Raw genomic sequence first — 56,348 nt, 5'->3', positions numbered from 1 at the left:
GGAGATGGACCCCGGGGAGTTCGCAGCCCAGCTCGACATCCACCTGCTGTCCGTGCACCGGCTGCTCCACGCGATCGTGCCCGGAATGGTCGACCGCCGCCGCGGCGACGTCGTCGTCATCGGATCCGACGTGGCCTACACTGCCCGCCCCCGCTCCGGCGCCTACGTCGCCGCCAAGGCCGGGCTGGAGAACATGGCCATCCAGGCCCGCAAGGAGCTCGAGGGCACCGGGGTCCGGCTCGGCGTGGTCCGCCCCGGCCCGGTGATGACCGAGATGGGCACCGAGTTCGACCCGGAGACCGCCGAATCCGTCATCAACGACTGGGTACGCCACGGCTTCGGGCGTCATCCACGCATGTGCAAACCCGCCGACCTCGCCCGGGGCGTCGCCGCGATGGTGTCGATGCCCCGAGGCGCACAGATCACCGAGCTGGAGATCCAGCCGGAGGCCCCCATCGAGGAGGACTACTCGTGACCAGCACCGGCAACCCCGTAGAGTTCCCGGACTTCTCCACGCTCGCCGAGCCAGGACGAGTCTCCGGCGGCGAAGGCGGGCTCGGGCACATGGACGAGCTGCGCGCCGATCCGATCAGTCTGTTCTGGCGGGTGCGCGAGGAATGCGGGGATCTCGGGATCTTCAGGATCGCCGACCGCGACATCTGCCTGGCCTCCGGCGCCGCCGCCAACGAGGCGTTCTTCCGAGCCCCGGACGAATCCCTGGACCAGGCGGCCGCCTACCCGTTCATGACGCCGGTGTTCGGCGAGGGCGTCGTCTTCGACGCGAGCCCCGAACGGCGCTCGGAGATGCTCCACAACACCGCGCTGCGCGGCGAGCACATGCGACAGCACGCCGTGACCATCCCACGCGAGGTCGAACGGATGGTGGCCGAGTGGGGCGACGAGGGCGAGATCGACCTGCTCGAGTGGTTCTCCGAGCTGACCATCTACACCTCGTCCGCGTGCCTGATCGGACCGAAGTTCCGCGAGCAGCTCGACGCCCGGTTCGCCCACCTCTACCACGACCTCGAGCAGGGCACGGACCCCCACGCGTACATCGACCCGTACGCCGACATCCCCTCGTTCCGCAGGCGCGACGCCGCCCGCGAGGGCCTGGTGGAGCTGGTCTCGGCGATCATGGACGAGCGGATCGCCGACCCGCCGGCGGACAAGGACGACCGGGATCTGCTGGACGTGTTGGTCTCGGTCAAGAACGAGGACGGGACGCTCCGGTTCTCCCCGGACGAGGTCACCGGCATCTTCATCTCGATGATGTTCGCCGGTCACCACACCACCTCCGGCACCAGTGCATGGATGCTCATCGAGCTTCTCCGGAACCCGGGCTACCTGACCGAGGTCGTGGCCGAGCTCGACGAGATCTACTCCGATGGCGCCGAGTACTCGTTCGGTGCGCTCCGCCAGATGCCCAAGGTGGAGAACGCTCTCAAGGAGACGCTCCGCCTGCACCCTCCGCTCATCATCCTCATGCGGGTCGCCCAGGAGGACGTGCGGATCGGCGACTACGCGGTGCGTGCCGGACAGACGGTGGCCGCCTCGCCGGCGGTGTCCAACCGACTGCCCGAGGACTTCCCGGACGCCGACGCCTTCGACCCGGACCGCTATGCCGAGCCGCGGCAGGAGGACATCGTCAACAGGTGGACCTGGATCCCGTTCGGCGCCGGGCGGCACCGGTGCGTCGGCGCGGCGTTCGCCCAACTGCAGATCAAAGCGATCTTCTCCGTACTACTGCGTGAGTACGAGTTCGAACTCGCCCAGCCCGCCGAGAGCTACCACAACGACCACTCCAAAATGGTCGTCCAGCTGGCCCAACCGTGCGTGGTCCGCTACCGCCGGCGGCAGCGCTGAGGGAACAGGAGGACGCGATGAGAGTCGAGGTCGATTTCGACCTGTGCCAGGGGCACGCCGAGTGCCAGGCGGAGGCCCCCGACTGGTTCACGGTCGGCAAGGGCTCCGAGGCCAAGGTCCGCGCAAAGCGTGGCGAGATCCCCGACGACCAGCTGGCGGCCGTCAAGGACGCCGTCAGGTACTGCCCGACACAGGCACTCCGCCTGGTCGAGAACTGACACCCCGAACCGAACACAGTCACCCCGGGAATCAGACGATCCCGGACGACACCCCACCAGGAGACGAGTGACGTGACCCGATACGACCGTGCAGAGATCGCCGCTTTTGTCCAGAAATGGGTGGACGCGAACGCCGAGTGCGAGCGGAACAAGGACTGGCGACCGCTGGAGTCGTTCTACGCCGAGGACGCCACCTACGGCTGGAACTACGGCACCAAGGACGACTTCATGGCCGTCGGCCGTGACGAGATCCGGGACATCGCGCTCGGCCAGGAGATGGCAGGACTCGACGGCTGGGAGTACCCGTACATCCGGACGATCATCGACCCCGAGACCGGTGACGTGCTCTGTTTGTGGAAGCAGATCGCGCGCGACACCGTCGACCCGAAGACCGGCCAGCCGTACGAGGTGCACGGCCTGGGCGGATCGTGGTTCCTCTACAACGGGAACCAGCAGTGGGCCTGGCACCGCGACTTCTTCGACTTCGGCAACGTCGTGGACCTGTTCATGCGCATGTACGAGGCCGATGCGCTCACCGATTCCATGAAGGCCCGCTTCGAGGGCGCCGGCGGGAAGCCCGCCGGCTGGTACCGCATCGAGGACAGCCCGGCCCCGCTCTGGCCGGTGTCGAGCCCGGACGAGGTCTGAGCCCCATGGCCCCGCTGTCGCGCCCGGATCCGCTCGAGACCCTGGACCACGCCTCCCTCGCCCGGTTGCTGCCCGATCTCCTGCTGATCGGGCAGCTCATCGACAGGGCGGGGATGCCCGCGCTGCTCGGCGAGTTCGGCGTGGACGGCATGCGGGACGTGGCCATCGAGGAGTGGCAGGCCGCCAGCCCGCACTACACGCGCCGGATGAAGGAGGCGCTGTCGATCACCGGTGACGGCGTCGCCGAGATCTTCAAGGGCTTCCAGCTCGACGTGGGGGCGCCGCCCGAGTTCATGGACTTCCGGTACGGGATCACCGACCACGACAACGGCGAGTTCTGGCTCGACCACTGTGGGGCGCTGATGGATGTCGAGCCGATGGGCGACAGGCTCGTGACGACGATGTGTCACGACATCGAGGACCCCACCTTCCCGGCCACCGCGCTGGCCACCAACCCCCGCGCGGTCGTCGAGCCGATCCACCGACCCCCGCGAAGCCCCGAGGGACGGACACCGCACTGTCACTGGGTGGTACGGATCGACCCGGACGCCCCACCGGCGCCGATGCCCGGACCCGCGGTCGAGTCGGCGTCCAGCCGGCTCATCGACTTCCGGTTCGACCCGCCCGCCCCGCAGGACACCGCCGGCGAGGGCGAGCGCGACGACTACGCGGGCCCGCTGTTGACGGACCTCGTGTTCGGTGAATTCACCTCGGCGGCCCTCATCCGTGTCGTCCGCGAGGTGTATCTGCAGATGCACCTGCTGGCGGTGGGGTTCCACCAGTCGGTCCGGCGCCGCTCGGATCGCGAGACCGCCGACCGGCTGCTCGCGTACCAGGCCACGGGCATCGCGGGGGTCGCCGCGGGTCGCATCCGGGACGCCCTCGGCGCGGACCCCGACGCCCGGGGGCTCGCCGCGGTCCTCGATAGCCATCCCCTGGCCGGGCCGACCGCCTACACCGGCTACTCGTCGCGGGTGTCCGACGACGGGCGCGAGCTCACCGTCTCCTGGGACACCTCCGCGGACGCATTCGGCGACGACACCTGGCTGCCGCTGATGGCCGCCGGCGACCTGCGCCCGCTCGAAGCCGCCGTACACGCGGTCGACCCGCACTGGACCGTCGCGGCCGTGCCCGGCGACGGCTCACGACTCGAGGCGGTTCTGCGTCTCGGCGAGACTCCCGCGAAGGAATCGGAGGAGGTCGCCGTGACCCGCATCAGCACGGGCGCGGCCTTCGACTTCGGTCCCGCACGCACGTCCCTGCCCATCACTCCCGTCTGACCCCGCATCCCACCCGAACCGCCTGATCCCGGAGGCCCCGTCATGGCACACAATCTGGCTGACCTTTTCGAGCATGCCGTCGATGCGTACGGCGACGATCGGCTGGCCGTGGTCGAAAACGACCGGCGGCTGACGTACACCGGGCTGGACGAGGAGGCCAACAGGTGGTGCTCCGTCCTGGCCGACCTCGGGGTGAAGGCGGGTGATCACGTCGCCGTCCACCTCCGCAACGGCGTGGACTGCCTGGCACTGATCCTCGGCATCCTCAAGCTCCGTGCGGTGCCGATCAGCGTCAACTACCGTTACTCGGGCGCCGAGTTGCGCTACCTCTACGACTACTCCGATGCCTGCGTGCTGGTGTTCCACCGCGAGTTCGGGGCCGCGGTCGCCGGCGCGGCCGAGGGGCTGGACTCCGTCCGCCACACGATCGTCGTGGACGACGGATCCGGCGTGGAGCCCCTCCCGGCCGGGGCTCTGGACGCCCGCGCGCTCCTCGCCGCCGCCTCACGAGAGCGGCCCGACGTCGAGCGCAGCGCCGACGACCTCTTCCTGGTGTTCACCGGGGGCACCACGGGCAAGCCCAAGGGCGTGATGTGGCGGCAGGAGGACCTGTGGCGCAGCCTCGGCGGTGGCGCTGACTATCACACCGGTGAACCGGTTCCGGACGAGTTCCACCAGTCGCGGTCGGGACTCGCGGGCGATCCGATGCGCTATCTCATCCTGCTGCCGCTGATCCACACCTCGGGCCTCATGCCGAGCTTCACCGGGCTGTTCGCCGGCGGGACCATGCACTACATTCCGCACTTCCGTGCCGACGAGGCGCTCGAGGAGATCGAGTCCGAGAAGATCCAGGTAGCCGTCGTGGCCGGGGATGCGATGGTCCGCCCGATCGTCGAACGCCTCAGGGAGAGCGGGGCCGACACCTCGAGCATGTTCATGATCTCCTCGGGGGCCGCGTTGTTCTCCCCGTCGGTCAAGGCCGACCTGCTCGGATTGCGTCCGGACCTGATGATCATGGATGCGTTCGGCTCGTCCGAGAGCGGTTTCGGCGGCCTGGGGGTCGTCACCAAGGCCGATCTCGACGACGGCTCCCTGTTCACCGATCACGGCCCGCGCATCCCGCGGGGCACCACTCTGCAACTGGTCGACGATTTCGACGAGCCGCTTCCCGACGATTCGACCGAGATCGGCTGGATCGTCAAGTCCGGCTACCAACCCACCGGCTATTACAAAGATCCGGCCAAGTCGGCCGAGACGTTTCGCGAGGTCGCCGGCACCATGCGGGTGTTCACCGGGGACCGTGGCCGCTATGACGGCCCGGCCACGATCATCATGCTCGGACGGGGCAGCCAGGTCATCAACTCCGGCGGCGAGAAGATCTTCGCCGAGGAGGTCGAGGCGGCGCTGAAGGCGGTGGACGGGATCGTGGACGCTGTGGTGCTGGGCATTCCCGACGAGCGCTTCGGACATCGTGTCGGCGCGGTGATCGAGTGGGCCGTCGGGCACGACGGTCGGTTCGACGAGGTCGAGGCGTCACTGCGCGGAAGCCTGGCCGGCTTCAAGGTCCCGGCGGCTCTGTGGGTCGTCGAGAAGGTCGAGCGGCATCCGAGTAGCAAGACGGACTACGGCTGGGCGCGCACGCTCGTCGCCGATCGCGCGCCCGACCACGATCGACGTACCGGTCGGGGGCGCGGCACGGATCAGAATCGCCGAACCGATCAGGACCGCCGGACCGATGTCGAGGGCGCGTCCGCATGACCCCGTCCGCCGACGATTCGCGGCTGCGCCTCGACGGGCAGGTCTTCGCGATCACCGGCTCGTCCCGCGGCATCGGCGCCGCAGTGGCCGAAGATCTCGCGTCCCGCGGTGCGGACGTCGTCCTCAACGGCCGCGACAACGCCGCGCTGGAGCGGCAGGTCACGGAGTTGGCGGCCCGCTCGGACGGGCGGATCACGGGTGTCGCGGGATCCGCCCATCTGCCCGAGGTGGCGCGTGAACTCCTCGAGCGGGCCCGCGAGGGCGACTCGGTGGTGGCGGGACTGATCGCCTGCGCCGGGGTGGCCGAACCGCCGGGGTCCTCGATCCTCACCGTGGGGCACAGCGAATTCGCCGATCTCATGGACGCCCACCTGGGTACGGTCTTCGCGACCTGTCGCGAGTTCGCCCCACACTTCGTCGAGGAGGGGGCGGGGACGATCGTCACCACGTCCTCATTCGCATGGAAGGGCGACTACGGGGGGACGGGGTATCCGGCAGGCAAGGGAGCGGTGACGTCGTTGACCATGGCGATCGCCGCGGAGCTGGCGGAGCACGGCGTCCGGGCTAACGTGGTGTGCCCCGGTGCGCGCACCAGGCTGTCCGAGGGCGACGACTACGAGGGGAAGATCCGCGAACTGGGGCGTAGGGGGATGCTCGACGAGCTCAGCGTCGCCGGTGCACTCGACCCCGCCGGGCCCCGGTACGTGGCGCCCCTCTACACCTATCTGGCCTCGGGATTGTCCGCCGGGATCACCGGACGGGTGTTCGCCGGCTCGGGCGGCTTCCTCGGCAGGTTCCCCACGCCCGAGGCACAGATCCTGGCCTATCGGGACTTCCACGACAGCCCGCCCTGGACTCCCGAGGAGATCGACGACCACCTCCGCCGCTGACGAGCATCCGCGCCGGTACCCGCAGGTTCCGGCGTCCGCGCGGATGACCGCGCGGGGCCCGTCCTCCGCATCCCACGTCGGGCGCGGCCCCACGCAAGCCAGCCCGCCGTCACCCCGGTCAGCGATTCTCCGGGTGGATACCCGGGAGAACGTACCGGAGTGACGGGGGTGTCAGCGGAGGGCGTCCTCGCGGAACTCTCCCGGGAAGTCGACGGACGGGCCGTTGTCGACCTCGCCCCTGCGCAGCTCCACGCGCCGGATCTTGCCCGAGATGGTTTTGGGCAGATCCGTGAACTGCAGGCGGCGGATCCGCTTGTAGCCCGCCAGATGGGAGCGCGAGTACTCGAAGATCTCGCGGGCCGTGTTCTCGTCCGGCGCCCAGTCGCCGGCGAGGACGACGAAGGCCTTGGGCACGCTCAGCCGGACCGGATCGGGGGAGGGGACCACCGCCGCCTCCGCGACCGCCGGGTGCTCGAGCAGCACCGATTCCAGCTCGAACGGGGAGATCCGGTAGTCCGACGACTTGAACACGTCGTCGGTGCGGCCGACGTAGGTGATGTACCCGTCCGAGTCCCGCGAGCCCACGTCACCGGTGTGGTAGAAACCGTCGGCGTACGCGGCCTCGGTGCGTTCGGGGTCGCCGTGGTAACCGACCATCAAGCCCAGCGGGCGGGGATCCATACGCAGGCAGATCTCACCCTCGGCACCGTCCTCGGTGACCTCCCGGCCGGTCGCGGGATCGACGAGCGCCACGTCGAAGCCCGGGCAGGGGCGGCCCATCGAGCCGTCCTTGATCGGCTGGCCCGGGGTGTTGGCGATCTGCACGGTCGTCTCGGTCTGCCCGAAGCCGTCGCGGATCGTTACGCCCCACGCGTCGCGGACCCGGCCGATCACCTCCGGGTTCAGGGGCTCGCCGGCCCCGACGGCCAGGCGCGGCGGGTTCTGCAGCTGCGCCAGGTCGGCTTGGATGAGCATGCGCCACACGGTGGGCGGGCAGCACAGGCTGGTCACGCCACAGCGGTCCATCTCGCGCATCATCGCCGTGGCGTCGAAGCGGGAATAGTTGTAGAGGAAGACGCACGAGCCCGCGATCCACGGCGCGAACACGTTGGACCAGGCGTGCTTGGCCCAGCCGGGCGAGGAGACGTTGAGGTGGACATCTCCCGGTTGCAGACCGATCCAGTACATGGTCGACAGGTGGCCGGCCGGATACGAGGCGTGCGTGTGCTCGACCAGCTTGGGCTTACTGGTGGTGCCCGAGGTGAAGTAGAGCAGCAGCGTGTCGTCCGCGCGGGTGGTGTGGCTCGGCTGGAAGTCCGGGGAGGCGTCCATCGCGGCCGCGATGTCGGTCCAGCCTTCAGCGGCTCCGCCGACGGTGTCCGATTGCGCGGCTCCGCCGACGGAGATGCGCTGGTAGTCGCCGGAGATCGACGCGAATCGCTCGGCGAGTTCGGCGCGGGCGATCACGTGCTTGATCCCGCCGCGCGCGATGCGGTCCCGCAGGTCGCCCTCCGCGAGGAGCGTCGTGGCCGGGATGACGACCGCGCCGAGCTTGATCACGGCGAGCATCACGTCCCACAGCTCCACCTGGTTGGCGAGCATGAGCAGGATCCGGTCACCCGGCTCGACCCCGCGGTCGCGGAGCCAGTTGGCGGTGCGGTCGGACCGGATCCGCATCTCGTCGAACGAGTACTTGGCCTCGGTCGGTGCGCCGCCGCCGTCGTGCTCCTCGACGATCCACAGCGCCGGATCGTCGTTCCCTTCGGCCTGGACATCGAACCAGTTCAGCGCCCAGTTCCACTCGTCGAGCTCCGGCCAGACGAATCCCGCCCGGGCGGCGTCGTAGTTCTCGGCGTTCGCCTGGAGGAAGTCGCGGGCGGCGCGGAACTGTTCGGTGGCCTCGGTGGAGAGCGGCGGCATGGATGCTCCTGTCGATGAATCGTAAAGTGAGTCAGCTCACAGTAGGGCGGGGGGGTGTGTCCGCGGTACACCCGAAAGGGGAGGGGTGCGGGCGATCCGGGCCCCAACCCTGGATTACTAGGAGGTGCAAGTATATGGTGATGGTCATCACGGGAACGGGCGCGGCCACCAGAGGTCGCAACCCACACGTCAGGAAGGACGTCCATGTCGGATCTCAGGCAGGTCGAGCACTACATCAACGGAAAGCGCGTCGCCGCGACCGGTGGTCGCAGTCAGGAGGTGCTCAACCCCAGCACCGGTGTGGCGCAGGCAGTCGTGCCGCTGGCGACCACCGCCGAGGTCGACGACGTGATCGCCAAGGCCGCGGTCGCCCAGAAGGAGTGGGCGGCCATGAACCCGCAGAAGCGCGCCCGCGTGCTCATGCGTTTCGTGGCGCTGGTCAACGAGAACATGGACGAGCTCGCCGAACTGCTCGCGATCGAGCACGGCAAGACCACCCCGGACGCCCGTGGCGACGTCCAGCGCGGCCTCGAGGTCATCGAGTTCTCCATCGGCATCCCGCACCTGCTCAAGGGCGAGTACACCGAGAACGCCGGCACGGGCGTCGACGTCTACTCGATGCGCCAGCCGCTCGGCGTGGTCGCCGGCATCACCCCGTTCAACTTCCCCGCCATGATCCCGCTGTGGAAGGCCGGCCCGGCGCTGGCGTGCGGTAACGCGTTCGTGCTCAAGCCCTCCGAGCGCGACCCGTCCGTGCCGGTGCGCCTGGCCGAGCTGTTCACCGAAGCCGGTCTGCCGGACGGCGTGTTCCAGGTCGTGCACGGTGACAAGGAGGCCGTCGACGCCATTCTGAACAACGACACGATCAAGGCCGTCGGCTTCGTCGGCTCCACCCCGATCGCGCAGTACATCTACGAGAACGCGGCCCGCACCGGCAAGCGCGCGCAGTGCTTCGGTGGCGCCAAGAACCACGCGATCATCATGCCGGACGCGGACTTCGACCAGGTCGCGGACGCCCTGGTCGGTGCCGGTTTCGGCTCGGCCGGTGAGCGCTGCATGGCCATCTCGGTTGCCGTCCCGGTCGGCGAGGGCACCGCTGAGAAGCTGCTCGAGAAGCTGCTGCCCAAGGTCAAGGAGCTCAAGGTCGGCCACAGCCACGACCCGCAGTCGGACTACGGCCCGCTGGTCACGCCCGAGTCCAAGGCCCGGGTGCTCGACTACATCGACCAGGGGGAGAAGGCCGGGGCGAAGATCCTCGTCGACGGCCGCGGCGTCGGTGCGTACACCGGCGAGTTCAACGGTGAGGACATCTCGGGTGGTTACTACGTCGGCCCCACGCTGATGGACAACGTCACCACCGACATGAGCGTCTACACCGACGAGATCTTCGGGCCCGTCCTCACGATCGTCCACGCCGAGAGCTTCGAGGACGCCCTGCGTCTGCCGAACGAGCACGAGTACGGGAACGGCGTGGCCATCTTCACCCGCGACGGCGATGCCGCCCGCGAGTTCGTCTCCCGCGTCGAGGTCGGCATGGTCGGCGTCAACGTGCCGATCCCGGTCCCGATCGCCTACCACACGTTCGGCGGCTGGAAGAAGTCCGGATTCGGCGACCTCAACCAGCACGGCCCGGAGTCGATCAAGTTCTACTCCAAGGTCAAGACGGTCACGCAGCGCTGGCCCTCGGGAATCAAGGACGGTGCCGAGTTCGTCATCCCGACGATGGACTGACGTCGGTCACCGTAGGAGAGGAACACTGATGTTCACCCTTGATGACGACGACAAGGTCATCGTCGACGCGGCCCGTGACTTCTCCGAGAAGCGGATCGCGCCCCGGGCACAGGAGTGGGATGCGACCCACCATTTCCCCAAGGACGTCCTCCGCGAGGCGGCCGGGATGGGCATGGGCGCGATCTATGTCTCCGAGGACGTCGGGGGCAGCGGGATGCGTCGTCTGGACGGCGTGCGCATCTTCGAGCAGCTCGCCCGCGGCTGCCCGTCGGTGGCGGCGTACCTGTCGATCCACAACATGTGCGTGTGGATGATCGACGAGTTCGGCACCGACGAGCAGCGGCGGCAGTGGATCCCGAAGCTGGCCTCGATGGAGCTCTTCGCGAGCTACTGCCTCACGGAGCCGGGCGCGGGTTCGGATGCGGCGGCGCTGCGGACCAGGGCGGTCCGGGAGGGCGACGGCCCGGACGCCGAGTACGTGCTCACCGGCACAAAGCAGTTCATCTCCGGCGGTGGCCAGTCGGACGTGTACGTCGTGATGGCCCGCACCGGTGACCCGGGTGCCAAGGGCATCTCGACGTTCATCGTCCCGGCCGATTCCGAGGGGCTGAGCTTCGGCCCGGACGAGCAGAAGATGGGCTGGAACGCGCAGCCCACCGCTCAGGTGATCATGGAGGGCGTCCGCGTGCCGGCCGCCAACCTCATCGGCGGCGCGGACACCGGTGGCGAGGGCCTCGGCTTCACCATCGCCATGCGGGGACTCAACGGCGGCCGCATCAACATCGCGGCGTGTTCGCTGGGCGGCGCCCAGCAGGCGTACGCGCAGGCGGTCGCCCATCTGCGCGATCGCGAGGCGTTCGGTGGTGCGCTCATCGACGAGCCGACCATCCGGTTCACCCTGGCCGAGATGGCCACCGAGCTTGAGGCCAGTCGCCTCATGTTGTGGCGCGCCGCCGCGGCCCTGGACGCCAAGGAGCCGGACCACGTCGAACTGTGCGCGATGGCCAAGCTGTTCGTGACCGATCGGTGCTTCGAGATCGCCGACCGGGCGCTGCAGCTGTTCGGCGGCTACGGGTACCTGGCCGAGTACGGAATCGAGAAGATCGTGCGAGATCTCCGGGTGCACCGCATCCTGGAGGGGACGAATGAGATCATGCGTGTCGTCGTCGGCCGGGCCGTCGCCGCGCGCGGACTGGGAGCGTAGGACATGAACAACGGTTCGCAGACTGTGGCGTTCCTCGGCCTCGGCAACATGGGTGGGCCCATGGCGGCCAATCTTGTCGGGGCGGGCCACGAGGTCCGCGGCTTCGACCCGGTCGAGGCCGCCCAGAACGCCGCGCGGGACGCGGGTGTGACCGTGTGCGCCTCGCCGGCCGAGGCCGTCGAGGGGGCGTCGGTGGTCATCACGATGCTGCCCAACGGCGCGTTGGTCACCTCGACCTACGAGGAGGTACTGCCCAAGGCCGTGAAGGGGACGTTGTTCATCGACTCCTCGACGATCTCGGTCGACGACGCTCGTGCGGTGCATTCCACGGCCGTCGCCGCCGGCATGCTGCAGGTGGACGCCCCGGTCTCCGGCGGTGTCAAGGGTGCCACCGCGGGGACCCTGGCCTTCATGGTCGGGGGCGAGGACGAGGCCTTCGCCGCGGCGCAGCCGGTTCTCGAGCCCATGGCCGGAAAGGTCATCCACTGCGGTGCCGCCGGTGCCGGTCAGGCGGCGAAGGTCTGTAACAATATGGTTCTGGCGGTCCACCAGATCGCGATCGGTGAGGCGTTCGTCCTCGCCGAGCGGCTCGGGCTGGAGCACCAGGCGCTGTTCGACGTCGTCACCGGGGCCACCGGCAACAGCTGGGCGCTGCACACCAACTGCCCGGTTCCCGGACCGGTGCCCACCTCTCCGGCCAACAACGACTTCACACCCGGGTTCGCCACGGCCCTGATGAACAAGGACCTGGGGCTCGCTCTCGCGGCCCTGGAGAGCACGGGAACGGTCGCTCCGCTCGGCGCGGCGGCGGCAGCCCTGTACGACGAGTTCGCGCAGGACAACGGCAGCAAGGACTTCAGTGCCATCATCACCAGCATCCGCGAGTCCGCGGGGAGCTGACCACCTGTAACTCTCGGGAGAGCAGACCATGTCCACCCACCGCCCCAAGGACTCGGACGCCGTGCTCGGCGCCCTTCGGAGAGTCCGGCAGGAATCCGGGTTGCCGATGGTGTTCGCTGGCGAGGCCGACGGCGAGACCGCGCAGCTGACCCGGTTCATCGGCGCCCGCACCAGTTCGATGCAGGGCCTGGCCGTGGCCAAGGGGCGTGGGCTCGGCGGTCACGTCATGGCCTCCGGTCGTCCCGCGACCGTGCGGGACTACGAGGACTGCTCCAGTATCACCCGCGACTACGCGGCCGCGGTGGAGCTCGAGGGGCTCCGGGCGATCATCTCGGTGCCGGTCATGGTCTCCGGGGTGGCGCGGACGATCCTGTACGGCTCGGCGCGAGTGGCCACCCAGCTGGGGGATCAGGTCGCGCGGACGTTCACCTCGGTGGCCGCGGAGCTGTCGTCCGAGTTCCAGATCCGTGACGAGGTGGACCGTCGGCTCCGGATGGCCGATCTGGCCGCCGCCGAGCAGGGCGCCGGATTGGAGGCGACCGACCGCGAGCAGATCAGGATGCTGCACGGCGAACTCCGGGCGATCGCCGCGGAACTGGGCGACGCCGCGCTGCGGAATCGGCTGCTCGCGGCCGGTTCCGCGCTCGCGGGGGTCGGCAGGGCCCCGGACGCGGCGGATACCCCGGTCCAGGACAAGCCGGTTCTCTCGCCGCGGGAGATCGACGTGCTCGCCCAGGTCGCATTGGGATGCTCCAATGCCGAGGTGGGCGCGCGGCTGTCGCTGTCTCCCGAGACGATCAAGGCGTACCTGCGCAACATCGGCACCAAGCTGGGCACGCGGTCACGGATGGAGTCCGTCGCCCGCGCGCGGTTGCTCGGCGTTCTGCCCTGATCTGCCCCTGCCTGCGCTGACCTGTCCCGGTCTGTGCCGCCGGGACCCGGTGGGCCGGTACGTACCCGCAACCGCGTCCGGAGGCAGCCGGCCGGATCCGTTGGTCAGGTGGTGGCGGTCGCGCGGTAGCGCAGCCGAACACCGGTGGCGGGGCGGGTCAACATCCGGGTCCACGGGAACGTCAGGTCGTCGGCGTCGTCGCTGATCTCGACGCCGGGGCGGCACAGCGCGGCGACGGTCGCGGACAGGGCGGTGACGGCGATCTTCTCGCCGGGACAGCGGTGCCCGCTGCGCACCCCGGCGCCCCCCTGGGGGATGAACGCCGCGAGTTCCTCGGCGTCGGCCACGTCGAGGAAGCGCTCCGGATCGAACGTCCCGGCGTCGTCCCAGTGATTCGGGTCCGTGTTGGTGCCGAGAATATCCAGGAACACGCGTTGGCCGCGGTGGACGGGACAGCCGCCGATCTCGGTGTCGACCGCGGCGAGGGCGGGCAGCATCGGGACGAACGGGTACACCCGCCGGACCTCCTGGGCGAACGCGACCGTCTCCGGGATGTCGGTGAGGCGCCCGGCGGCGGTGGTCGCCTCGCGGATCCGCTGCGCCCAGTCGGGGTGTTCGACCGATGCCACGGCGGTGAAGGCCGCGAAGCGTGCGACGGCGACGGTGGGCCGGGTGAGATTCTGGAGTTCGACGGCCGCGGTGTGATCCGACACGAGAGCACCGTTCTCATCCCGCAGGTCGGCGATCGCGGCCAGCACCGAGTCCGGCGCGACGCGTGCGTGGCCGCCGCGGGCACGGTCGCGGGCGCCGCGGATCAGGCCGGTGGCCCAGCGGTCCAGCCTCGCCCGTTCGACCCACGCCAGGGGGTTGGTGGCCGGGCGACCGACCGTGTCGAGAAGCCTGCTCATCTGATGCGCCCTCCGGTCGGCCTCCCCGGTGGACACCGGCACACCCGCCCACCGGAACGCGGCGCGGCCGAAGGCGACGGTGGTCGCGTCGTACACCGATCCCGACCGCTCCCGGGCGAGCGTCGTGAGCATCTCCTCCAGTTCCTCCGAGACGCAGCTCGCGAATGCCGCTACCCGTGCGTCGTTGTACGCGAGGTCGGCGAGCGCGTTCTTCCGCGCGGGCGCACAGTGGGTCGCCGCGCTGCAGATGATGTGGCCCAGATCACCCGGCATCCACTTTCGGGTGTACCGGGTGTGGCTCGCCTCACATAGTTTCTTCTCAGTCGACGTGAACACGTCGGAGAAATCTGTCAGCGCCGCAGGTTCACAGCCCGGCGACACTGAGAAGACTGGAGTTGTCTTGACAGCCACGAATTCGCCCACGGGGGGCGCGACGCCACAGGCGGCGGCCGGCGTCCCGGGTAAGAAGACCTCGCTCGCGCGCGTCGCCGCAGCCTCCTCGATCGGTACGACGATCGAGTGGTACGACTTCTTCATCTACGGCACGGCCGCCGCGCTGGTCTTCCCCACGCTGTTCTTCCCCGAGCAGAGTGCGGCCTCGGCCACGCTGTCGTCGTTCGCCACCTTCGCCGTGGCCTTCTTCGCTCGGCCCGTCGGCGCCGCGGTATTCGGCCACTTCGGCGACCGCATCGGTCGTAAGCGCACGCTGGTGTGGACGCTGATGATCATGGGCGTGGCGACCGTGTTCATCGGTCTGCTCCCCGGCTACGAGACCGGCGCGTTCGGCGCCTTCGAGAACGGCATCGGTATCGTGGCGCCCACGCTGCTCGTGCTGTGCCGCTTCTTCCAGGGCTTCGCCGTCGGCGGCGAATGGGCGGGCGCCACCCTGCTCACGGCCGAGTATGCACCGGAGGGCAAGCGCGGACTGATGGCCATGTGGCCACAGCTCGGTGTGGCCTTCGCGTTCTTCCTGTCGTCGGGCACCTTCCTCATCTTCGCGCTCGTCGCCGGAAACAACGCGGGTCCGGACAGTGCGTTCATGCAGTACGGCTGGCGCATCCCGTTCCTGCTGTCCGCGGTCCTCGTCCTCATCGGCCTCTGGATCCGCGTCTCGGTCGAGGAGACCCCCGTCTTCAAGCAGGACCGCGAGCTCGCCTCCAAGGACACCGCACTCGCGACCCTGCCCTTCGCCGACGCGATCCGCTTCCAGTGGAAGGAGATCCTCATCGCCGGCGGCGCGCTGACCTCGCTGTTCTCGCTGTTCTACATGGGGACCTCGTTCCTCACGAACTACGCCACCGCCACGCTCGGCCACTCCCGCCCGTTCGTCCTCGGCATGGGCATGGTCGCCGCCCTGGTCTTCGGTCTCGCCATCGCCCTGTCCGCGATGTACTCCGACCGGATCGGCCGCAAGAAGGTCATCGGCACCTCCGTCGGGCTGGCCATCGTCTGGTCGCTCGTCGTGTTCCCCATCCTCGACACCGGATCGACCGGCGCCTTCGCCGTGGGCCTGCTCGTCACCCTGATCATCTTCGGTATCGCCTACGGCCCGGCCGGCGCGCTGCTGCCCGAGCTGTTCCAGGCCCGCTACCGCTACACCGGTGCCGGCCTAGGCTACAACCTCGCCGGAATCCTCGGTGGCGCACTGCCGCCGCTGGCCGCCGCCGCGATGGTCGCCGCGGGCAACACCCTCGGAGTCGGCATCATGCTCTCGCTGTTGTCGGCCATGTCGATGATGTGCGTGCTCGCCATGACCGAGTCGAGCAAGAACAAGGTGACCGGTGAGCTCGCCGAGAACGACGCGGTGCTCGCCACCGAGGTCCCCTGACCCGGTGACCTGACGGCCCCGACGGGCCGCACCCCACCAGCAGCCGCGCCCGGCCCCACCCGAGGGGGGCCGGGCGCGGTGTCGTTCGTGCCCGGTGAGGACGGCGCGAGTCGTCAGAAGTCGCCGGCGGTGCGGCGCAGCGAGCCGATCGCCTCGATGAGCGCGATCTGATCGGCCTCGTCCATGCCGGGATCGGCGAACACCCCGGCGTTGAGGGCGGCCGTCGCCTGGGCCACGACCTCGCGGCCCGCATCGGTGATCTCGACAAGCGTCGTACGGCCGTCGGTGGGGTGCGGTCGGCGTTCGACCAGGCCGGCGTCGAGGAGCCGCTTCATCGCGCTGGTGACGCTGGTGACGTGGACCTGCAGACGTTCCGAGGCCTTGGTGATGGGCAGGGCGCCCGAGCGGGAGAACGCGAGCAGTCGCAGCAGCTCATAGCGGGGAAACGACAGGTTCCAGGGCCGCAGGGTCTCCTCGACCCGGGCTAGGAGGATCTGGTGCGCCCGCATCACCGATGTCACCACGGTCATCCCCTGCGCGGCGTCGAGCCAGCCCTCGCGCTCCCAGTTGGCGCGGGCCTGGTCGATGCGATCGGGGATCGGTGCGGTCCTGGGGGACAAGGCTCACTCCTGGGGCCACGACGGTCGGCGGATTCCGTCGATTCTATCGGTCCCGTGCCACCGGCAACGTCAGACATGACGAGCGCGCCTGACACACCGGTTCGGGGGGAGGTCGCCTGTCTCACCATGAGGAGCAGGGCACCGCCCGGCGATAGGCTCCGCGCATGACCAACACCGTCCAGCAGGGTGCCGCCACCATCACCACCCGTGTCCGACACCCGCATTTCCAGGGGCTGGTGACCGACGCCGCCACGGCGGTGGCCCGGATCCAGGACGGGGACACGGTCGCGATCAGTGGATTCGCCAGTGCGGGTACGCCCAAGGCGTTCGCGCCGGCGCTGGCCGAGCGGATCCGTCGGGTGCGCGCCGGGGGCGGGCAGCTGAGCGTCAATCTTCTCACGGGCGCATCCGTGGCCGGCGAGGCCGAGGCGACCCTCGCCGAGGTGGACGGCGTGGCCCTGCGGATGCCGTACCAGAGCGAGCCCACCGCCCGCGGCAAGATCAACGACGGTCGGATGGACTACGTGGACATCCATCTGTCGCACGTGGCCCAGCAGGTGTGGGAGGGCTACTACGGGGACGTGGATGTCGCTGTGGTGGAGGTCGCCGCCATCACCGAGGACGGCAAACTGGTCCCGTCGATGTCGGTGGGTAACAACAAGACCTGGCTCGAGGTCGCGGACAAGGTGATCCTCGAGGTGAACTCGTGGGTCCCGCTCGACGTGGAGGGCATGCACGACGTCTACTACGGCACGGCGCTTCCTCCGGCGCGCAAGCCGATCATGTTGACCCGGCCGGCCGACCGCATCGGCCAGCAGTACCTCGAGGTCGACCCGGCCAAGGTCGTCGCCGTGGTGCCCACCAATGAGCAGGACTCGGAGACCACCGTCGCCGCGCCCGACGCCATCAGCCAGGCCATCGCCGGGCACGTGGTGGAGTTCTTCCGTCACGAGGTGGAACGCGGCCGCCTGCCCGCCGCCGGCCTGCTGCCCCTGCAGGCCGGGATCGGCAACGTCGCCAACGCGGTGCTCGGCGGCCTCGCGGAGGGCCCCTTCACGGGACTGACCTGCTACTCGGAGGTCATCCAGGACTCGATGCTGGACCTGATCCGCCAGGGCACGGTCGCGCACGCCTCGGCCACGTCGCTGGCACTGTCCCGGGCCGGCCTGGCCGAGCTGGTGGACAACATCGATCTGTACCGCGAGCACGTCACGCTGCGCCCGCAGGAGATCAGTAACCACCCGGAGATCGTGCGCCGTCTCGGGATCATCGGCATGAACGGCATGCTCGAGGCCGACATCTACGGCAACGTCAACTCCACCCATGTCGGTGGCACCCGCATCATGAACGGGATCGGCGGCTCGGGCGACTTCACCCGGAACGGTTACGTATCCATGTTCCTGTCGCCGTCGACCGCCAAGAACGGCACGGTCTCGGCGATCGTGCCGATGGTGCCGCACGTCGACCACACCGAGCACGACGTGCAGGTCATCGTCACCGAGCACGGCCTGGCGGACCTGCGCGGCCTGAGCCCCCGCAAGCGCGCGCCGCTGATCGTGGACCGCTGCGCCGATCCGGCGTTCCGTCCGATGCTGCACGATTACCTGGATCGGGCGACCGCGCGGCCGGGCGCGGGCAACACCCCGCATATCCTCGAAGAGGCCCTGTCATTCCACACCCGCCTCGCCGCGACGGGAAGCATGCTGGAGTAGGTCGAAGAACACCACCCGAGTGACCCGGAGGATCGATGACGACCAGCACGCGCCCCCTGCGGATCGGCAACGTCTCCGCCGCGCGGACCGACCGGGACACCGCGACCGCCGAGTTCCTCGCGGCCTCGAGGTTGGATGTCGTGGCGCTGGACATGCTGTCCGACGAGGCGATGCTGGATCTCGCCGCACAGCGCGCCGCGGGCGGGTCCGGGTATGAGCGCGCCGCGGTGGTGCAGCTGCGCGAATGCCTCGATCTGCTCGGCGTCGGTGGTGCGGGCGGACGTGGCGACGGGGCGGGTGACGACGACAAAGCGTCGGGCGTAAGGGTCGTCACCAACGCCGGAGCTCTCGACCCGGAGGGGCTCGCCCACGAGCTGCGGGCGCTGGCCCGGGAGGCCGGGGTGGACCTCCCGGTGGCCTCCGTTGATTCCGGCGACGTCACCGACCGGGCGCCCGAACTCGGTCTCGGTGTGGTCGACGTGGCGACCGTGCGGCACGGTGCGTTCGGGATCGCCCAGGCTCTGGCCGAGGGTGCCGTCGTCGTCGTCACCGGCCGCGTCAGTCGCGAGGCGCTCGTCACCGGCGCCGCCGCGGCGCACCACGGGTGGACCTCGTCGGCCCTGGACGCGCTGGCCGGGTCGGTCGCGGTGGGCCACGTCCTGTCCGGCGGGCCGGGCGCGACCGGCGTCGTGGACTCCTCCACGGACGTCACCCGGACCACCGACCCCGTGACCGGCGGTTACCCGATCGCGGAGATCGCCGATGACGGATCGGCGGTCATCACCCGACATCCGTCCGCGTTCGGCTCGGTCACCGTCGGCACGGTCACCGACCAGCTCCTCGACGGCGTCGCCGGCGCCCGCTACGCCGCGCCGGACGTGGTGCTGCGGCTCGACTCGGTGCGCCTGGCGCAGGAGGGCACGGATCGGGTGCGGCTCAGCGGCGCGCGCGGCGAGCCCGCGCCGCCGGTCGTCGCCCTGGTTGCCATGACCCGGGGCGGGCAGCGGCCCACGCGCGTCGCCCGCCCGCTCCCGCAGGAGGAGTCGGGGCACGTCGTGGTGTTGGCGGACGGGCGTCGCGTGCCCGTCCCGGTGCCCATGGAGACGGCGCCGATCGGGCCCGGCGAACTGCCGACTCCGTGGACTCCGAGCGCGGTGCCGGGCGGGGAGCAGGTGTCGACGGTTCTCGGGTCGGTCGCCAGCGTGCGGCGCGGGGTCGTGGGGCGTGGGGTCAACATCGCGGTGTGGACGTGGGACGACTCGGCATTCGCGTGGCTCGCCGACGAGTTCACGGTCGAGCGGCTGCGCGAGCTGGTCCCCGGCCTGGAGGGGATGGACGTGCGGCGCTACCCGCTGCCCAACCTGCGCGCGGTCAACCTGGTCGCGCGCCCGCCACGTGGCGAGGTGCTGACCCCGGGACTCGGCGCGGATCTCGCCGCCGCCCGGATCGAGGTTCCGGGCGAACTGCTCGAGTACGGTCCGTAGCCCGGGCCGGGGCCAGCGGCGGCTGCAGGTTAGAGCGGCCCGGGCAGGTCAGCTCATCGACCGCAGCTCGACCTTGCGGATCTTGCCGGTCGCGGTGCGGGGGATCGCGTCGGTCACCACGACGCCGCGGGGCCGCTGCGAGCTGGTGAGATGTTCGGCGCCGAACCGCAGGATCGAGTCGATCAGGTCGGCTTCCGGCGGCGCGTCGACGGCGGGGACCACCACCACGACCACCTGCTCGCCCCACGTGGGGTCGGGCCGGCCGATGCAGGCGACCTCGGCGACGTGCGGGTGGTCGAGGAGAACTCGTTCGACGTGCAGGGAACTCACGTTCTCGCCGCCGGACTTGACGATGTCCTTGACCCTGTCGGAGAACCACACCACGCCCTCGGCGTCGATGCGGCCGAGGTCGCCGGAGTGCATGCGTCCGCCCGCGAAGACCTCGGCGTTGGCGTCCGGGTTGTTCCAGTAGCCCTCCATGACGGTCGGGCCGCGGTAGACGATTTCGCCGTCCTGCCCGGTCGGCATGAGCTCGGCTCCGCCGGGTTCGGAGATGCGGTTCTCGGCGAACGGGGTGGGGTAGCCCCACGAGTCGGCCTTGTCGGCGTTGAGTTCGGGCCACTGCATCACGGTCGCGGGCGTGCATTCGCTCATGCCGGATCCGAGCACGATCGTCGCGTCGGGCAGCGCCGCGGAGAGCCTCGTGCGCATCGCCTCCGACATCGGCGCCATCGCGTAGAGGAGCATCTGGATGGAGCTCAGGTCGAGCCCGCGGTCCGTCCCGTCGGCCAGAGCCTCGAGCATGAGCGGCAGCCCGACGAGGTGGGTGGCACGGACCCGGGCGACGGTGTCGGCGTAGCCGACCGGGTCGAAGCCCGGAAGGAGGTGGATCGTCGCACCCATGGTGACCGACGGGATGAGTACCCCGTTGAGACCGGCGGTGTGGAAGAGGGGGAGTGGGCACACCGTGACCGATCCCCGGGCGCCCCAGGCCATGCCGAAGATCGCGCTGTTACCGAGCGCGGCGACGGTGACGGCCAGGTGGGAGGTGAGCACGCCCTTGGGGCGGGAGGTGGTCCCGGAGGAGTAGAGGCACTGGACGATCTGGCGGTCGGCGATCACGGTGTCGGGATTGGTGTCGTCGCCGGCGAGAAGGTCGTCGAAGGACAGCACCGTGGGTCCGTCCGGTGCGGGCGTGAGGCCGTCGGGCAGGCCCCCGATGACGACGACGAAGCGGATCGCCGGGATCGCCCCGACCGCACCGAGTGCGAGCTCCGCGAGCGCGCCGTGGACGACCAGGATGCGCGTGCCGGAGTCGGTCAGGGCGTGCGCGATGTTCTCGAGGCCGGAGAGCAGGTTGACCGGCAACGCGACCATCCCCGCCTTGGCGCTGCCGAAGTAGGTGGCCACGAACTCGCGGCAGTTCGTGGACAGCAGAGCCACCGGCTCCTCGGGTTCGAGGCCCAGGCCGGCGAGCCCGTGAGCCACGCGATTGGACACCGATTCGAGTTCGGCGAAGGTCCACGATCCGGTGTCGTCCGTGACGGCGGTCCGGTCGGCGAAGGTGGCCGCGGCTCGGGTCGGGATGTCGCCGACCGAGCAGCGGCGCGCCAGGGCGTGGTCATGGGGGTCGATGCCGGTGGGGTCTAGGCGCACGGGGGGTCTCCGGTGTTCTGAGCGGGGATGGGGCGAGGGTGAAGGCAGGGCCGACGGCGGACGGCAGTCGTGTGACCGGGGTCACTGTGTCCACAGTGTCAGGATGGTCGAAAATTAGCAAGCAATCATGCTTGCTTTATTTGCGGCGGTTTGGGATCGTGATGCCCATGACCACCCCCCAGACCCCGGAGACCGAGGACCCACACGCGGCCCTCGCCGCGCTCAACGCCAGGTTGGACGAGATCGTCGAGGCCGCCGGCACCGACCACTGGAACGCCGCGACCCCGGCCGAGGGCTGGGACGTCGCCATGCAGATCGCTCACCTGGCCTGGACGGACGAGGTCTCGGTATCCGCTATCCGTGACGCCGACGCATTCCAGACGATCGTGGACAAGGCCATGGCCGACCCGGCAGGGTTCGTCGACGCCGGAGCCGAGGAGATCGCGTCGACCGGTCGCGACGAGGTCCTGGCACGGTGGCGCCTGGCCCGCGGGGAACTGGCGGACGAGCTCAAGGCCGCCGATCCCGGCGAGAAGGTCCCCTGGTTCGGGCCGCCGATGCGGCCGAAATCCATGACCACGGCCCGGATCATGGAGACATGGGCGCATGGCGTCGACGTCGCCGACGCGATCGCGGTCCCGGTCACCGACGACCCCGCTTTCCTCGCGGCGATGCCCCACGTGGCCCGGCTCGGCTTCAGGACCCGCGGCTTTTCCTATGCGATGAACGGCCTCGAGGCGCCCGCGAGCGAGATCCACGTCGCCCTCACGCAGGCGGACGGCACGGTGGTCGAGTTCGGCCCTGCCGATGCCGATCAGCGCGTGAGCGGGCCCCTGCTCGACTTCTGCCTCCTCGTCACCCAGCGCGTCCACCGCGAGGACACGGCCCTGGAGGCCGTGGGGGAGGATGCCGAGGGCTGGCTGCGGATCGCCCAGGCCTTCGCCGGCCTGCCCGGCGGGGGCCGCGAGAAGGGGGCGCGGGCATGAGCGTCGACCCCACCCCCGCGCAGCGAGTCGGCACTGAACCCACGGCGCCTCCGCTCCGCGTCGGCAACATGTCCGGCTTCTACGGCGACCGCATCTCGGCCATGCGCGAGATGCTCGAAGGCGGCCAGCTCGACGTCCTCACCGGCGACTACCTCGCCGAGTTGACCATGCTCATCCTCGGCCGCGACCGGATGAAGAGCGCCGAGCTGGGCTACGCCAAGACCTTCCTCCGCCAGCTCGAGGACTGCCTCGCGCTCGCTCTGGAGAAGAAGGTCAAGATCGTCGCCAACGCCGGCGGTCTCAACCCGGCGGGGCTGGCAGCGGCGATCCGCGAGCTCGGCGAGCGTCTCGGCCTGCAGCCGGAGGTCGCGTACGTCCACGGCGACGACCTCATCGACCGCGTCGGCGAGCTCGACCTCCCGGCCGACGCCGGCTTCCCGGTGACCGCCAACGCCTACCTTGGGGCGTTCGGCATCGCCCGGTGCCTGGATGCCGGCGCCGACGTCGTCGTCACCGGGCGCGTCACCGACGCCTCCGTCATCGTCGGCCCCGCGATCAGCCACTTCGGGTGGACCAGGCAGGATCTCGACGCGCTGGCCGGTGCCACCGCCGCCGGCCACGTGATCGAGTGCGGTACCCAGGCCACCGGCGGCAACTACGCCTTCTTCAACCGCGGTGAGATCGCCGATCCCGTCTCCCCGGGATTCCCGATCGCCGAGATCGCGGCCGACGGTAGCTCCGTCATCACCAAGCACGCCGGGACCGGCGGCGCCGTCACCGTCGGCACCGTCACCTCCCAGCTGCTGTACGAGGTCACCGGCGCCCGCTACGGCGGCCCCGACGTCGTGACCCGACTCGATACCGCCCGCCTCGAGCAGGAGGGGCCGGACCGCGTCCGGATCTCCGGGGTCCGCGGCGAGACCGCGCCGCCGGACACCAAGGTGTCGGTGACCTGCCTCGGCGGCCACCGCAACGAGATCACCTTCCTGCTCACCGGCCTGGACATCGAGGACAAGGCCGCACTGGTGGAGCGCCAGTTCCGCGCTGGACTCCAGCGCGAGCCCGCGGACCTGCAGTTCCGCCTGCACCGGACCGACCACCCGGATGCCGACACACAGGCCGCGGCCACCGCTATGCTCACCATCGTCGGCTGGGACCCCGACAAGGACGTCGTGGGCCGGGCATTCACCGACGCGGCGGTCGCCATGACCCTGGCGAGCTACCCGGGGGCCACCCCGAGCGGCCCGCCCGGTCGCGGAGCGCCCTACGGCGTGTACATCCCCGCCTACCTCGACCAGAAGGCGGTTCCCCACATCGCCGTGCTCCCGGACGGCACCAGCGTCGACATCGACCCGCCCGACGAGACGGCGGAGATGGGCGACGGCCACGCCTCGGACGGACTCGACTCCGCCGGCCGTCCGCTGGCCCCGCAGGACCCGGCCGGCCCCTCGACGACCCGCCCACTGGGCGACGTCTTCGGCGCGCGGTCGGGAGACAAGGGCGGCACCGCCAACATCGGGCTGTGGGCCGGCGACGAGCGGTCCTACCGGTGGATGCTCGCCACGCTCACCGTCGACGAGGTCCGCCGCCTGCTACCGGAGGCGGCCGACCTGCCGATCGAGCGCTACGAGCTGCCGCGCCTGCATGCGGTGAACTTCGTAATCGACGGGCTACTCGGCAAGGGCGTCGCGCACGGCTACCGCTGGGACCCGCAGGCGAAGGGGCTGGGCGAATGGCTGCGCTCCCGCGTCGTGGACGTGCCCGATTACGTCACCGCCCCCGTCGACTCCCCGGCGGCCGCCATGAAGGAGAACCAGTGACCGTTCCTCGCAGAACCGCCCCCGCCGTCCCGACCCATGTGCCCGGAGACCCCTGGTACTCGGACGAGCGACTCGCGCTCCGCGAGACCGCGACCCGCTTCGCGGAGCGGGAGATCCTGCCCCATCTCGCCGAGTGGGAGGCGGCGGGCGCGATCCCGCGGGAGCTGCACCGCGCGGCCGGCGAGCTGGGCCTGCTCGGGGTCTCCTTCCCCGAGGAGGTGGGCGGTGGTGGCGGCGACGCGATCGACTCCCTCGTGGTGTGCGAGGCGCTCCACGAGGCGGGCGTCTCCGGTGGCGTGTTCGCCTCCCTGTTCACCTGCGGCATCGCGGTGCCGCACCTGGCCCAGTCCGGGCGGCCCGACCAGATCGAACGGTGGGTGACGCCCACGCTGGCCGGCGAGCTGATCGGCTCCCTGGCCATCACCGAGCCCGGCGGCGGCTCCGACGTCGGTCACCTCACCACCACCGCACGCCGGGAGGGTGACGACTATGTCGTCAACGGCGCCAAGACCTACATCACCTCCGCCACGCGCGCCGACTTCGTCGTCACCGCCGTCCGCACCGGAGGCGGGGAACTCGCGGGCGCCGCCGGGGTGAGCCTGCTGGTGATCCCGACGGACACCCCGGGATTCCACGTCTCGGAGCCGCTCGACAAGCTCGGCTGGCACGCCTCGGACACCGCCGAGCTCACGTTCACCGACTGCCGCGTGCCGGTGGCCAATCTCGTGGGCGCGGAGAACGACGGCTTCACCCAGATAGCGATCGGCTTCGTCAGTGAGCGCGCCGCCCTGGCCTGCCAGGGATACTCGCAGGCGCAGCGGTGCCTCGATCTGACCCTGGACTGGGTCCGCGAGCGGGAGACCTTCGGTCGACCGCTGCTGTCCCGGCAGGCCGTGCAGAACACGGTCACCGAGATGGCCCGCCGCATCGACCTCGCCCGCACCTACACCCACCACTGTGTGAACCTCGCGGTCTCGGGGCACGACGCCGTGGCCGAGGTCTGCTTCGCCAAGAACACCGCCGTCGAGTGCGCCGAATGGGTCGCCAACCAGGCGGTGCAGCTCTTCGGAGGACTCGGATTCATGTCCGAGTCCGAGGTGAGCCGCCAGTACCGCGATGTCCGACTCCTCGGCATCGGCGGAGGCACCACCGAAATCCTCACCACCCTCGCCGGACGACGTTTGGGGTACACCGCATGACAATCCTGCGTTCCACGATCGACACCACCACCGCCGAGTTCGGCGCGGCGCGACAGGCCATGGAGGCCAAGCTCGACCAGCTCGCCGCCGATCTCGAACCGGCACTGGCGGGCGGCGGCGAGCGCAAGGTCGCCCGCCACCGCGAGCGCGGCAAGTTCACCGCGCGCGAACGGATCGACATGATCCTGGACCGCGAGTCGCCGTTCCTCGAACTGTGCGCGCTCGCCGCCTGGGGCTCGGACTTCCAGACCGGCGCCTCCGTGGTGGCCGGGATCGGTGTGGTCTCCGGCGTCGAGTGCCTCCTCGTCGCCAACGACCCCACGGTCAAGGGCGGCACCTCCAACCCGTGGACCCTGCGCAAGATACTCCGGCTCAACGACGTCGCCATGAAGAACCGGCTCCCGGTCATCAGCCTCGTCGAATCCGGCGGCGCCGACCTGCCCACGCAGAAGGAGGTGTTCGTCCCGGGCGGCGGCCTGTTCCGTGACCTGACCCGCCTGTCCAAGGCGGGCATCCCCACCATCGCCGTGGTCTACGGCAACTCCACCGCCGGCGGCGCGTACGTGCCGGGGATGAGCGACCACGTCGTGATGATCGAGGAGCGCTCGAAGGTGTTCCTGGCCGGCCCGCCGCTGGTCAAGGCGGCCACTGGTGAGATCGCCGACGAGGAGACGCTCGGTGGCGCCGACATGCATGCGCGGGTCTCGGGGCTCGCGGACCATCTCGCCGCCGACGAGGCCGACGCCGCACGGATCACCCGGGGCATCGTCCGGAGGCTCAATTGGACCAAGGCCGGGAGTGCCCCGCGCACCGAGGTCCTCGAGCCCCTCCACCATGCCGACGAGCTGCTCGGGATCGTGCCCGAGGATCTCAAGATCCCGTTCGACCCGCGGGAGATCATCGCCCGCATCGTGGACGGCTCGGACTTCGACGAGTTCAAGCCGCTGTACGGCGCGAGCCTCGTCACCGGGTGGGCCGAGATCCACGGCTACCCGGTGGGCATCATCGCCAACGCCCGCGGCGTGCTCTTCAGCGAGGAGGCGCAGAAGGCCACGCAGTTCATCGAGCTGGCCAACCGCTACGACACCCCGCTGCTGTTCATGCACAACACCACCGGCTACATGGTCGGCTCGGAGTACGAGCGCGGCGGCATCATCAAGCACGGCGCGATGATGATCAACGCGGTCTCCAACTCCGAGGTCCCGCACCTGTCGCTCATCACCGCGGCCTCGTACGGCGCGGGTCACTACGGCATGTGCGGCCGCGCCTTCGATCCGCGGTTCCTCTACACCTGGCCTAGCGCGAAGTCCGCCGTCATGGGCGGTCAACAGCTCGCCGACGTGGTCACCTCCGTCGCCGCCGCGGCCTCCGCGGCCCGGGGCGAGGAGATGGACCCCGCGACCATCGACGGCCTCAAGACGGCGATCGCCGACCAGATCGAGGCCGAGTCACTGCCGGCGTTCCTGTCGGGGATGCTCTACGACGACGGCGTCATCGACCCCCGCGACACCAGGACGGTGCTGGGACTCAGCCTGTCCGCGATCCACTCCGCTGAAGTCGCCGGCACGAGCCGCTTCGGCGTCTTCCGGATGTGAGGAACCAGACCATGAGCTCCACCAGCCCCGCCCGGCCCGCCCAGAAATCTCCGAACGACCCGACGACAACGACGACGACGACACCGCCGGTCACCTCCGTCCTGGTGGCCAATCGCGGCGAGATCGCCCGGCGCGTCCACCGCACCGCCCGGTCACTGGGCATGTCGACGGTCGCCGTGTTCTCCGACGCGGACGCGGACTCGCCGCACGCCCGCGAGGCCGACGCCTCCGTGCGACTGCCCGGTAACACCCCTGCGGAGACATACCTGCGCGGTGACCTGGTGATCGAGGCGGCCCTGGCCGCGGGCGCCGACGCCGTCCACCCCGGATACGGGTTCCTGTCGGAGAACGCGGGATTCGCCCGCGATGTGATGGCGGCGGGTCTGACCTGGGTCGGGCCGCCACCGCAGGCCATCGAGGCCATGGGCTCCAAGATCGAGGCCAAGAAGATGATGGCGGCGGCGGGCGTGCCCATGCTCACCGACCTCGAGCCCGACGACGTCACCGAGGACCTCCTGCCGGTCCTGGTCAAGGCCTCCGCAGGAGGTGGCGGGCGCGGGATGCGCATCGTGCGCACCCTCGACTCACTGCACGACGAGATCGCGGCCGCCCGGCGTGAGGCGAAGTCGGCGTTCGGCGACGACGCGGTGTTCTGCGAGCGCTACCTCGAGCGCGGCCGGCACATCGAGGTCCAGATCATGGCCGACGCCCACGGCACCGTCTGGGCGGTGGGGGAGCGCGAGTGTTCCATCCAGCGCCGCCACCAGAAGGTCATCGAGGAGGCGCCCAGCCCGCTCGTCGAGCGCACGCCGGGGATGCGGGCGAAGCTGTTCGAGGCGGCCCGGGATGCCGCGACCGCGATCGGCTACACCGGCGCCGGGACGGTCGAGTTCCTGGCGACCGACGGCGGTGAGTTCTTCTTCCTCGAGATGAACACCCGCCTTCAGGTGGAGCACCCGGTCACCGAGGCCACCACCGGTCTGGATCTGGTGGCGCTGCAGTTCGACGTGGCCGCGGGTCTGCCGCTGCCCGCCGCCGAGCCGCCGGCCACGCACGGCTGGTCGCTGGAGGCCCGGCTGTACGCCGAGGATCCGGCGGACGACTATCGCCCCGGCTCCGGCGTCCTGTGGGCGCTCGAGGTGCCCGGTGTGACCTCGCGCTTCTCCGGCCCGCACCGGCCAGGGATCCGGCTGGACAGCGGCGTGGAGCCGGGGCCGGACGGCACGCTCATCGGCGTCCACTACGACCCGATGTTGGCCAAGGTGATCTCCTATGGCCGGACCCGCACCGAGGCCTGCACCTCGCTCGCCGGGGCACTCGCCCGCGCCAGGGTCCACGGACTGACCACCAACCGGGCCCAGCTCGTGCGCGTGCTCCGCCATCCCGAGTTCCTCGCCGGCAATCTGTCGACGGCGTTCCTCGACGACCACGGCGCCGCAGAACTCGCCGCCCCGCTCGCCGACGACGAGGCCGTACGCATCTCGGCACTCGCCGCCGCGATCGTCTCCGGTACCGCGGAGCACGCCGGCGGCCCGGTCGCGCTCGCCCCGGCCGGGTTCCGCAACGTCGGCCGCTCGCTGCAGACCCGCACCTACCGGGTCGGTGAGGACGAGCTCGAGGTGACCTACCTCCGCGACCGCGCCGGTGCCCGCCCCGCCGCCGAGGACCTCGACGGCATCGTGACGATCGGAGACGCCACCGCCGATTCGCTCGTCGTGGAGGTCCGTGGGGTTCGCCGCACTCTCGCCGTGGCCCGGTACGAGACCCCGGGGGCCGACTCGCGCGTGGAGGTCGACTCCCCGCTCGGACCGGTCTCACTCGTCGAACCACCCCGCTACACCGACCCGTCGGCGGAGGTCGCCGCGGGATCGCTGCTCGCCCCGATGCCGGGCTCGGTCATCCGCGTCGCGGTCTCGGTCGGGGACGCGGTCACAGCAGGTCAGCCACTGCTCTGGATGGAGGCCATGAAGATGGAACACACCATCTCCGCGGCCATCGACGGCATCGTCACCGAGCTGCCCGTCGAGGTCGGCACGCAGGTCGAATCCGGCACCATTCTCGCCGTCGTCGTCGAACCCGGCGCCGACACCAGCACCGACACCGAACAGGAGTGACCGCGATGACCGACATCTCGACCGTCCCCAACCCCGTGATCGACACCGACGAGCAGGCCCAGCTCCGGAAGGTCGCCTTCGACCTCGGCTCGCGCTACGGCCTGGAGTACATGCGCGAGAAGTCCGACGCCGGCGAGACCACCGACGAACTGTGGACCGAGGCAGGCAAGCTCGGCCTGCTGGGCGTCAACCTGCCCGAAGAATACGGCGGGGGCGGCGCGGGCATGACCGAGCTGGCCATCGTCGAGGAGGAACTGTCCGCCGCGGGCGCCGGGCTGCTCATGATGGTGGTCTCGCCGGCCATCAACGGGACGATCATCTCGCGCTTCGGCACCGAGGAACAGAAGCAGCGGTGGCTGCCCGGGATCGCGTCGGGGGAGACCATCACCTCCTTCGCGATCACCGAGCCCGACGCCGGATCCAACTCCCACGCCATCACGACCACCGCGCGGCGTGACGGCGCCGACTTCCTGCTCAGCGGGCAGAAGACCTATATCTCGGGTGTCGACCAGGCGGATGCGATTCTCGTCGTCGCCCGTCTCGAGGGGTCCACCCCCGGCCGCCTCGAACCGGCGCTGTTCATGGTCCCCACCGACGCCCCGGGCCTGACGAGGGCCCACATCCCCACCGAGGTCCGTACGCCCGAGCGGCAGTTCCAGCTGTTCTTCGACGACGTCCGCCTCCCCGCCGACGCGCTCATCGGTGACGGCGACACCGCGCTGCTCATGCTCTTCGCCGGCCTCAACCCGGAGCGCATCATGGCCTCCGGCATGGCCTGCGGCACCGCGCGCTACGCGATGGACAAGGCCACGAAGTATGCGAACGAGCGGTCGGTGTGGAAGACGCCCATCGGCGCTCACCAGGGCGTCGCCCACCCCCTGGCCCAGTGCAAGATCGAGCTGGAACTCGCGCGGCTGATGATGCGCAAGGCGGCGGCCCTGGTCGACGCCGGCATGGACGAGGCGGCCGGCGAGGCGGCGAACATGGCGAAGTACGCCTCGGGAGAGGTCTCGGCGCGCACCGTCGACCAGGCCATCCAGACCCTCGGCGGTAACGGACTCTCGGTGGAGTACGGGCTCGCCGGGATGCTCGCCGCGTCCCGACTGCCCCGCATCGCCCCCGTCAGCCGGGAGATGATCCTCAACTACGTGGCCCAGCACTCGCTCGGGCTGCCGAAGAGCTACTGAAGGTGGCGGCCATGAGTGACACGCACGCCGGCGGGCCGGCCCCCGCCGGGCAGACGGTGGTCCGCTACGAGGTCCGGGCCGGCGCCGCGCGCATCGACCTGGACTCACCGCACAACCGCAACGCCCTGTCGACCGCACTCGTCGAGCAACTCCACGCCGCGCTCGACGGTGCCGCGGGTGACGACGCCGCCCGCGTCGTGGTGCTCGGGCACACCGGCGGGACCTTCTGCGCCGGCGCCGACCTCTCCGAGGCCTCGGGAGGCACCGGCCGGCCCGAGGAGCAGGCGGCGGAACGGACCAGGGTCTTCCTGGGACTGTTGCGGGCGATCATCGCCCACCCCAAGCCGGTGATCGCCGCCGTCGACGGCCATGTGCGGGCCGGCGGCATGGGCCTGGTCGCGGCGTGCGACCTCGCGATCTCCGGGCCCTCGTCGACGTTCGCGCTGACCGAGGTCCGACTGGGGCTCGCCGCCGCGATGATCTCGGTGCCCCTGGCAGCGCGCGTCAACCCCCGCGACCTCGCACGGGCGCTGCTGACGGGGGAGAAGTTCGACTCCGCGCACGCCCGGGCCATCGGCCTGCTCACCGAGGCCCCGGAGGACGTCCCGGCCGCCGTGGACCGGCTGGTGGCCTCGTTCCGCCCGTGCTCGCCGCAGGGGCTGACCGAGAACAAGGCGCTGCTCGCGGCGCCGCTGCTGGCCGAGCTCGACGCCCGGGGGGAGGAGCTGGCCGGGATCACCGCCCGGTTGTTCACCACCCCGGAGGTGGCCGAGGGGATGACCGCATTCCTCGAACGCAGATCGCCTGCCTGGGCGGCGGACGCGGAGTAGCGTGAAGTGTGGTGTTGGTCACACGACCAGCACCGCCTTCACCGTCGTCTCTCATCGAGGAGTACACGCATGCGCACCAAGGCCGCCATCATCCGCGAGCCCAAGCAGGACGGCTGGGAGATCGTCGAGGTGGACATCGACGACCCGAAGGCCGGGGAGGTCCAGATCAAGCTCGCCGCCTCCGGCCTATGCCATTCAGATGAGCACCTGCTCACCGGTGATCTGCAGTTCGAGTCGTACCCGATCATGGGCGGGCACGAGGGCGCCGGCGTGATCACCAAGGTCGGCGAGGGCGTGCGGGGACTGGAGGAGGGCGATCACGTCGTCCTGGCGTTCATCCCCGCCTGCGGCACATGCCCGCCCTGCTCGGAGGGGCTGCAGAACCTCTGCGACAACGGTGCCGGCCTGCTCAGCGGCCGTGCGATCAGTGACGGTGGCTTCCGCGTCCATACCACCGACGGCGAGGACGTGGCCACGATGTGCGTTCTCGGCACCTTCGCGCCGCACGTCACCGTGCACGAGTCCTCGGTGATCAAGATCGAGAAGGACATCCCCCTCGACAAGGCCGCACTCCTCGGCTGCGGCGTCTGCACGGGCTGGGGATCGGCCACCGAGATCGGCGGCGCCAAGGAGGGCGACGTCGTCGTCGTCGTCGGTGTCGGAGGTATCGGCATCAACTCGGTTCAGGGCGCCGCGGCCGCGGGCGCCCGCGCGATCGTGGCCGTCGACCCGATCGACTTCAAGCGTGAGAAGGCGCTCGAGTTCGGCGCCACCCACACCTGTGCCTCCATGGACGAGGCCATGGCGTTGGTGGGGGAGATCAGCTGGGGCAGAATGGCGGATCTGGTGATCCTGACCATGGGCGTCGTCGAGGGCAAGGATCTGCTGCCCGGCCTCCTGCTCACCGGCAAGGGGCGGCGCTGCGTGGTGGTGGGGCTGGGCGACATGACCGCTGTCGACGCACAGATCTCCATCCTGGACCTGGCGATGCAGCAGAAGACCCTCCAGGGGGCCATCTTCGGCGGCACCGGCCCGCGCAAGCAGATCCCGCATCTGCTGCACCAGTACCGTGCGGGCAACCTCAAGCTCGACGAACTGATCACCACGACGTACCGGCTCGAGGACATCAACCAGGGCTATCAGGACATGCGGGACGGAAAGAACATCCGAGGCGTCATCATCTACGACGAGCAGGACTGGTAGCAGGAGGAGACATGGCGGGACCCGAGCAGCGCGCCCCCAAGCAGGACCGCAGCCGCATCACGCGGGAGCGGTTGCTCGGTGCTTCCATCGACCTCCTCGCGACGCAGGGCTGGGCGGCGACCACCGTGGGCGCGGTGGCCGCCGCCGCCGGCGTCTCACGGGGTGCCGCCCAGCACCACTTCCCGACCCGCGAGGACCTGATCACAGCGGCTCTCGAGCACATGATCGAGCAGCGTGTCGAGAGCGTGCGCGCTGTCGGGCTGGACCTCCCGGAGCCCGGGCCGGCCCGCACCGAGGCGGTGGTGCGCCTGATCGTCGAGCACTACACCTCCGACCTGTTCAAGGCCGCACTGCAGGTGTGGACCGCGGCCGCCAGCGATCCCGCTCTCGCGGACCGGGTGCTTCCCCTGGAGACCGCGATGTCGCGCGAGGTCCTCGGCATCGCCGCGGCCGCGCTGGAGCGCGACTCCTCGGACGCCCGCGTACGCCGGGCGCTGCAGACGACCCTCGATCTCGCGCGTGGCCTCGGCCTGGCCGACGTGCTCTCCGACGATTCCGGACGTCGTGACAAGATCATCCGATTCTGGGCGCAGACGATGGACGAGGTCCTCGACGACGCCGGAAAATCGCACCCGGTGGCGGGCGACCGCGGCTCATTTTGACCCGGTATCCCCACGGCGGTTAGGCTTGACCATCGTGCTCGCAGTATGCGAGCTGGAGGATCGTGCCCTGTAGGCCAGCGAGAGCGGCTGACGAGGTCGCCCGTGCGCGGCGACGGGTGTTCGAGAGTCCGGATACGAGCAACGTCCCAGTGACCGGTGGTCGCCCTTGAAAGCGGAGGCCGCCAGCTAGAGAAAGTCGGTTCATGCCAACCATCAACCAGCTGGTCCGCAAGGGCCGCCAGGACAAGAAGTCGGCGACGTCGACGGCTGCCCTCAAGGGCTCGCCCCAGCGTCGCGGCGTGTGCACGCGTGTGTACACCACGACCCCCAAGAAGCCGAACTCCGCGCTCCGTAAGGTCGCCCGTGTGCGCCTGACCACCGGCGTCGAGGTCTCGGCCTACATCCCCGGTGAGGGCCACAACCTCCAGGAGCACTCGATGGTGCTCGTGCGCGGTGGTCGTGTGAAGGACCTCCCGGGTGTCCGTTACAAGATCATCCGTGGCTCGCTCGACACGCAGGGCGTGAAGGACCGCAAGCAGGCCCGCTCCCGCTACGGCGCCAAGAAGGAGAAGTAATGCCTCGTAAGGGTCCCGCCCCGAAGCGCCAGCTCATCAGCGATCCGGTCTACGGTTCGCCGCTGGTCACGCAGCTCGTCAACAAGATCCTCCTCGACGGCAAGAAGACGACCGCCGAGCGCATCGTCTACTCCGCGATGGAGATCTGCCGCGAAAAGACCGGCACCGATCCGGTCATCACCCTCAAGAAGGCCCTGGACAACGTCAAGCCTGCACTCGAGGTCCGCTCCCGTCGCGTCGGTGGCGCCACCTACCAGGTGCCCGTCGAGGTGCGCCCCGGACGCTCCACCACCCTCGCGATGCGCTGGCTGGTCACCTTCTCCCGGCAGCGTCGTGAGAACACCATGATCGAGCGTCTCGCCAACGAGATCCTGGACGCCTCGAACGGCCTGGGTGCCGCGGTCAAGCGCCGCGAGGACACCCACAAGATGGCCGAGGCCAACCGGGCGTTCGCGCACTACCGCTGGTGATTCGGTGGGCCCCTGGCGGGGCGGTGTCGTCAAGACCCCCCGTCCAGGGTCCCGCAGCCGCCCACTTGGTGGCATCATTGACCAAGCCCCGTCTCGCCTCGCTGAGAGTGCGCAGCCGGAATCAACACAATGACCCGGTTCGGACGGTCGACACCGACCGCACGGGCCACCGACGACTCACGATCGGGGAGAATCCGTGGCACAGGACGTGCTGACCGACCTCAACAAGGTCCGCAACATCGGCATCATGGCGCACATCGACGCCGGTAAGACCACCACGACCGAGCGCATCCTGTTCTACACGGGTGTCAACCGTAAGGCCGGCGAGACGCACGACGGCGCGTCGACGACCGACTGGATGGAGCAGGAGAAGGAGCGTGGCATCACGATCACCTCCGCCGCGGTCACCTGCTTCTGGGAAGACAACCAGATCAACATCATCGACACCCCGGGCCACGTCGACTTCACGGTCGAGGTCGAGCGGTCGCTGCGCGTGCTCGACGGCGCCGTCGCGGTCTTCGACGGCAAGGAGGGCGTCGAGCCCCAGTCGGAGCAGGTATGGCGCCAGGCCGAGAAGTACGACGTCCCCCGTATCTGCTTCGTCAACAAGATGGACAAGCTGGGCGCGGACTTCTACTACACCGTCCAGACGATCGTCGATCGTCTCGGTGCCAAGCCGCTGATCCTCCAGCTCCCGATCGGTGCCGAGGACGCGTTCGACGGCGTCGTCGACCTGCTCACCATGAAGGCGCACTTCTGGCGTGGCAAGACCGAGATCGGCAGTGCCGCCTCGATCGAGGACATCCCGGCCGACCTGCAGGAGAAGGCCGCAGAGTACCGCGAGAAGCTCCTCGAGACGGTCGCCGAGACCGACGAAGAGCTCATGGAGAAGTACTTCGGCGGCGAAGAGCTGACCATCGACGAGATCAAGGCTGCGATCCGCAAGCTCGTGATCAACTCGGAGATCTACCCGGTCCTGTGTGGCTCCGCGTACAAGAACAAGGGCATCCAGCCCATGCTCAACGCGGTCATCGACTTCCTCCCGAACCCGCTGGACGTCGGCGAGGTCCACGGCCACAAGGTCGGCGACGAGGAGACCGAGATCCTGCGCAAGCCGTCCAAGGACGAGCCGTTCTCGGCGCTGGCGTTCAAGATCGCCGTGCACCCGTTCTTCGGCAAGCTCACCTTCGTGCGCGTCTACTCGGGTCGTGTCGAGCCGGGCACCCAGGTCGCCAACTCGACCAAGGGCCGCAAGGAGCGCGTCGGCAAGCTCTTCCAGATGCACGCCAACAAGGAGAACCCGGTCGACGAGGCCGTGGCCGGCAACATCTACGCCTTCATCGGGCTCAAGGACACCACCACCGGTGACACCCTGTGTGACCTGAACGACCAGGTCGTCCTCGAGTCGATGACGTTCCCGGACCCGGTCATCGACGTCTCCATCGAGCCCAAGACCAAGGCCGACCAGGAGAAGCTGGGCACCGCGATCCAGAAGCTCGCCGAGGAGGATCCGACCTTCACCGTGCGTCTGGACGACGAGACGGGTCAGACCGTCATCGGCGGCATGGGTGAGCTCCACCTCGACGTGCTGGTCGACCGCATGAAGCGGGAGTTCAAGGTCGAGGCGAACGTCGGTAAGCCGCAGGTAGCCTACCGCGAGACCATCAAGGGCTCGATCGACAAGTTCGACTACACCCACAAGAAGCAGACCGGTGGTTCCGGTCAGTTCGCCAAGGTGCAGATCGCGCTCGGGCCCCTGGATCAGGAGTCCGTCGAAGAGGGCGAGACCTACGTGTTCGATGACAAGGTCACCGGTGGCCGCGTGCCCAAGGAGTACATCCCCTCCGTGGACGCGGGCATCAAGGACGCCATGCAGTACGGCATCCTGGCCGGCTACCCGATGGTCAACGTCAAGGCGACCCTCGTCGACGGTGCCTACCACGAGGTCGACTCGTCGGAGATGGCGTTCAAGGTCGCGGGCTCGATGGCCTTCAAGGAGGCCGCACGCAAGTGTCAGCCCGTGATCCTCGAGCCGCTCATGGCCGTCGAGGTCACCACGCCGGAGGACTACATGGGCGACGTGATCGGCGACCTCAACTCCCGCCGCGGCCAGGTCAACGCGATGGAAGAGCGCTCCGGCGCCCGCGTCGTGAAGGCCAACGTGCCGCTGTCCGAGATGTTCGGCTACGTCGGCGACCTCCGGTCGAAGACGCAGGGCCGGGCCAACTACTCGATGGTCTTCTCCCACTACGCCGAGGTTCCGGCGAGTGTGTCGAAGGAGATCATCGCCAAGGCGACCGGCGAGTAACCGGTATGGTCCCGTTCCGCCCTCGCGGCGGGACGGGGCCGATGCCGGCGGCGCACGGTCGAACCTCCGGGTGGCCGCCGGTTCGTGCCCCACGGCACGATGAGTAAGATCAATCCACACAAAACAGTGCCCACTACCCGAAGTGGGGACAGACCAGTCCAGGAGGACATCAAGTGGCGAAGGCGAAGTTCGAGCGGACGAAGCCGCACGTTAACATCGGCACCATCGGTCACGTCGACCATGGCAAGACCACCACCACCGCGGCCATCACCAAGGTACTCGCGGACGCGTACCCGGACCTCAACGACTCGTTCGCGTTCGACGAGATCGACAAGGCGCCGGAGGAGAAGGCTCGTGGTATCACGATCAACATCTCCCACGTCGAGTACCAGACGGAGAAGCGTCACTACGCGCACGTCGACGCCCCCGGTCACGCCGACTACATCAAGAACATGATCACCGGTGCCGCCCAGATGGACGGCGCGATCCTGGTCGTGGCCGCCACCGACGGCCCGATGCCCCAGACGCGTGAGCACGTGCTTCTCGCCCGTCAGGTCGGCGTTCCCTACATCCTCGTCGCGCTCAACAAGTGCGACATGGTGGACGACGAGGAGATCCTCGAGCTCGTCGAGATGGAGGTTCGCGAGCTGCTGGCTTCGCAGGACTTCGACGAGGAGGCCCCCGTCATCCACATCTCCGCGCTGAAGGCTCTCGAGGGTGAGCAGAAGTGGGTCGACTCGGTCCTGGAGCTCATGCAGGCCTGTGACGCCTCCATCCCGGATCCCGAGCGCGAGACGGACAAGCCGTTCCTCATGCCCGTCGAGGACGTCTTCACCATCACCGGCCGTGGCACCGTCGTCACCGGTCGTATCGAGCGTGGCCAGATCAACGTGAACGAGGATGTCGAGCTCATCGGCATCAAGGAGAAGGCCACCAAGACCACCATCACGGGCATCGAGATGTTCCGTAAGCTCCTCGACTACGGCGAGGCGGGCGACAACGTCGGTCTGCTGGTCCGTGGCCTCAAGCGCGAGGACGTCGAGCGCGGTCAGGTCGTCATCAAGCCGGGCGCCTACACCCCGCACACCACGTTCGAGGGCCAGGCGTACATCCTGTCCAAGGACGAGGGCGGCCGCCACACGCCGTTCTTCAACAACTACCGTCCGCAGTTCTACTTCCGTACCACGGACGTGACCGGCGTCGTGACCCTCCCCGAGGGCACCGAGATGGTCATGCCGGGAGACAACACCGAGATGAGCGTCGAGCTCATCCAGCCGGTCGCCATGGACGAGGGCCTGCGCTTCGCGATCCGTGAGGGTGGCCGCACCGTCGGCGCCGGACAGGTCACCAAGATCATCAAGTGATCGTCTGACCTCACGGACCGGGTGAAGTAACCGGGCCAGAGAGTAAGGGGCGCCCCGCTCAGGCGGGGCGCCCCTCGCTCTATTTGTCGACTTCCGGCGAGTCGGACGGACAGGGTAGTCAGCGGCGACGTCCGAGCACGCTCATCGCCACGGAGAGCCCGATCGCGGCCACGCCGGCCAGCGCGGTCACCGCCACCGCGGCGACCTGCTCGGCCGAGGCGGAGTGTTCACCGCGTGCCGAGCCGATGACCCCGTGCCGCCGGTCGACCTCTTCGAGCGCGCGCAGCAGTTCGTCCGGGTCCCCGCCCTTGTCCGGGTGATGGCGCAGCACGGCCTGACGACGGTCCCTCTTGTAGGCGGCGGGATCACGTGGTTCGCGGCGGGTGTTCACGGGGGAGCTCCTCGGGGCAGGCTCGTCAGGTCGATGGTCGTTCCGACGATACCCGTGCGGGGGCGGGGCCCCGCGGCGCCGGTGGACGCCTCTGTACCGGGCCCGCCCCGGGCGATTTTGCTCTGTGCGCCACCGTGCGGCATACTGGTGAAGTTGCCCGGACAAGGCGGCATCCGAACGTGGGTAGATTTTACCCGCGGCAGGGGCCGGGTTGGCCGGGCGAGCACGACCGTGGCGGGTGAGCGATCACCCGCCGGAAAAGTGGGAGGGCGACACGCCCGACCGCGTGGACGCGTCGTGACACGTCAACAGCGGCAGCGGATCGGTCCGCCGTCTTCTTCGCCCAGCGGGGAGCGGCATCCCGTCCTCTGGATCACCTGAGTCGTGTTGCGCCTATGGCCGCGCGTCCGGGGACCTCCACGACGGGCACCGATGCACGAGACCGGGTGGTAGACGGTTTGACGGTGTCACTTATGACAAGCGAACACAACAGTGTCCCCGCCAGGCGAGGGCGCTCACGACAGCCGCCTTCACGGGCGGGAGGAGAAGAGGACGAAGTGGCGGGACAAAAGATCCGCATCAGGCTCAAGGCCTACGACCACGAGGCCATCGACGCCTCGGCGCGCAAGATCGTCGAGACGGTGACCCGCACCGGCGCTCGCGTCGTCGGTCCGGTGCCGCTGCCCACCGAGAAGAACGTTTACTGCGTCATCCGCTCGCCGCACAAGTACAAGGACTCGCGTGAGCACTTCGAGATGCGTACCCACAAGCGGCTGATCGACATTCTCGACCCCACGCCCAAGACCGTGGACGCGCTCATGCGCATCGACCTGCCTGCCAGCGTCGACGTCAACATCCAGTGACCTCCGACCGCGTAGCGGTCAGCAAGCAACGTGCAGCGGAGACAGTGAACAGATGAGTAACACCGAGATCAAGGGCATCCTGGGCGCCAAGCTCGGCATGACCCAGGTCTTCGACGAGAACAACCGGGTGGTTCCGGTCACCGTCGTCAAGGCCGGGCCGTGCGTCGTCACCGGGATTCGTACCGAAGAGACCGACGGCTACAACGCCGTCCAGATCGCGTTCGGCGCGATCGACCCCCGCAAGGTCACCAAGCCTGTCGCGGGTCAGTTCGACAAGGCCGGGGTCACCCCGCGCCGCCATGTCGCGGAGATCCGCCTCGAGAACGCCGAGCAGGCCGCCGGCTTCGAGGTCGGCCAGGAGCTCGGCGCGGACGTGTTCGAGGACGGCGCTTTCGTCGACGTCACCGGAACGTCCAAGGGCAAGGGCTTCGCCGGCACCATGAAGCGTCACGGCTTCGCCGGTCAGGGCGCCTCGCACGGTACCCAGGCCGTCCACCGCAAGCCGGGCTCGATCGGTGGCGCCGCCACCCCGGGTCGCGTCTTCCGCGGCAAGAAGATGGCTGGCCGCATGGGTAACGAGCGGGTCACCACCATGAACCTCAAGGTCCACAAGGTCGACGCCGAGGCCGGCGTCCTCCTCATCAAGGGTGCCATCCCCGGTCGCAACGGCGGCCTCGTGATGGTCCGTTCCGCAGTGAAGGGCGGTGCGCGCGCATGACCACCACGGAGAACACCGTGAACCTCAAGCTCGACGTCCGTACTCCGGCCGGGAAGACCGACGGTGCCGTCGAGCTCCCCGCCGAGATCTTCGGTGTCGAGCCCAACCTGCCGCTGATGCATCAGGTCGTGGTGGCCCAGCTGGCCGCCGCACGTCAGGGCACCCACTCGACCAAGACCCGTGGCGAGGTGCGCGGCGGTGGCCGCAAGCCGTTCCGTCAGAAGGGCACCGGCCGCGCTCGCCAGGGCTCGACCCGCGCACCCGCGTACACCGGCGGTGGCACCGTCCACGGTCCGAAGCCGCGGGACTACTCGCAGCGCACGCCCAAGAAGATGAAGGCCGCCGCCCTGCGCGGTGCCCTCTCCGACCGGGTCGCCAGCGAGCGGCTCCACGTGGTGACCGAGTTCATCGAGGGGCAGAAGCCGTCGACCTCGGGCGTCCGGACGTTCCTGGCGTCGTTGTCCGACCGCAAGAAGTTCCTGATCGTGGTGGGTCGTGAGGACCTCGCTGCATGGCGTTCGGTCGCCAACCTCGATCACGTCCACCCGATCGCTCCGGATCAGCTCAACACCTACGACGTCCTCAACGCCGACGACGTCGTGTTCACGGTCGAGACTCTGGACGCGTTCGTCACGCAGGCGGGTCGCATCCTCGCCGGCAAGGCTGCGAAGGAGGCCGACAAGTGAGCACAGTCGCCGATCCCCGGGACGTGATTCTCGCCCCGGTCGTCTCCGAGAAGGCCTACGGCCTGCTCGAGCAGGGCGTGTACACGTTCCTGGTGGCGCCGGACGCCAACAAGACGCAGATCAAGATCGCCATCCAGGAGATCTTCGGCGTCACCGTTGATTCCGTCAACACCGCAAACCGTAAGGGCAAGCGCAAGCGCACCCGCACCGGGTTCGGTCAGCGCAAGAGCACCAAGCGCGCCATCGTGACCCTCGCGGCCGACAGCAAGCCCATCGAGATCCCGGGTCTGACCGCCTGACGGCGGGAAGAGTTAAGGACGAGAGAACCTCATGGCTATCCGCAAGTACAAGCCCACGACCCCCGGTCGTCGCGGCTCGAGCGTCTCGGACTTCGCCGAGATCACCCGCTCGACGCCAGAGAAGTCGCTGCTGCGCCCGCTGAGCAAGACCGGCGGTCGTAACGGGCACGGCCGAATCACCACTCGCCACAAGGGCGGTGGACACAAGCGCCAGTACCGTGTCATCGACTTCCGTCGCAACGACAAGGACGGCGTGCTCGCCACCGTCGCGCACATCGAGTACGACCCGAACCGCACCGCCAACATTGCCCTGCTGCACTACGCAGACGGTGAGAAGCGGTACATCCTGGCCCCGCGCAACCTGAGGCAGGGCATGAAGGTCGAGTCGGGCGCGAACGCCGACATCAAGACCGGCAACAACCTGCCGCTCCGCAACATCCCCGCCGGCACCGTCGTGCACGTGGTGGAGCTGCGTCCGGGCGGCGGCGCCAAGATGGCCCGCGCGGCCGGCGCCGGAATCCAGCTTCTCGGTAAGGAAGGTGCCTACGCCACGCTGCGTATGCCCTCCGGCGAGATCCGTCGTGTCGACGTCCGTTGCCGGGCGACGATCGGCGAGGTCGGCAACGCCGAGCAGATCAACATCAACTGGGGTAAGGCCGGCCGCATGCGGTGGAAGGGCGTTCGCCCGACCGTCCGTGGTGTGGTCATGAACCCCGTCGACCACCCGCACGGCGGTGGCGAGGGTAAGACGTCCGGTGGACGTCACCCCGTCAGCCCGTGGGGACAGCTTGAGGGACGTACCCGCAAGCCCAACAAGGCGAGTGACAGTCTTATCGTCCGTCGCCGTCGCACCGGCAAGAAGCGCTAAGGAGGGAAACTAGGATGCCTCGTAGTCTCAAGAAGGGTCCGTTCGTCGACGAACACCTCCTCGCGAAGGTGGACGTGCAGAACGACAAGGGCACTCATCAGGTCATCAAGACCTGGTCGCGTCGCTCGACGATCCTGCCCGATTTCATCGGACACACGTTTGCCGTTCATGACGGCCGCAAGCATGTGCCCGTGTTCGTGTCCGACTCGATGGTGGGTCACAAGCTCGGCGAGTTCGCGCCGACACGCACGTTCAAGGGGCACATCAAGGACGATCGGAAGAGTAAGCGTCGATGAGCACTGATACCCAGCAGAACGAGCAGCAGGCCGATCAGAACCTGACGGCCCGCGCTACCGCGAAGTTCGTCCGTGTCACGCCCATGAAGGCGCGTCGCGTGATCGACCTGATCCGTGGCAAGGACGCTGCAGACGCGCTGAACACGCTGCGGTTCGCCCCGCAGTCCGCCAGCGAGCCCGTCGCCAAGGTCCTGGCCTCCGCGATCGCCAACGCAGAGAACAACCTCGACCTGGATCCCCGGACCCTGGTCGTCTCGACGGCGTACGCCGACGAGGGCCCGACGCTCAAGCGGTTCCAGCCGCGTGCACAGGGTCGTGCGTTCCGCGTGCGTAAGCGCACGAGCCACATCACCATCGAGGTGACCAGCGTGCCCGACAATGCCGGTGCCGGCCGGGGACGTCGCAACCAGGGAGGTGCCCGCTAAATGGGACAGAAGATCCAGCCGCACGGCTTCCGTCTCGGCATCACCTCGGACTGGACGTCCAAGTGGTATGCCGACAAGCAGTACGCAGACTACGTCGCCGAGGACATCAAGATCCGCGAGCTCCTGTCCAAGGGCATGGAGCGGGCCGGAATCTCGGGCGTCGACATCTCGCGTACCCGTGACCGGGTCCACGTCGACATCCACACCGCCCGCCCGGGCATCGTGATCGGTCGTCGTGGCGCCGAGGCCGACCGCCTGCGTGGCGAGCTCGAGAAGCTCACCGGCAAGCAGGTCCACCTCAACATCCTCGAGATCAAGAACACCGAGGCCGACGCCCAGCTGGTGGCCCAGGGCATCGCCGAGCAGCTCACGAACCGCGTGGCGTTCCGCCGTGCGATGCGTAAGGGCATCCAGTCGGCCATGCGTCAGCCCCAGGTCAAGGGCATCAAGGTGGTCTGCTCGGGTCGTCTCGGCGGCGCCGAGATGTCCCGCTCGGAGCGGTACCACGAGGGACGCGTCCCTCTGCACACCCTGCGTGCCGAGATCGATTACGGCACCTACGAGGCCAAGACGACCTTCGGTCGCATCGGCGTCAAGGTGTGGATCTACAAGGGTGACGTCGTCGGCGGTCGTCGCGAGTCCGACCAGTTCGCCCAGTCCAGCAACCGCGGCGGTGGCGACCGTGGCCCGCGCCGCGAGCGTGGCGCCGGCCGTCCGCGTCGTTCCGGCGCCCAGGGCACCACGGCCACGAGCACCGAGACCGGCCGTGCCGGCTCGGCTGCCCCGGCCGAGGCGCCCGCAGAAAACAAGGAGGCCTGACAGTGCTGATCCCCAAGCGCGTCAAGCACCGCAAGCAGCACCACCCCGGTCGTAAGGGCGGGGCGAAGGGCGGCACCAAGGTCACGTTCGGTGACTACGGCATCCAGGCTCTCGAGCCGGCCTACATCACCAACCGGCAGATCGAGTCCGCTCGTATCGCGATCAACCGCCACATCAAGCGTGGCGGCAAGGTCTGGATCAACATCTACCCGGATCGTCCGCTGACGAAGAAGCCCGCCGAGGTCCGGATGGGTTCCGGTAAGGGATCCGTCGAGTGGTGGGTCGCCAACGTCAAGCCGGGTCGCATCCTGTTCGAGATGTCGTACCCGAACGAGGAGACCGCCCGGGAGGCTCTGCGCCGTGCGCAGCACAAGCTCCCGTGCAAGACCCGCATCGTCACCCGGGAGGAGCAGTTCTGATGGCAAGTGGAATCACCGCCCCCGAGCTGCGCGAGCTCGACGCCGATGCGCTGACCGCGCGCCTTCGCGAGGCCAAGGAAGAGCTGTTCAACCTGCGCTTCCAGATGGCCACCGGTCAGCTGACCAACAACCGTCGCCTGCGGGTCGTACGACACGACATCGCGCGCATCTACACCGTCATCCGTGAGCGTGAGCTCGGGCTGTCGGCGGCGCCGGGTGATGCCAAGTGAGTGACAAGGAAACAGTTGTGACTGAGTCAGGCGAGAGCACGGAGCGCAACAGCCGCAAGGTGCGCATCGGGTACGTCGTGTCCGACAAGATGGAGAAGACCATCGTCGTCGAGCTCGAGGACCGCGTGAAGCATCCCCTGTACGGCAAGATCATGCGCCGTACCGAGCGTGTGAAGGCGCACGACGAGACCAACACCGCCGGCATCGGCGATCGCGTGCGGATCATGGAGACCCGCCCGATCTCCGCCAGCAAGCGGTACCGCCTCGTCGAGGTGCTGGAGCGGGCCAAGTAGCCCACTCCACTCAGATAGTCCGGCCCGGCCACGAGAACTCTCGTGGCCGGGCCGACGTCTATTTTCAGTGTTCCTCGCAGTAAAACCGCCGCAGAGGATTACCCTGGCGAAACAAAAGCTGAGTAATGTGTCACCCGTTCGAAGGGCACCTCGTGTCAGACAGGAGCGACACATGAACACCCGGATCTTCTCGGGCCCCAGGCCTCCGCGTACTCGCGGTGGTCGGCGCCGGTCCTACCCGGTTGCTGTCGCGGCCGCGGTGGCCGCACTCTCAGTCATCGGCGTGCCCGCGGTGAGCGCCCAGGGCTCCGGGGCGGGATCACTGGATCCGCAGTCGGTTGCCCCCAGTGTCGCCCCCGGCAGCCTGTTCGGCGTACCGTCGCTCAGCCTGGCCGCGGCGACCCAGCTCGGAGCCCCGATCCCACTCACGGCTGTCCTCGGCTCCCTCGGGATGGTGGGGTCGTCGGACTTCGCCAGGCCGGGTAGTTCGAACAGCGCGCCGGCGGAGCCCATAGCGACGCGGGACCCGGACATCACAGCGACAACGGTCAGGTCGGTCGAGCCACTGTTCCCGGCATCGACAGACGAGGTGGACCGCCGCGCAGAGGTATGGACCGTCACGTCGGAATCGATGCAGCGTGAGGTGCGGGTCGAGGTCTACCGGGCTCCGGCCGGGGTCGACGCCCCGAACATGTACTTCCTCGACGGTGTGGGTAGTGAGTCGCCGTCGGGCTGGAGCGGGGGGATGGGATGGGGCGATCCCCGGCTGCGCCAGCGTGCGGTGAACGTGGTCGCACCCACGGGGGCGCCGTCCTCGATGTGGAGTGACTGGGAGGAAGACGACCCGGTCCTCGGCCCGAACATGTGGGAGACCTTCCTGGTGGAGGAGCTGCCCGGACTACTCTCCACAGGCCTGGAGGGCGCGGCGGAGCCCGTCGCGCATAACGGCGACTGGGGAGTCCTGGGTGTGTCGATGGGCGCGGCATCGGCCGTGCATCTCGCGAACACCAACAACATGTTCCGGGGAGTGGCCGGCGTCAGCGGCGCCTATTCCACGATGGACGCTCTCGGGTACCAGTACGCGAGGTTGACCGTGGCCGCGCGGGGCGGCGACGCGACCAACATGTGGGGCCCGCGGGGCGCGGAGCCGTGGCGTGAGCACGACACGATCGCGAACCCCGCCGGGCTGTCGGGCAAGTCCGTCTACCTCAGCGCCGCGACCGGCCGCGTCGGGTCGAGTGAACTCGGACGCTTCGGTAGTAACGAGATGGTCCTTCTCGACGGGCACGTGTTGGAGAAGGGATCATTCGAGAGCACCCGTGCGCTGGAATCGGCCCTCGCCTCCGTCCCCGGTGTGCACCTGCAGATGAACTATATGCCGACCGGCATCCACAACTGGCCGGTGTTCGTCACCGAGATGCTCCCGGGTACCGACCACATCCTGAGCGGACTGGCGCCGGCGACACCCAACGGGCGCACGACCACCGGAGCGGTGGGGGAGCGGGCTGCGGGCTCCCTCGGGTCGGCGACCTCCAGCGGATCGGCCGGCTCCGGTGGTGGCACCGGGTCGCTCGGTTCGAGCGGGCGATGATCCGGATTTGGGCTGAGTAGCCCGCTCACCCTACACTGGAGCAGTTGCCCGACCTGCGCGCGTCCGCGCGTGCGGCCCGGCGACATGACCGCGTGTGTCGGGTCGGTATCCGGCACACACAGAACAGACCTGGTCAGGAGAACCATGATCCAGCAGGAGTCGCGACTGAAGGTCGCCGACAACACGGGTGCCAAGGAGATTCTGTGCATCCGCGTTCTCGGTGGATCCAAGCGTCGCTACGCGGGCGTCGGTGACATCATCGTCGCCAGCGTCAAGGACGCCATCCCCGGTGGCAACGTCAAGAAGGGCGAGATCGTCAAGGCGGTCATCGTGCGCACCGCCAAGGAGCGCCGTCGCCCGGACGGCTCGTACATCAAGTTCGATGAGAACGCCGCCGTCATCATCAAGAACGACAACGATCCGCGCGGAACGCGCATCTTCGGGCCCGTCGGCCGCGAGCTGCGCGACAAGAAGTTCATGCGCATCGTCTCGCTGGCTCCGGAGGTGCTCTGACATGAAGGTCCACAAGGGCGATACGGTGCTCGTCATCTCGGGCAAAGACAAGGGCGCCAAGGGCAAGGTCATCCAGGCCTTCCCGGCGCAGGAGAAGGTCCTCGTCGAGGGCGTCAACCGCATCAAGAAGCACACCTCCAACTCGGCTGCCGAGCGTGGCGCCTCTTCCGGTGGCATCGTCACCCAGGAGGCCCCGATCCACGTGTCGAACGTGATGGTCGTGGACGCTGACGGCACCCCGACCCGGGTCGGAATCCGCACCGACGAGAACGGCAAGCGTGTCCGTGTCTCGCGCAAGACCGGGAAGGACCTGTGACCATGACTGATACCGCGCTTCCCACTGGTTACACCCCGCGCCTCAAGGCCAAGTACCGCAGCGAGATCAAGCCGGCGCTGAACGAGACGTTCGAGTACGAGAACGTCATGCAGATCCCCGGCGTCGTCAAGGTCGTCGTGAACATGGGTGTCGGTGACGCGGCTCGCGACGCCAAGCTCATCAACGGTGCGATCAACGACCTCACCCTGATCACCGGTCAGAAGCCGGAGGTCCGTCGGGCCCGCAAGTCGATCGCGCAGTTCAAGCTGCGTGAGGGCATGCCGATCGGCGCGCGCGTCACCCTGCGTGGCGATCGCATGTGGGAGTTCCTGGATCGCCTGACCACCGTTGCCCTTCCCCGCATCCGCGACTTCCGTGGTCTCTCGGGCAAGCAGTTCGATGGCCACGGCAACTACACGTTCGGCCTCAACGAGCAGAGCATGTTCTACGAGATCGACGTGGACAAGATCGACCGCCCCCGCGGCATGGACATCACGGTCGTCACCACGGCGACCAACAACGAAGAGGGCCGCGCGCTGCTCAAGCAGCTCGGCTTCCCCTTCAAGGAGGACTGACCTCCGCCCGGCCGGACCGGCCGTCCCCGCCGGGGCTTCGCGTCATGCGCTGGCCCCGGCGGCGGGCAGACGGCCCAGTCGTCAGGTCGTCCACGGTGAGAAGAGCACCGGGGACGGCGGGACACCCGGCACGCCCCACGGGGACCCCGGATCCCACACAAGAGAACATTCGCACTCTTCGTGATAGGCCCACGACGTCAGCTGCCCGGCCCACAGGCCGCCGCACACGACGTGTTGCATGGGAACCGTTACGAGAAAGGAACATGGTCCATCCATGTCGATGACCGATCCCATCGCGGACATGCTGACGCGTGTGCGTAACGCCAATTCGGCGTTCCACGAAACCGTGTCGATGCCGCATTCCAAGCTCAAGGGCAACATCGCGGCGATCCTCAAGCAGGAGGGCTACATCGCCGACTACGCCGTGGCCGACGCCGAGGTGGGCAAGAAGCTCACCATCGACCTCAAGTACGGCCCGTCGCGCCAGCAGAGCATCCAGGGCATCAAGCGCATCTCCAAGCCGGGTCTGCGCGTGTATGCCAAGTCGACCGAGCTGCCCAAGGTCCTCGGTGGCCTGGGTGTCGCGATCATCTCGACCTCCCAGGGGCTCCTCACCGACCGTCAGGCGAACAACAAGAAGGTGGGCGGGGAAGTCCTCGCCTACGTCTGGTAAGGGGGCGAGAAATGTCACGTATCGGCAAGGCTCCGATCAACGTCCCGTCCGGTGTCGACATCAAGGTCGACGGCCAGACCGTCACGGTCAAGGGCCCCAAGGGTGAGCTCACCCAGGTGCTGCCCGACCCCATCTCGGTGACGATCGAGGAGGGCACCCTCACGGTGAACCGTCCCGATGACCACCGCGACAACCGCTCCCTGCACGGCCTCTCGCGCTCGCTGATCAACAACATGGTCGTCGGCGTCACCGACGGCTACAAGCAGGACATGGAGATCTTCGGCGTCGGTTACCGCGTCGTGGCCAAGGGCAAGGACCTGGAGTTCGCGCTCGGCTACTCGCACCCGGTGCCGGTCACCGCTCCCGACGGCATCGCGTTCGCCGTGGACGGTGCGACCAAGTTCTCGATCTCCGGTATCGACAAGCAGCAGGTGGGCCAGATCGCCGCCAACATCAAGCGACTGCGGAAGCACGACCCGTACAAGGGTAAGGGCATCCGCTACGCGGGCGAGCAGGTCCGTCGCAAGGTCGGAAAGACGGGTAAGTGATCATGAGCAGCACCAAGAAGCGTTCCCCGCTGGGTACCGATGCCTCGACCGCACGTCGGGAGAGCCGCGCCCGGCGCCATTACCGCCTCCGCAAGAAGGTCTCCGGTACGCCGGAGCGTCCGCGGTTGGTCGTGAACAGGTCTTCGCGCCACATGCACGCCCAGATCGTCGACGACCTGGCCGGCCGTACGCTGGCCGCCGCGTCGACCATCGAGGCCGATGTGCGTGCACTCGAGGGCGACAAGAAGGCCCGCAGCGCGAAGGTCGGCCAGCTCCTGGCCGAGCGTGCGAAGGCCGCCGGCATCGACGCAGTCGTGTTCGACCGTGGTGGCAACCGGTACCACGGCCGGATCGCGTCGCTCGCCGACGCCGCCCGCGAGGGTGGGCTGGAGTTCTGATGATCAACACCACTGCACTGACCGCTAATGGAAGGACCGTCTGATGCCGGGACGTCAGCGTCGTGACGGCGGAAGCAACGGGCCCGCCGCAGACAACAAGAACACCAACGACAACGCCCAGGGCCGCGGCAACGACCGTGGCCGTGGTCGGGGCCGCGACGACCGTCGGGGTCGCGACGAGGAGAAGTCGCAGTACATCGAGCGCGTCGTCACCATCAACCGCGTCTCCAAGGTCGTGAAGGGTGGCCGTCGCTTCAGCTTCACCGCCCTCGTGATCCTCGGTGACGGTAACGGCATGGTCGGCGTCGGCTACGGCAAGGCCAAGGAGGTGCCGGCGGCCATCCAGAAGGGTGCCGAGGAGGCCCGGAAGAACTTCTTCCGCGTTCCGCTCATCGGCTCCACCATCCCCCACCCGATCCAGGGTGAGGAGGCCGCCGGTGTCGTCATGCTCCGTCCGGCTTCGCCCGGTACCGGTGTCATCGCCGGCGGCGCCGCCCGCGCCGTGCTGGAGTGTGCCGGCGTCAACGACATCCTGTGCAAGTCGCTGGGGTCGGACAACGCGATCAATGTCGTGCACGCCACCGTGGCCGCGCTCAAGGGCCTGCATCGTCCGGAGGAGGTCGCGGCTCGTCGTGGGCTTCCGATCGAGGACGTCGCTCCCGCGGGCATGCTCCGCGCCCGTGCCGGACAGGGGGCCTGATCATGGCTAACCTCAAGATCACCCAGGTCCGCGGGACCATCGGGTCCAAGAAGAACCAGCGGGACTCCCTGCGTACGCTCGGCCTCAAGGGCATCCGGAAGTCGGTCGTGCGTGAGGACAACGCGCAGACCCGGGGTCTCATCAACGTCGTGAACCACCTCGTCGTGGTCGAAGAGACGGAGTGAGCATGAGCATCAAGTTGCACCACCTGCGCCCGGCGCCCGGTGCCCACACCGAGAAGACCCGTGTCGGTCGTGGTGAGGGTTCGAAGGGCAAGACCGCCGGCCGCGGCACCAAGGGCACCAAGGCCCGTAAGAACGTCCCCGCCGGGTTCGAGGGCGGCCAGATGCCGATCCAGATGCGTCTCCCGAAGCTCAAGGGCTTCAAGAACCGCAACAAGGTCGTCTTCCAGGTCGTCAATGTCTCGGACATCGAGCGGCTGTTCCCGAACGGCGGGCAGGTCGGCGTCGCCGAGCTCGTCGCCGCGGGTGCCGTTCGCAAGAACGAGCCGGTCAAGGTGCTCGGTGACGGGGAGATCTCCGTCGCTGTCACCGTGACCGTCGACAAGGTTTCCGCGTCGGCCAAGAGCAAGATCGAGGCTGCCGGCGGAAGCGTGTCGGAGGCCGGGGCCTGATTCCCCGACCGGCCCCCACGGGGCCGACGACGGGTGCAGGGGCCGTGTCCGAGACTCTCGGATCCGGCCCCTGCGTTCGTCTTGATAGAGTTTTCCCGTTGTGCGTTCCGGGGCCGACCGATCGGTCTCACCGTCCGTTCCCGGCGCATCTGATCTCGACGACAGGCGGCCGCGAGCCGTCAATGACCAGGAGGACATGTGCTCTCCGCACTCGCGTCCGCGATCAAGGACAGTGACCTGAGGAAGAAGATCTTCTTCACGCTCGGGATCATCATCCTGTACCGGATCGGCGCACAGATCCCGTCGCCCGGCGTCGACTATCCCAAGCTCCGCGGGTTGCTCGACACGGCGATGACCGGAGACAACGCGCAGTTGTACTCCCTGGTCAATCTCTTCTCGGGTGGCGCACTCCTGCAGTTGTCGGTGTTCGCGATCGGCATCATGCCGTACATCACGGCCAGCATCATCGTGCAGCTGCTCACCGTGGTCATCCCGCATTTCGAGCAGCTGAAGAAGGAAGGCCAGTCGGGCCAGGCCAAGATGACGCAGTACACGCGTTATCTGACCATCGCCCTGGCCATCCTCCAGTCCGCCGGTATCGTCGCGCTCGCCGACCGTGGTCAGCTCCTCGGCAACGGCCAGTCGGTCCTGATGGACAACGACATCCTCACGCTGATCACCATCGTGCTCGTCATGACCGGCGGCGCCGCTCTCGTCATGTGGTTCGGCGAGCTCATCACCGACCGTGGCGTCGGCAACGGCATGTCCCTGCTCATCTTCGCCGGAATCGCCTCCCGCATCCCGGCGGAGGGTGTGAACATCTACCAGAACTCGTCGACGCTGAAGTTCGCCGCGGTGATGTTCGCCGTGGTGCTGATCGTCGTCGCCGTCGTCTTCGTCGAGCAGGGTCAGCGTCGGATCCCGGTCCAGTACGCCAAGCGCATGGTCGGACGTCGCCAGTACGGCGGCACCTCCACCTACCTTCCGCTCAAGGTCAACCAGGCCGGCGTCATCCCGGTCATCTTCGCGTCGTCGCTGATGTACGTGCCGATCCTCATCACTCAGTTGATCTCCGGCCCCGACGGCACGGGCGATGGATTCTGGCAGCGCTATGTCATGCAGTACCTGCAGAACCCCTCGAGCGTGGGCTACATCCTCCTGTACTTCGTCCTGATCATCTTCTTCTCGTACTTCTACGTCGCCATCCAGTTCGATCCGATGGAGCAGGCCGAGAACATGAAGAAGTACGGCGGCTTCATCCCTGGCATCCGTCCCGGTCGACCGACCGCCGAGTACCTGGGCTACGTCCTCAACCGCATTCTTCTGTTCGGCTCCCTGTACCTCGGTCTCATCGCGGTGCTCCCGAACATCTTCCTGGACATGGGCAGCGGGGGTGGAGATCTCCAGAACATGCCGTTCGGCGGTACCGCGGTGCTCATCATGGTCTCCGTGGGCCTCGACACCGTGAAGCAGATCGAGGCGCAGCTGATGCAGCGCAACTACGAGGGTTTCCTCAAGTAGCCGCTCAGGATCACGCGCAACACAACACCGTAGAAAGGCTGGTCATCACCATGCGTCTCGTCCTCCTCGGCCCTCCCGGCGCCGGCAAGGGAACCCAGGCGGCCCTGCTCTCCGAGAAGCTCGGCGTGCCCCACATCTCGACCGGCGAGCTGTTCCGCGCGAACATCTCGCAGGGGACCGATCTGGGCAAGGAGGCGAAGTCGTACATCGACGCGGGCAACCTCGTCCCCGCCGAGGTCACCAACCGCATGGTCGAGGCGCGGATCGCCGAGCCCGACGCCACCGAGGGCTTTCTCCTCGACGGCTACCCGCGCAGCGTCGAGCAGGCGGATGCGCTGAAGGTCATGCTCGCCGAGTCGGGCAACTCGCTCGACGGCGTGCTCGAGTTCCGCGTGGACGAGGACACGGTCGTCGCACGGATGCTGGCCCGCGGCCGCGAGGACGACACGGAGGACGTCATCCGCAACCGGATGTCGGTCTACCAGTCGGAGACCGCACCTCTGCTGGAGTACTACGCGGGGCAGGTGTCGACCATCGACGCCGTCGGTGAGGTCGAGGAGATCAACTCCCGCGCACTCGCCGCTCTCGGACGCTGACGACCGCCGTGTTCGGTAGATCCCGCAAAGGGGCGGTAGCCGCACGCACCCCGGGTGAACTCGATGCCATGGAGGCGGCCGGCCGGATCGTCGGCCGGGCCCTGGTGGCGGCCCGGGAGGCGGCCGTTCCCGGAGCGACGACCGCTGATCTCGACGCGATCGTCGAACAGCTGATCCGGGATGCCGGTGCGGTGCCGTCCTTCAAGGGCTACGAGGGTTTCCCGGGGTCGGTCTGTTCCTCGGTGAACGAGGTCGTGGTCCACGGCATCCCCGGCTCGTCCACGGTGCTGGCCGAGGGCGACCTGGTGTCCGTCGACTGTGGAGCGATACTCGACGGCTGGCACGGCGATTCCGCCTGGTCCTTCGGCGTCGGGGCGCTCGAGCCCGGGGTGCAGGCGCTGAATGACGCGACACGCGAGGTCCTGGCCGAGGGCATGCTCGCCATGCGGCCGGGTAACCGGCTCACGGACGTCTCGCATGCACTCGAGGTCGCGACCCGCCGCGCCGAGGAGCGGCACGGCGTATCGCTGGGCATCGTGGACGGCTACGGGGGACACGGGATCGGCCGCGAGATGCACGAATGGCCGTTCCTCGCGAACGAGGGCAAGCCCGGCCGGGGGCCGAGGCTCCAGGAGGGCTCGGTCCTGGCGATCGAGCCGATGCTCGTCCTCGGCGGAGAGACGGACACCACGACCCTGTCCGATGACTGGACCGTCGTGACCGTGGACGGCTCGCCGGCCGCGCACTGGGAGCACACCATCGCCGTGACCGCCGACGGGCCCCGGATCCTCACGCCGCGGCCCCGGGAGTGACCGGCGGCCCGGTGCGACACCCGAAAACGATTTCTTATACGTAGTCTTCTCCGCATATCGTGTGTTCGACGCGAACATCAGGCCATCCTCGAAAGGTGCCGGCATGCTCTCTCGCCCTCAGGCTGGTCGTCGGACCCCCTCGCTGACGTGGGCGGCGGGCACTGTCCTCATGATTCTGGCGCTGATCGCCGGGCAACTCACGAGCGCGTTCGCGCCGTCGGCAGCGGCGCAATCCGTGGCGGACGACGCCGGCGGTTCGCTCATGGCGCAGCCGGGACCGGGCCCCTTCTACCAGGCGGATCCGGCGGTCCTGTCCGAGGCCAGACCAGGCCAGGTCATCAATTCACGTGGCGCCGCGATGCCGGCCTTCGCGGGTTACGGCATCACCGAGATCGCCTACCGGTCGACCGACACCGCGGACCGTCCGATCCTGGCCACCGCGACGGTGGTGCGTCCGCATCATGCGCGTCCCAACGGTCCCGTCCTGAGCTACCAGCACTACCTCAACGCGCTCGGGCAGGGATGCGCGCCGACCGAGACGCTGGTCAATCCGACGGTCGAGACCGTCCAGGACAACGCGATGGCCTTCCTGCGTTTCCAACTGGATCGCGGCTGGACGGTCATCATCCCCGACCACCTCGGTCCGAAGGTCGCTTATCCCGGTGGCCGTCTGTCGGCGAGGATCGTCCTCGACGGGATGAGGGCGGTGCGGGATGATCCGCGATTCGACTCCCGGGAGAGCCGATTCGGTGCGCTCGGCTACTCGGGTGGGGGCATCGCGAGCGCCTGGGTGGCGCTCCTGCACGACGAGTACGCGCCCGACGTCAATCTGGTCGGTGTGGCCCAGGGCGGCGTCCCGACGGACATGACCACGATGGCCCGCATGATCGGCAACGACCCGCATCCCGCATTCGGTCTGGCCTTCGCCGCCGCGGTGGGGATGGCGCGCGAGTACCCGGAGGAGATCCGACTCGAGGAGAAGTTGACGCCGGAGGGCTGGGGGCTCTACAACCAGGTCCGGGACAGGTGCACCGCCACGCTGCTGACCCGTGGGGCCTTCAAGTCGGTGCCGATGGTGCTGAACGGGGGGAACCTCATGGCGGAGGAGGGCCTGATGCGCGCGCTCGCGGACAACAGCATTCGCCTGAGTCCTGATGTCCCCCGGGTGCCGGTCTACATGTGGCACTCGGGCACCGATCCACTGGTGCCGTTCTGGGACGCGGAGGAGACCGCGAAGCGGTACTGCCGTGAGGGATCGCCGGTCACGTGGGAGCCCGGGTTCGCCCCCGAGCACCTTCTCGGGGCGGTCGAGAAGCTGCCGGCGGCACTGGGGTGGTTGCAGCGGCGGTTCGACGGCGTGCCCGCGGGATCCGCCTGCTACCACTGACCGGTTCCGAGGCGATTGGCGCAGCGGGGGCCACTGACGTAGGCTTATACGTCGGTGTGCCCACCAGTGCACCACAATCCGGTAGACGTCACCCGGGGAATCGTGGAGGACCGTAACCAGCATGGCAAAGAAAGACGGAGCCATCGAGGTCGAGGGCCGTGTCATCGAGCCGTTGCCGAACGCTATGTTCCGCATCGAACTCGAGAACGGGCACAAGGTCCTCGCCCACATCAGCGGGAAGATGCGGCAGCACTACATCCGCATCCTTCCGGAGGATCGCGTCGTCGTGGAGCTCTCGCCCTACGACCTGACGCGTGGCCGGATCGTCTACCGCTACAAGTAAGACGTTCAACTCCCTGAACCAGCCGCCGCGCCCCCTCGTGGGTACGGCGGGTTCACACCCTCGGTTGCGGAGGCCGGGGCCCCGAACGGATCGCTCATCGTGAGATGACCATCCGGGCAGGGGGCGGTCGGGGAGCAGACCTACCGCACGACGAAAGAGATACGCCACATGGCACGCCTTGCCGGCGTTGATCTCCCTCGCGACAAGCGCATGGAGATCGCGCTCACCTACATTTTCGGCATCGGTCGCACCCGGTCGCTCGAGATCCTGGAGCGTACGGGCATCGACCCGAACCAGCGCACCAAGGACCTCACCGATGAGCAGCTGACCGTCCTTCGTGACGACATCGAGGGCAACTACAAGGTGGAGGGTGACCTCCGCCGCGAGATCCAGGGCGACATCCGCCGGAAGATCGAGATCGGTAGCTACCAGGGGCTCCGCCACCGTCGTGGCCTGCCCGTCCGTGGTCAGCGCACCAAGACCAACGCCCGTTCCCGTAAGGGTCCGAAGAAGACCGTCGCCGGAAAGAAGAAGTAATGCCCCCCAAGTCACGCGCTGCGGGCCCCAAGAAGTCGGGTCGTCGCAGGGAGAAGAAGAACGTCGCCCACGGGCAGGCTCATATCAAGAGCACGTTCAACAACACCATCGTCTCGATCACCGACCCCACCGGTGCCGTCCTGTCCTGGGCGTCCTCGGGTCACGTCGGCTTCAAGGGCTCGCGCAAGTCGACGCCCTTCGCCGCCCAGCTGGCCGCCGAGAACGCTGCCCGCAAGGCGCAGGAGCACGGCATGAAGAAGGTCGACGTGTTCGTCAAGGGCCCCGGCTCGGGCCGTGAGACCGCGATCCGCTCGCTCCAGGCCGCCGGCCTCGAGGTGGGCACGATCTCCGATGTCACCCCCCAGCCCCACAACGGCTGCCGTCCGCCCAAGCGGCGTCGAGTCTGAGCCGGAAGGAACGTAGAAAACAATGGCACGTTACACCGGCCCAGCCACCCGCAAGTCGCGTCGTCTCGGCGTCGACCTCGTGGGTGGGGACACCGCATTCGAGCGTCGGCCCTTCCCGCCCGGCCACCATGGCCGTGCGCGGATCAAGGAGTCCGAGTACCGCCTCCAGCTGCAGGAGAAGCAGAAGGCCCGCTTCACCTACGGCGTCATGGAGAAGCAGTTCCGTCGTTACTACGAGGAGGCGAACCGTCGCGCCGGCAAGACCGGTGAGAATCTCCTCCAGATTCTCGAGTCGCGACTGGACAACGTCGTCTACCGCGCGGGTCTCGCGCAGACGCGTCGTCAGGCACGTCAGCTCGTGAGCCACGGGCACCTGCTGGTCAACGACCAGAAGGTGACCATCCCGAGCTACCGCGTCTCGCAGTACGACATCATCGACGTCCGTCCCAAGTCCACCAAGATGGACTGGTTCGAGATCGCCCAGGAGTCCCTCGGCGAGCGTCCCGTCCCGGCGTGGCTGCAGGTGGTTCCCACGAACCTCCGCATCCTCGTCCACCAGCTCCCCGAGCGCGCCCAGATCGAGGTGCCGCTGCAGGAGCAGTTGATCGTCGAGCTCTACTCGAAGTGATCTGTCCTCCACCGTCGCCGGGCGGGCCGCGTAACGC

The 56,348-nt window shown here is 68.6% G+C and carries 61 protein-coding genes (1 of these 61 running past the window's edge); 56 read left to right on the top strand and 5 right to left on the bottom strand.

The annotated features are described in order from the left end of the window. From ACWIFB_RS05870 to ACWIFB_RS05840, 7 genes are all read left to right on the top strand, one after another. On the top strand, positions 1-475 hold the 3' portion of the coding sequence (locus ACWIFB_RS05870; RefSeq protein ID WP_454057622.1) for an SDR family oxidoreductase. It extends 320 nt beyond the left edge of the window; the window shows 475 of its 795 coding nt (coding positions 321-795); the start codon falls outside the window, past its left edge; it ends in the stop codon at positions 473-475. 89 nt (positions 476-564) lie between these two features. Continuing rightward, complete coding sequence (locus ACWIFB_RS05865) at positions 565-1,863, top strand: cytochrome P450 (RefSeq protein ID WP_452098739.1); 1,299 nt, start codon at positions 565-567, stop codon at positions 1,861-1,863. A 17-nt stretch (positions 1,864-1,880) separates the two neighbouring features. Further along, positions 1,881-2,081 carry a ferredoxin gene (locus tag ACWIFB_RS05860; protein ID WP_230928272.1) on the top strand — a complete coding sequence of 67 codons (201 nt, stop codon included), beginning with the start codon at positions 1,881-1,883 and terminating at the stop codon, positions 2,079-2,081. A 72-nt stretch (positions 2,082-2,153) separates the two neighbouring features. Further along, positions 2,154-2,729, top strand: a complete 576-nt coding sequence (locus tag ACWIFB_RS05855) for a nuclear transport factor 2 family protein (RefSeq protein WP_452098575.1) — start codon at positions 2,154-2,156, stop codon at positions 2,727-2,729. Positions 2,730-2,734: 5 nt separating this feature from the next. Next, positions 2,735-4,009 carry a hypothetical protein gene (locus ACWIFB_RS05850; protein ID WP_454057621.1) on the top strand — a complete coding sequence of 425 codons (1,275 nt, stop codon included), beginning with the start codon at positions 2,735-2,737 and terminating at the stop codon, positions 4,007-4,009. Positions 4,010-4,051: 42 nt separating this feature from the next. Beyond that, complete coding sequence (locus ACWIFB_RS05845; protein ID WP_454057620.1) at positions 4,052-5,767, top strand: AMP-binding protein; 1,716 nt, start codon at positions 4,052-4,054, stop codon at positions 5,765-5,767. Beyond that, positions 5,764-6,657 (top strand): SDR family NAD(P)-dependent oxidoreductase, encoded by an 894-nt coding sequence (locus ACWIFB_RS05840; RefSeq protein ID WP_454057619.1) that lies wholly within the window; start codon positions 5,764-5,766, stop codon positions 6,655-6,657. Before ACWIFB_RS05845 ends, ACWIFB_RS05840 begins: the two co-directional genes overlap by 4 nt. A 171-nt stretch (positions 6,658-6,828) precedes the next feature. Here ACWIFB_RS05840 and ACWIFB_RS05835 read toward each other — a convergent pair whose 3' ends face one another. Continuing rightward, the gene (locus ACWIFB_RS05835) at positions 6,829-8,577 is read right to left on the bottom strand and encodes an AMP-binding protein (protein ID WP_454057618.1); all 1,749 of its coding nucleotides are present in this window, start codon (positions 8,575-8,577) and stop codon (positions 6,829-6,831) included. 204 nt (positions 8,578-8,781) lie between these two features. Here ACWIFB_RS05835 and ACWIFB_RS05830 point away from each other — a divergent pair, with 204 nt between their 5' ends. From ACWIFB_RS05830 to ACWIFB_RS05815, 4 genes are read left to right on the top strand one after another with little or no spacing between them, the layout of a single operon-like run. Beyond that, complete coding sequence (locus ACWIFB_RS05830; protein ID WP_454057617.1) at positions 8,782-10,308, top strand: CoA-acylating methylmalonate-semialdehyde dehydrogenase; 1,527 nt, start codon at positions 8,782-8,784, stop codon at positions 10,306-10,308. 28 nt (positions 10,309-10,336) lie between these two features. After that, positions 10,337-11,512 carry an acyl-CoA dehydrogenase family protein gene (locus ACWIFB_RS05825; protein WP_454057616.1) on the top strand — a complete coding sequence of 392 codons (1,176 nt, stop codon included), beginning with the start codon at positions 10,337-10,339 and terminating at the stop codon, positions 11,510-11,512. Between the two features lie 3 nt (positions 11,513-11,515). After that, the gene (gene mmsB, locus ACWIFB_RS05820) at positions 11,516-12,412 is read left to right on the top strand and encodes a 3-hydroxyisobutyrate dehydrogenase (RefSeq protein ID WP_454057615.1); all 897 of its coding nucleotides are present in this window, start codon (positions 11,516-11,518) and stop codon (positions 12,410-12,412) included. Between the two features lie 28 nt (positions 12,413-12,440). After that, entirely contained in the window at positions 12,441-13,304 is an 864-nt protein-coding gene (locus ACWIFB_RS05815; RefSeq protein ID WP_230928263.1) for a LuxR C-terminal-related transcriptional regulator, read from the top strand. A gap of 104 nt (positions 13,305-13,408) precedes the next feature. On the opposite strand, the gene ACWIFB_RS05810 is transcribed toward ACWIFB_RS05815, so the two are convergent. After that, positions 13,409-14,548, bottom strand: coding sequence for a cytochrome P450 (locus ACWIFB_RS05810; protein WP_454057614.1), 1,140 nt, complete (start codon positions 14,546-14,548; stop codon positions 13,409-13,411). A 64-nt stretch (positions 14,549-14,612) separates the two neighbouring features. Here ACWIFB_RS05810 and ACWIFB_RS05805 point away from each other — a divergent pair, with 64 nt between their 5' ends. After that, positions 14,613-16,040, top strand: coding sequence for an MFS transporter (locus ACWIFB_RS05805; RefSeq protein WP_454057613.1), 1,428 nt, complete (start codon positions 14,613-14,615; stop codon positions 16,038-16,040). Positions 16,041-16,153: 113 nt separating this feature from the next. Here ACWIFB_RS05805 and ACWIFB_RS05800 read toward each other — a convergent pair whose 3' ends face one another. Beyond that, positions 16,154-16,660, bottom strand: coding sequence for a MarR family winged helix-turn-helix transcriptional regulator (locus ACWIFB_RS05800; protein ID WP_452098586.1), 507 nt, complete (start codon positions 16,658-16,660; stop codon positions 16,154-16,156). 164 nt (positions 16,661-16,824) lie between these two features. On the opposite strand from ACWIFB_RS05800, the gene ACWIFB_RS05795 reads away from it, so the two are divergent. Together ACWIFB_RS05795 and ACWIFB_RS05790 are read left to right on the top strand one after the other, a co-directional pair. Then, complete coding sequence (locus ACWIFB_RS05795; RefSeq protein ID WP_454057612.1) at positions 16,825-18,372, top strand: succinate CoA transferase; 1,548 nt, start codon at positions 16,825-16,827, stop codon at positions 18,370-18,372. 35 nt (positions 18,373-18,407) lie between these two features. After that, positions 18,408-19,856, top strand: coding sequence for an acyclic terpene utilization AtuA family protein (locus tag ACWIFB_RS05790; protein WP_452098588.1), 1,449 nt, complete (start codon positions 18,408-18,410; stop codon positions 19,854-19,856). Positions 19,857-19,904: 48 nt separating this feature from the next. Here ACWIFB_RS05790 and ACWIFB_RS05785 read toward each other — a convergent pair whose 3' ends face one another. Then, the gene (locus ACWIFB_RS05785) at positions 19,905-21,512 is read right to left on the bottom strand and encodes a class I adenylate-forming enzyme family protein (protein ID WP_454057611.1); all 1,608 of its coding nucleotides are present in this window, start codon (positions 21,510-21,512) and stop codon (positions 19,905-19,907) included. Positions 21,513-21,679: 167 nt separating this feature from the next. On the opposite strand from ACWIFB_RS05785, the gene ACWIFB_RS05780 reads away from it, so the two are divergent. From ACWIFB_RS05780 to tuf, 13 genes are all read left to right on the top strand, one after another. Continuing rightward, on the top strand, positions 21,680-22,498 hold the full coding sequence (locus ACWIFB_RS05780; protein WP_452098590.1) for a TIGR03084 family metal-binding protein: 819 nt from the start codon (positions 21,680-21,682) through the stop codon (positions 22,496-22,498). Continuing rightward, positions 22,495-24,318, top strand: coding sequence for an acyclic terpene utilization AtuA family protein (locus tag ACWIFB_RS05775; protein WP_454057610.1), 1,824 nt, complete (start codon positions 22,495-22,497; stop codon positions 24,316-24,318). Before ACWIFB_RS05780 ends, ACWIFB_RS05775 begins: the two co-directional genes overlap by 4 nt. Beyond that, on the top strand, positions 24,315-25,517 hold the full coding sequence (locus ACWIFB_RS05770; protein WP_454057609.1) for an acyl-CoA dehydrogenase family protein: 1,203 nt from the start codon (positions 24,315-24,317) through the stop codon (positions 25,515-25,517). Before ACWIFB_RS05775 ends, ACWIFB_RS05770 begins: the two co-directional genes overlap by 4 nt. After that, on the top strand, positions 25,514-27,112 hold the full coding sequence (locus ACWIFB_RS05765) for an acyl-CoA carboxylase subunit beta (RefSeq protein WP_454057608.1): 1,599 nt from the start codon (positions 25,514-25,516) through the stop codon (positions 27,110-27,112). The genes ACWIFB_RS05770 and ACWIFB_RS05765 overlap by 4 nt, the downstream gene beginning before the upstream one ends. 11 nt (positions 27,113-27,123) lie before the next feature. Continuing rightward, complete coding sequence (locus tag ACWIFB_RS05760) at positions 27,124-29,226, top strand: ATP-binding protein (protein ID WP_454057607.1); 2,103 nt, start codon at positions 27,124-27,126, stop codon at positions 29,224-29,226. Between the two features lie 5 nt (positions 29,227-29,231). Continuing rightward, positions 29,232-30,413 (top strand): acyl-CoA dehydrogenase family protein, encoded by a 1,182-nt coding sequence (locus tag ACWIFB_RS05755; RefSeq protein ID WP_452098595.1) that lies wholly within the window; start codon positions 29,232-29,234, stop codon positions 30,411-30,413. A gap of 11 nt (positions 30,414-30,424) precedes the next feature. Then, a complete protein-coding gene (locus ACWIFB_RS05750) occupies positions 30,425-31,243 on the top strand; it encodes an enoyl-CoA hydratase family protein (RefSeq protein WP_452098596.1) in 819 nt (272 codons plus the stop codon). Between the two features lie 69 nt (positions 31,244-31,312). Continuing rightward, a complete protein-coding gene (locus tag ACWIFB_RS05745; protein WP_452098597.1) occupies positions 31,313-32,446 on the top strand; it encodes an NDMA-dependent alcohol dehydrogenase in 1,134 nt (377 codons plus the stop codon). 11 nt (positions 32,447-32,457) lie between these two features. After that, on the top strand, positions 32,458-33,108 hold the full coding sequence (locus tag ACWIFB_RS05740; protein ID WP_454057606.1) for a TetR family transcriptional regulator: 651 nt from the start codon (positions 32,458-32,460) through the stop codon (positions 33,106-33,108). Positions 33,109-33,311: 203 nt separating this feature from the next. Continuing rightward, the gene (rpsL, locus tag ACWIFB_RS05735) at positions 33,312-33,683 is read left to right on the top strand and encodes a 30S ribosomal protein S12 (RefSeq protein WP_182631374.1); all 372 of its coding nucleotides are present in this window, start codon (positions 33,312-33,314) and stop codon (positions 33,681-33,683) included. Continuing rightward, positions 33,683-34,153: a 30S ribosomal protein S7 gene (rpsG, locus tag ACWIFB_RS05730; protein WP_452098599.1), complete on the top strand. Its 471-nt coding sequence runs from the start codon at positions 33,683-33,685 to the stop codon at positions 34,151-34,153. Before rpsL ends, rpsG begins: the two co-directional genes overlap by 1 nt. A 196-nt stretch (positions 34,154-34,349) precedes the next feature. Continuing rightward, positions 34,350-36,461 carry an elongation factor G gene (gene fusA / locus ACWIFB_RS05725; RefSeq protein ID WP_454057605.1) on the top strand — a complete coding sequence of 704 codons (2,112 nt, stop codon included), beginning with the start codon at positions 34,350-34,352 and terminating at the stop codon, positions 36,459-36,461. A 173-nt stretch (positions 36,462-36,634) separates the two neighbouring features. Further along, a complete protein-coding gene (tuf, locus tag ACWIFB_RS05720) occupies positions 36,635-37,825 on the top strand; it encodes an elongation factor Tu (RefSeq protein ID WP_454057604.1) in 1,191 nt (396 codons plus the stop codon). Positions 37,826-37,943: 118 nt separating this feature from the next. On the opposite strand, the gene ACWIFB_RS05715 is transcribed toward tuf, so the two are convergent. Next, positions 37,944-38,216, bottom strand: a complete 273-nt coding sequence (locus tag ACWIFB_RS05715) for a hypothetical protein (RefSeq protein WP_230928233.1) — start codon at positions 38,214-38,216, stop codon at positions 37,944-37,946. A gap of 557 nt (positions 38,217-38,773) precedes the next feature. Here ACWIFB_RS05715 and rpsJ point away from each other — a divergent pair. The 29 genes from rpsJ (at position 38,774) to rpsD (ending at position 56,311) form a co-directional block, all read left to right on the top strand. Further along, a complete protein-coding gene (gene rpsJ / locus ACWIFB_RS05710) occupies positions 38,774-39,079 on the top strand; it encodes a 30S ribosomal protein S10 (RefSeq protein ID WP_003938093.1) in 306 nt (101 codons plus the stop codon). Positions 39,080-39,131: 52 nt separating this feature from the next. Continuing rightward, a complete protein-coding gene (gene rplC, locus ACWIFB_RS05705) occupies positions 39,132-39,797 on the top strand; it encodes a 50S ribosomal protein L3 (RefSeq protein WP_454057603.1) in 666 nt (221 codons plus the stop codon). Then, a complete protein-coding gene (gene rplD, locus ACWIFB_RS05700) occupies positions 39,794-40,483 on the top strand; it encodes a 50S ribosomal protein L4 (RefSeq protein ID WP_452098604.1) in 690 nt (229 codons plus the stop codon). Before rplC ends, rplD begins: the two co-directional genes overlap by 4 nt. Further along, complete coding sequence (rplW, locus tag ACWIFB_RS05695; protein ID WP_230928230.1) at positions 40,480-40,782, top strand: 50S ribosomal protein L23; 303 nt, start codon at positions 40,480-40,482, stop codon at positions 40,780-40,782. Before rplD ends, rplW begins: the two co-directional genes overlap by 4 nt. Positions 40,783-40,813: 31 nt before the next feature. After that, a complete protein-coding gene (gene rplB, locus ACWIFB_RS05690; RefSeq protein WP_454057602.1) occupies positions 40,814-41,650 on the top strand; it encodes a 50S ribosomal protein L2 in 837 nt (278 codons plus the stop codon). A gap of 14 nt (positions 41,651-41,664) precedes the next feature. Beyond that, positions 41,665-41,946 carry a 30S ribosomal protein S19 gene (rpsS, locus tag ACWIFB_RS05685; protein ID WP_007628126.1) on the top strand — a complete coding sequence of 94 codons (282 nt, stop codon included), beginning with the start codon at positions 41,665-41,667 and terminating at the stop codon, positions 41,944-41,946. Beyond that, positions 41,943-42,371: a 50S ribosomal protein L22 gene (rplV, locus tag ACWIFB_RS05680; RefSeq protein ID WP_454057601.1), complete on the top strand. Its 429-nt coding sequence runs from the start codon at positions 41,943-41,945 to the stop codon at positions 42,369-42,371. Before rpsS ends, rplV begins: the two co-directional genes overlap by 4 nt. Next, positions 42,372-43,190, top strand: a complete 819-nt coding sequence (gene rpsC, locus ACWIFB_RS05675) for a 30S ribosomal protein S3 (RefSeq protein ID WP_230928227.1) — start codon at positions 42,372-42,374, stop codon at positions 43,188-43,190. It abuts the gene before it with no gap. Between the two features lie 2 nt (positions 43,191-43,192). Beyond that, positions 43,193-43,609: a 50S ribosomal protein L16 gene (gene rplP, locus ACWIFB_RS05670; RefSeq protein ID WP_182631363.1), complete on the top strand. Its 417-nt coding sequence runs from the start codon at positions 43,193-43,195 to the stop codon at positions 43,607-43,609. Continuing rightward, entirely contained in the window at positions 43,609-43,839 is a 231-nt protein-coding gene (rpmC, locus tag ACWIFB_RS05665) for a 50S ribosomal protein L29 (RefSeq protein ID WP_010541176.1), read from the top strand. Before rplP ends, rpmC begins: the two co-directional genes overlap by 1 nt. A 17-nt stretch (positions 43,840-43,856) precedes the next feature. After that, positions 43,857-44,132, top strand: coding sequence for a 30S ribosomal protein S17 (gene rpsQ / locus ACWIFB_RS05660; protein ID WP_372459507.1), 276 nt, complete (start codon positions 43,857-43,859; stop codon positions 44,130-44,132). 172 nt (positions 44,133-44,304) lie between these two features. Further along, positions 44,305-45,723 (top strand): alpha/beta hydrolase, encoded by a 1,419-nt coding sequence (locus ACWIFB_RS05655; RefSeq protein ID WP_454057600.1) that lies wholly within the window; start codon positions 44,305-44,307, stop codon positions 45,721-45,723. A gap of 144 nt (positions 45,724-45,867) precedes the next feature. Beyond that, positions 45,868-46,236 (top strand): 50S ribosomal protein L14, encoded by a 369-nt coding sequence (gene rplN / locus ACWIFB_RS05650; RefSeq protein WP_182631360.1) that lies wholly within the window; start codon positions 45,868-45,870, stop codon positions 46,234-46,236. A gap of 1 nt (position 46,237) precedes the next feature. Further along, positions 46,238-46,552 carry a 50S ribosomal protein L24 gene (rplX, locus tag ACWIFB_RS05645; protein ID WP_007628110.1) on the top strand — a complete coding sequence of 105 codons (315 nt, stop codon included), beginning with the start codon at positions 46,238-46,240 and terminating at the stop codon, positions 46,550-46,552. A gap of 2 nt (positions 46,553-46,554) precedes the next feature. After that, positions 46,555-47,127 carry a 50S ribosomal protein L5 gene (gene rplE / locus ACWIFB_RS05640; protein ID WP_230928224.1) on the top strand — a complete coding sequence of 191 codons (573 nt, stop codon included), beginning with the start codon at positions 46,555-46,557 and terminating at the stop codon, positions 47,125-47,127. 274 nt (positions 47,128-47,401) lie between these two features. After that, a complete protein-coding gene (gene rpsH / locus ACWIFB_RS05635; RefSeq protein WP_454057599.1) occupies positions 47,402-47,800 on the top strand; it encodes a 30S ribosomal protein S8 in 399 nt (132 codons plus the stop codon). A gap of 11 nt (positions 47,801-47,811) precedes the next feature. Next, entirely contained in the window at positions 47,812-48,348 is a 537-nt protein-coding gene (gene rplF / locus ACWIFB_RS05630) for a 50S ribosomal protein L6 (RefSeq protein WP_454057598.1), read from the top strand. 2 nt (positions 48,349-48,350) lie between these two features. Then, a complete protein-coding gene (gene rplR, locus ACWIFB_RS05625; RefSeq protein ID WP_230928221.1) occupies positions 48,351-48,746 on the top strand; it encodes a 50S ribosomal protein L18 in 396 nt (131 codons plus the stop codon). A gap of 43 nt (positions 48,747-48,789) precedes the next feature. After that, positions 48,790-49,446, top strand: a complete 657-nt coding sequence (gene rpsE / locus ACWIFB_RS05620; RefSeq protein WP_230928220.1) for a 30S ribosomal protein S5 — start codon at positions 48,790-48,792, stop codon at positions 49,444-49,446. Then, a complete protein-coding gene (gene rpmD, locus ACWIFB_RS05615; protein ID WP_452098740.1) occupies positions 49,443-49,631 on the top strand; it encodes a 50S ribosomal protein L30 in 189 nt (62 codons plus the stop codon). The genes rpsE and rpmD overlap by 4 nt, the downstream gene beginning before the upstream one ends. 2 nt (positions 49,632-49,633) lie before the next feature. Continuing rightward, positions 49,634-50,080 carry a 50S ribosomal protein L15 gene (rplO, locus tag ACWIFB_RS05610; RefSeq protein WP_452098606.1) on the top strand — a complete coding sequence of 149 codons (447 nt, stop codon included), beginning with the start codon at positions 49,634-49,636 and terminating at the stop codon, positions 50,078-50,080. 198 nt (positions 50,081-50,278) lie between these two features. After that, positions 50,279-51,601, top strand: a complete 1,323-nt coding sequence (secY, locus tag ACWIFB_RS05605; RefSeq protein WP_452098607.1) for a preprotein translocase subunit SecY — start codon at positions 50,279-50,281, stop codon at positions 51,599-51,601. Between the two features lie 50 nt (positions 51,602-51,651). After that, on the top strand, positions 51,652-52,197 hold the full coding sequence (locus ACWIFB_RS05600) for an adenylate kinase (RefSeq protein ID WP_454057597.1): 546 nt from the start codon (positions 51,652-51,654) through the stop codon (positions 52,195-52,197). Positions 52,198-52,205: 8 nt separating this feature from the next. Continuing rightward, positions 52,206-53,009, top strand: a complete 804-nt coding sequence (gene map / locus ACWIFB_RS05595; protein ID WP_454057596.1) for a type I methionyl aminopeptidase — start codon at positions 52,206-52,208, stop codon at positions 53,007-53,009. A 103-nt stretch (positions 53,010-53,112) separates the two neighbouring features. After that, entirely contained in the window at positions 53,113-54,396 is a 1,284-nt protein-coding gene (locus ACWIFB_RS05590) for a lipase family protein (protein ID WP_454057595.1), read from the top strand. 121 nt (positions 54,397-54,517) lie between these two features. Continuing rightward, the gene (infA, locus tag ACWIFB_RS05585) at positions 54,518-54,739 is read left to right on the top strand and encodes a translation initiation factor IF-1 (protein ID WP_006554587.1); all 222 of its coding nucleotides are present in this window, start codon (positions 54,518-54,520) and stop codon (positions 54,737-54,739) included. A gap of 168 nt (positions 54,740-54,907) precedes the next feature. Continuing rightward, positions 54,908-55,276: a 30S ribosomal protein S13 gene (rpsM, locus tag ACWIFB_RS05580; RefSeq protein WP_452098611.1), complete on the top strand. Its 369-nt coding sequence runs from the start codon at positions 54,908-54,910 to the stop codon at positions 55,274-55,276. Further along, complete coding sequence (gene rpsK / locus ACWIFB_RS05575) at positions 55,276-55,683, top strand: 30S ribosomal protein S11 (protein ID WP_182631347.1); 408 nt, start codon at positions 55,276-55,278, stop codon at positions 55,681-55,683. The genes rpsM and rpsK overlap by 1 nt, the downstream gene beginning before the upstream one ends. 22 nt (positions 55,684-55,705) lie before the next feature. Next, the gene (gene rpsD / locus ACWIFB_RS05570) at positions 55,706-56,311 is read left to right on the top strand and encodes a 30S ribosomal protein S4 (RefSeq protein ID WP_295651489.1); all 606 of its coding nucleotides are present in this window, start codon (positions 55,706-55,708) and stop codon (positions 56,309-56,311) included. The last annotated feature ends 37 nt before the right edge of the window (positions 56,312-56,348 follow it).

The organism is Dietzia sp. NPDC055340 (assembly GCF_053645335.1).
The sequence above is the reverse complement of the archived record's forward strand: the minus strand, read 5'-3'. Positions and strand labels throughout refer to the sequence as shown.

Coding starts and splice junctions, on each gene's coding strand:
- ACWIFB_RS05830 (WP_454057617.1), top strand. CDS start 8,782: ATGTCGGATCTCAGGCAGGTCGAGCACTACATCAACGGAAAGCGCGTC.
- ACWIFB_RS05765 (WP_454057608.1), top strand. CDS start 25,514: ATGACAATCCTGCGTTCCACGATCGACACCACCACCGCCGAGTTCGGC.
- rpsD (WP_295651489.1), top strand. CDS start 55,706: ATGGCACGTTACACCGGCCCAGCCACCCGCAAGTCGCGTCGTCTCGGC.
- ACWIFB_RS05815 (WP_230928263.1), top strand. CDS start 12,441: ATGTCCACCCACCGCCCCAAGGACTCGGACGCCGTGCTCGGCGCCCTT.
- rpsE (WP_230928220.1), top strand. CDS start 48,790: ATGCCGGGACGTCAGCGTCGTGACGGCGGAAGCAACGGGCCCGCCGCA.
- rplB (WP_454057602.1), top strand. CDS start 40,814: ATGGCTATCCGCAAGTACAAGCCCACGACCCCCGGTCGTCGCGGCTCG.
- rplF (WP_454057598.1), top strand. CDS start 47,812: ATGTCACGTATCGGCAAGGCTCCGATCAACGTCCCGTCCGGTGTCGAC.
- mmsB (WP_454057615.1), top strand. CDS start 11,516: ATGAACAACGGTTCGCAGACTGTGGCGTTCCTCGGCCTCGGCAACATG.
- ACWIFB_RS05825 (WP_454057616.1), top strand. CDS start 10,337: ATGTTCACCCTTGATGACGACGACAAGGTCATCGTCGACGCGGCCCGT.
- rpsS (WP_007628126.1), top strand. CDS start 41,665: ATGCCTCGTAGTCTCAAGAAGGGTCCGTTCGTCGACGAACACCTCCTC.
- ACWIFB_RS05860 (WP_230928272.1), top strand. CDS start 1,881: ATGAGAGTCGAGGTCGATTTCGACCTGTGCCAGGGGCACGCCGAGTGC.
- ACWIFB_RS05780 (WP_452098590.1), top strand. CDS start 21,680: ATGACCACCCCCCAGACCCCGGAGACCGAGGACCCACACGCGGCCCTC.
- rpmC (WP_010541176.1), top strand. CDS start 43,609: ATGGCAAGTGGAATCACCGCCCCCGAGCTGCGCGAGCTCGACGCCGAT.
- rpsC (WP_230928227.1), top strand. CDS start 42,372: ATGGGACAGAAGATCCAGCCGCACGGCTTCCGTCTCGGCATCACCTCG.
- ACWIFB_RS05740 (WP_454057606.1), top strand. CDS start 32,458: ATGGCGGGACCCGAGCAGCGCGCCCCCAAGCAGGACCGCAGCCGCATC.
- ACWIFB_RS05760 (WP_454057607.1), top strand. CDS start 27,124: ATGAGCTCCACCAGCCCCGCCCGGCCCGCCCAGAAATCTCCGAACGAC.
- ACWIFB_RS05775 (WP_454057610.1), top strand. CDS start 22,495: ATGAGCGTCGACCCCACCCCCGCGCAGCGAGTCGGCACTGAACCCACG.
- rplC (WP_454057603.1), top strand. CDS start 39,132: ATGAGTAACACCGAGATCAAGGGCATCCTGGGCGCCAAGCTCGGCATG.
- ACWIFB_RS05745 (WP_452098597.1), top strand. CDS start 31,313: ATGCGCACCAAGGCCGCCATCATCCGCGAGCCCAAGCAGGACGGCTGG.
- rplE (WP_230928224.1), top strand. CDS start 46,555: ATGACTGATACCGCGCTTCCCACTGGTTACACCCCGCGCCTCAAGGCC.
- rpsK (WP_182631347.1), top strand. CDS start 55,276: ATGCCCCCCAAGTCACGCGCTGCGGGCCCCAAGAAGTCGGGTCGTCGC.
- rpsH (WP_454057599.1), top strand. CDS start 47,402: ATGTCGATGACCGATCCCATCGCGGACATGCTGACGCGTGTGCGTAAC.
- infA (WP_006554587.1), top strand. CDS start 54,518: ATGGCAAAGAAAGACGGAGCCATCGAGGTCGAGGGCCGTGTCATCGAG.
- rplV (WP_454057601.1), top strand. CDS start 41,943: ATGAGCACTGATACCCAGCAGAACGAGCAGCAGGCCGATCAGAACCTG.
- rplN (WP_182631360.1), top strand. CDS start 45,868: ATGATCCAGCAGGAGTCGCGACTGAAGGTCGCCGACAACACGGGTGCC.
- ACWIFB_RS05600 (WP_454057597.1), top strand. CDS start 51,652: ATGCGTCTCGTCCTCCTCGGCCCTCCCGGCGCCGGCAAGGGAACCCAG.
- ACWIFB_RS05755 (WP_452098595.1), top strand. CDS start 29,232: ATGACCGACATCTCGACCGTCCCCAACCCCGTGATCGACACCGACGAG.
- ACWIFB_RS05840 (WP_454057619.1), top strand. CDS start 5,764: ATGACCCCGTCCGCCGACGATTCGCGGCTGCGCCTCGACGGGCAGGTC.
- ACWIFB_RS05835 (WP_454057618.1), bottom strand. CDS start 8,577: ATGCCGCCGCTCTCCACCGAGGCCACCGAACAGTTCCGCGCCGCCCGC.
- rplO (WP_452098606.1), top strand. CDS start 49,634: ATGAGCATCAAGTTGCACCACCTGCGCCCGGCGCCCGGTGCCCACACC.
- ACWIFB_RS05850 (WP_454057621.1), top strand. CDS start 2,735: ATGGCCCCGCTGTCGCGCCCGGATCCGCTCGAGACCCTGGACCACGCC.
- ACWIFB_RS05865 (WP_452098739.1), top strand. CDS start 565: ATGGACGAGCTGCGCGCCGATCCGATCAGTCTGTTCTGGCGGGTGCGC.
- rplR (WP_230928221.1), top strand. CDS start 48,351: ATGAGCAGCACCAAGAAGCGTTCCCCGCTGGGTACCGATGCCTCGACC.
- rpsM (WP_452098611.1), top strand. CDS start 54,908: ATGGCACGCCTTGCCGGCGTTGATCTCCCTCGCGACAAGCGCATGGAG.
- rplX (WP_007628110.1), top strand. CDS start 46,238: ATGAAGGTCCACAAGGGCGATACGGTGCTCGTCATCTCGGGCAAAGAC.
- ACWIFB_RS05795 (WP_454057612.1), top strand. CDS start 16,825: ATGACCAACACCGTCCAGCAGGGTGCCGCCACCATCACCACCCGTGTC.
- ACWIFB_RS05790 (WP_452098588.1), top strand. CDS start 18,408: ATGACGACCAGCACGCGCCCCCTGCGGATCGGCAACGTCTCCGCCGCG.
- ACWIFB_RS05655 (WP_454057600.1), top strand. CDS start 44,305: ATGAACACCCGGATCTTCTCGGGCCCCAGGCCTCCGCGTACTCGCGGT.
- ACWIFB_RS05750 (WP_452098596.1), top strand. CDS start 30,425: ATGAGTGACACGCACGCCGGCGGGCCGGCCCCCGCCGGGCAGACGGTG.
- ACWIFB_RS05590 (WP_454057595.1), top strand. CDS start 53,113: ATGCTCTCTCGCCCTCAGGCTGGTCGTCGGACCCCCTCGCTGACGTGG.
- rpsG (WP_452098599.1), top strand. CDS start 33,683: ATGCCTCGTAAGGGTCCCGCCCCGAAGCGCCAGCTCATCAGCGATCCG.
- ACWIFB_RS05845 (WP_454057620.1), top strand. CDS start 4,052: ATGGCACACAATCTGGCTGACCTTTTCGAGCATGCCGTCGATGCGTAC.
- rpsL (WP_182631374.1), top strand. CDS start 33,312: ATGCCAACCATCAACCAGCTGGTCCGCAAGGGCCGCCAGGACAAGAAG.
- rplD (WP_452098604.1), top strand. CDS start 39,794: ATGACCACCACGGAGAACACCGTGAACCTCAAGCTCGACGTCCGTACT.